At 61.9% G+C, this 56,866-nt stretch carries 48 protein-coding genes, 2 tRNA genes and 1 pseudogene (2 of these 51 running past the window's edge); 24 read left to right on the top strand and 27 right to left on the bottom strand.

The window, feature by feature from the left end:
• Both rfaD and ACILSQ_RS06135 read right to left on the bottom strand, forming a co-directional pair.
• Positions 1-542 carry the 5' portion of an ADP-glyceromanno-heptose 6-epimerase gene (gene rfaD / locus ACILSQ_RS06140; RefSeq protein WP_395742706.1) on the bottom strand. The gene continues 463 nt to the left of window position 1, outside the view, so only the first 542 of its 1,005 coding nucleotides appear in the window; its start codon is at positions 540-542; its stop codon lies off the left edge, out of view.
• 588 nt (positions 543-1,130) lie between these two features.
• Complete coding sequence (locus tag ACILSQ_RS06135) at positions 1,131-1,694, bottom strand: hypothetical protein (RefSeq protein WP_395742705.1); 564 nt, start codon at positions 1,692-1,694, stop codon at positions 1,131-1,133.
• A gap of 235 nt (positions 1,695-1,929) precedes the next feature.
• Here ACILSQ_RS06135 and ACILSQ_RS06130 point away from each other — a divergent pair, with 235 nt between their 5' ends.
• The 5 genes from ACILSQ_RS06130 to prmC are packed head-to-tail and all read left to right on the top strand — an operon-like array spanning position 1,930 to position 6,770.
• Positions 1,930-2,976 (top strand): thiamine pyrophosphate-dependent dehydrogenase E1 component subunit alpha, encoded by a 1,047-nt coding sequence (locus ACILSQ_RS06130; protein ID WP_395742704.1) that lies wholly within the window; start codon positions 1,930-1,932, stop codon positions 2,974-2,976.
• Positions 2,973-3,938, top strand: coding sequence for an alpha-ketoacid dehydrogenase subunit beta (locus ACILSQ_RS06125; protein WP_395742703.1), 966 nt, complete (start codon positions 2,973-2,975; stop codon positions 3,936-3,938). The genes ACILSQ_RS06130 and ACILSQ_RS06125 overlap by 4 nt, the downstream gene beginning before the upstream one ends.
• A gap of 40 nt (positions 3,939-3,978) precedes the next feature.
• Positions 3,979-5,220, top strand: a complete 1,242-nt coding sequence (locus tag ACILSQ_RS06120) for a 2-oxo acid dehydrogenase subunit E2 (protein WP_395742702.1) — start codon at positions 3,979-3,981, stop codon at positions 5,218-5,220.
• A 54-nt stretch (positions 5,221-5,274) separates the two neighbouring features.
• Complete coding sequence (locus tag ACILSQ_RS06115; protein WP_395742701.1) at positions 5,275-5,853, top strand: 5-formyltetrahydrofolate cyclo-ligase; 579 nt, start codon at positions 5,275-5,277, stop codon at positions 5,851-5,853.
• A gap of 23 nt (positions 5,854-5,876) precedes the next feature.
• Entirely contained in the window at positions 5,877-6,770 is an 894-nt protein-coding gene (gene prmC / locus ACILSQ_RS06110) for a peptide chain release factor N(5)-glutamine methyltransferase (protein ID WP_395742700.1), read from the top strand.
• Between the two features lie 27 nt (positions 6,771-6,797).
• Here the strand turns inward: prmC and ACILSQ_RS06105 are convergent, their stop codons facing one another.
• On the bottom strand, positions 6,798-7,286 hold the full coding sequence (locus ACILSQ_RS06105) for a putative molybdenum carrier protein (RefSeq protein ID WP_395742699.1): 489 nt from the start codon (positions 7,284-7,286) through the stop codon (positions 6,798-6,800).
• Between the two features lie 24 nt (positions 7,287-7,310).
• On the bottom strand, positions 7,311-8,756 hold the full coding sequence (locus tag ACILSQ_RS06100; protein WP_395742698.1) for a hypothetical protein: 1,446 nt from the start codon (positions 8,754-8,756) through the stop codon (positions 7,311-7,313).
• A 221-nt stretch (positions 8,757-8,977) separates the two neighbouring features.
• Here ACILSQ_RS06100 and ACILSQ_RS06095 point away from each other — a divergent pair, with 221 nt between their 5' ends.
• Entirely contained in the window at positions 8,978-9,472 is a 495-nt protein-coding gene (locus tag ACILSQ_RS06095; RefSeq protein WP_395742697.1) for a hypothetical protein, read from the top strand.
• A 288-nt stretch (positions 9,473-9,760) separates the two neighbouring features.
• Here the strand turns inward: ACILSQ_RS06095 and smc are convergent, their stop codons facing one another.
• The 6 genes from smc to ACILSQ_RS06065 all read right to left on the bottom strand — a co-directional run bounded on the left by smc (position 9,761) and on the right by ACILSQ_RS06065 (position 18,783).
• On the bottom strand, positions 9,761-13,732 hold the full coding sequence (gene smc / locus ACILSQ_RS06090) for a chromosome segregation protein SMC (RefSeq protein ID WP_395742696.1): 3,972 nt from the start codon (positions 13,730-13,732) through the stop codon (positions 9,761-9,763).
• A gap of 245 nt (positions 13,733-13,977) precedes the next feature.
• The gene (locus tag ACILSQ_RS06085; protein WP_395742695.1) at positions 13,978-14,640 is read right to left on the bottom strand and encodes a hypothetical protein; all 663 of its coding nucleotides are present in this window, start codon (positions 14,638-14,640) and stop codon (positions 13,978-13,980) included.
• 12 nt (positions 14,641-14,652) lie between these two features.
• The gene (locus ACILSQ_RS06080; RefSeq protein WP_395742694.1) at positions 14,653-16,488 is read right to left on the bottom strand and encodes a BatA domain-containing protein; all 1,836 of its coding nucleotides are present in this window, start codon (positions 16,486-16,488) and stop codon (positions 14,653-14,655) included.
• Between the two features lie 109 nt (positions 16,489-16,597).
• Positions 16,598-17,698 carry a 3-dehydroquinate synthase gene (aroB, locus tag ACILSQ_RS06075; protein ID WP_395742693.1) on the bottom strand — a complete coding sequence of 367 codons (1,101 nt, stop codon included), beginning with the start codon at positions 17,696-17,698 and terminating at the stop codon, positions 16,598-16,600.
• Entirely contained in the window at positions 17,653-18,591 is a 939-nt protein-coding gene (miaA, locus tag ACILSQ_RS06070) for a tRNA (adenosine(37)-N6)-dimethylallyltransferase MiaA (protein WP_395742692.1), read from the bottom strand. Before miaA ends, aroB begins: the two co-directional genes overlap by 46 nt.
• A 24-nt stretch (positions 18,592-18,615) precedes the next feature.
• On the bottom strand, positions 18,616-18,783 hold the full coding sequence (locus ACILSQ_RS06065; RefSeq protein ID WP_395742691.1) for a hypothetical protein: 168 nt from the start codon (positions 18,781-18,783) through the stop codon (positions 18,616-18,618).
• A 259-nt stretch (positions 18,784-19,042) separates the two neighbouring features.
• Here ACILSQ_RS06065 and ACILSQ_RS06060 point away from each other — a divergent pair, with 259 nt between their 5' ends.
• Positions 19,043-20,266 (top strand): hypothetical protein, encoded by a 1,224-nt coding sequence (locus ACILSQ_RS06060; protein WP_395742690.1) that lies wholly within the window; start codon positions 19,043-19,045, stop codon positions 20,264-20,266.
• A gap of 55 nt (positions 20,267-20,321) precedes the next feature.
• On the opposite strand, the gene ACILSQ_RS06055 is transcribed toward ACILSQ_RS06060, so the two are convergent.
• Entirely contained in the window at positions 20,322-21,680 is a 1,359-nt protein-coding gene (locus ACILSQ_RS06055) for a VWA domain-containing protein (protein ID WP_395742689.1), read from the bottom strand.
• A gap of 305 nt (positions 21,681-21,985) precedes the next feature.
• Here ACILSQ_RS06055 and ACILSQ_RS06050 point away from each other — a divergent pair.
• The 13 genes and pseudogenes from ACILSQ_RS06050 to ACILSQ_RS05990 all read left to right on the top strand — a co-directional run bounded on the left by ACILSQ_RS06050 (position 21,986) and on the right by ACILSQ_RS05990 (position 35,635).
• Positions 21,986-22,060, top strand: a tRNA-Thr gene (locus ACILSQ_RS06050).
• A gap of 75 nt (positions 22,061-22,135) precedes the next feature.
• On the top strand, positions 22,136-23,320 hold the full coding sequence (gene tuf, locus ACILSQ_RS06045; protein WP_395742688.1) for an elongation factor Tu: 1,185 nt from the start codon (positions 22,136-22,138) through the stop codon (positions 23,318-23,320).
• A 165-nt stretch (positions 23,321-23,485) separates the two neighbouring features.
• Positions 23,486-23,561, top strand: a tRNA-Trp gene (locus tag ACILSQ_RS06040).
• Positions 23,562-23,631: 70 nt separating this feature from the next.
• A complete protein-coding gene (locus tag ACILSQ_RS06035) occupies positions 23,632-23,748 on the top strand; it encodes a preprotein translocase subunit SecE (protein ID WP_395743018.1) in 117 nt (38 codons plus the stop codon).
• A gap of 40 nt (positions 23,749-23,788) precedes the next feature.
• Positions 23,789-24,358: a transcription termination/antitermination protein NusG gene (gene nusG, locus ACILSQ_RS06030; RefSeq protein ID WP_395742687.1), complete on the top strand. Its 570-nt coding sequence runs from the start codon at positions 23,789-23,791 to the stop codon at positions 24,356-24,358.
• Between the two features lie 50 nt (positions 24,359-24,408).
• Positions 24,409-24,834: a 50S ribosomal protein L11 gene (gene rplK, locus ACILSQ_RS06025; RefSeq protein ID WP_395742686.1), complete on the top strand. Its 426-nt coding sequence runs from the start codon at positions 24,409-24,411 to the stop codon at positions 24,832-24,834.
• A 54-nt stretch (positions 24,835-24,888) separates the two neighbouring features.
• Positions 24,889-25,587, top strand: coding sequence for a 50S ribosomal protein L1 (rplA, locus tag ACILSQ_RS06020; RefSeq protein WP_395742685.1), 699 nt, complete (start codon positions 24,889-24,891; stop codon positions 25,585-25,587).
• An 18-nt stretch (positions 25,588-25,605) separates the two neighbouring features.
• On the top strand, positions 25,606-26,118 hold the full coding sequence (gene rplJ, locus ACILSQ_RS06015) for a 50S ribosomal protein L10 (protein ID WP_395742684.1): 513 nt from the start codon (positions 25,606-25,608) through the stop codon (positions 26,116-26,118).
• 138 nt (positions 26,119-26,256) lie between these two features.
• A complete protein-coding gene (rplL, locus tag ACILSQ_RS06010; protein WP_395742683.1) occupies positions 26,257-26,646 on the top strand; it encodes a 50S ribosomal protein L7/L12 in 390 nt (129 codons plus the stop codon).
• A 385-nt stretch (positions 26,647-27,031) separates the two neighbouring features.
• Entirely contained in the window at positions 27,032-30,892 is a 3,861-nt protein-coding gene (gene rpoB, locus ACILSQ_RS06005; protein ID WP_395742682.1) for a DNA-directed RNA polymerase subunit beta, read from the top strand.
• A 54-nt stretch (positions 30,893-30,946) separates the two neighbouring features.
• Positions 30,947-34,955: pseudogene (gene rpoC / locus ACILSQ_RS06000) on the top strand (DNA-directed RNA polymerase subunit beta').
• A 147-nt stretch (positions 34,956-35,102) separates the two neighbouring features.
• Complete coding sequence (locus tag ACILSQ_RS05995; RefSeq protein WP_395742681.1) at positions 35,103-35,333, top strand: CsbD family protein; 231 nt, start codon at positions 35,103-35,105, stop codon at positions 35,331-35,333.
• Between the two features lie 47 nt (positions 35,334-35,380).
• The gene (locus ACILSQ_RS05990) at positions 35,381-35,635 is read left to right on the top strand and encodes a hypothetical protein (RefSeq protein ID WP_395742680.1); all 255 of its coding nucleotides are present in this window, start codon (positions 35,381-35,383) and stop codon (positions 35,633-35,635) included.
• A gap of 81 nt (positions 35,636-35,716) precedes the next feature.
• Here the strand turns inward: ACILSQ_RS05990 and ACILSQ_RS05985 are convergent, their stop codons facing one another.
• From ACILSQ_RS05985 to ACILSQ_RS05970, 4 genes are all read right to left on the bottom strand, one after another.
• The gene (locus ACILSQ_RS05985) at positions 35,717-36,592 is read right to left on the bottom strand and encodes a phosphodiester glycosidase family protein (protein ID WP_395742679.1); all 876 of its coding nucleotides are present in this window, start codon (positions 36,590-36,592) and stop codon (positions 35,717-35,719) included.
• 4 nt (positions 36,593-36,596) lie between these two features.
• A complete protein-coding gene (locus tag ACILSQ_RS05980) occupies positions 36,597-37,193 on the bottom strand; it encodes a non-canonical purine NTP pyrophosphatase (protein ID WP_395742678.1) in 597 nt (198 codons plus the stop codon).
• 158 nt (positions 37,194-37,351) lie between these two features.
• Positions 37,352-38,287, bottom strand: a complete 936-nt coding sequence (locus ACILSQ_RS05975; RefSeq protein WP_395742677.1) for a CNNM domain-containing protein — start codon at positions 38,285-38,287, stop codon at positions 37,352-37,354.
• A 204-nt stretch (positions 38,288-38,491) separates the two neighbouring features.
• Positions 38,492-39,754 carry a CNNM domain-containing protein gene (locus ACILSQ_RS05970; protein WP_395742676.1) on the bottom strand — a complete coding sequence of 421 codons (1,263 nt, stop codon included), beginning with the start codon at positions 39,752-39,754 and terminating at the stop codon, positions 38,492-38,494.
• Positions 39,755-39,870: 116 nt separating this feature from the next.
• Here ACILSQ_RS05970 and ACILSQ_RS05965 point away from each other — a divergent pair, with 116 nt between their 5' ends.
• Positions 39,871-40,782 (top strand): ThuA domain-containing protein, encoded by a 912-nt coding sequence (locus ACILSQ_RS05965; RefSeq protein WP_395742675.1) that lies wholly within the window; start codon positions 39,871-39,873, stop codon positions 40,780-40,782.
• 104 nt (positions 40,783-40,886) lie between these two features.
• On the opposite strand, the gene ACILSQ_RS05960 is transcribed toward ACILSQ_RS05965, so the two are convergent.
• From ACILSQ_RS05960 to ACILSQ_RS05950, 3 genes are all read right to left on the bottom strand, one after another.
• A complete protein-coding gene (locus ACILSQ_RS05960; protein ID WP_395742674.1) occupies positions 40,887-41,801 on the bottom strand; it encodes a bifunctional riboflavin kinase/FAD synthetase in 915 nt (304 codons plus the stop codon).
• Between the two features lie 78 nt (positions 41,802-41,879).
• Positions 41,880-42,071 carry a hypothetical protein gene (locus ACILSQ_RS05955; RefSeq protein WP_395742673.1) on the bottom strand — a complete coding sequence of 64 codons (192 nt, stop codon included), beginning with the start codon at positions 42,069-42,071 and terminating at the stop codon, positions 41,880-41,882.
• A gap of 103 nt (positions 42,072-42,174) precedes the next feature.
• Positions 42,175-42,873, bottom strand: a complete 699-nt coding sequence (locus ACILSQ_RS05950; protein WP_395742672.1) for a hypothetical protein — start codon at positions 42,871-42,873, stop codon at positions 42,175-42,177.
• Between the two features lie 334 nt (positions 42,874-43,207).
• Here ACILSQ_RS05950 and ACILSQ_RS05945 point away from each other — a divergent pair, with 334 nt between their 5' ends.
• A complete protein-coding gene (locus ACILSQ_RS05945) occupies positions 43,208-44,269 on the top strand; it encodes a hypothetical protein (RefSeq protein ID WP_395742671.1) in 1,062 nt (353 codons plus the stop codon).
• An 83-nt stretch (positions 44,270-44,352) separates the two neighbouring features.
• Here the strand turns inward: ACILSQ_RS05945 and lspA are convergent, their stop codons facing one another.
• The 3 genes from lspA to ACILSQ_RS05930 form a co-directional block, all read right to left on the bottom strand.
• Positions 44,353-44,898 (bottom strand): signal peptidase II, encoded by a 546-nt coding sequence (gene lspA / locus ACILSQ_RS05940; RefSeq protein WP_395742670.1) that lies wholly within the window; start codon positions 44,896-44,898, stop codon positions 44,353-44,355.
• 167 nt (positions 44,899-45,065) lie between these two features.
• Complete coding sequence (locus tag ACILSQ_RS05935; protein WP_395742669.1) at positions 45,066-46,199, bottom strand: galactitol-1-phosphate 5-dehydrogenase; 1,134 nt, start codon at positions 46,197-46,199, stop codon at positions 45,066-45,068.
• A gap of 180 nt (positions 46,200-46,379) precedes the next feature.
• Positions 46,380-46,784 (bottom strand): peptide chain release factor family protein, encoded by a 405-nt coding sequence (locus ACILSQ_RS05930; RefSeq protein ID WP_395742668.1) that lies wholly within the window; start codon positions 46,782-46,784, stop codon positions 46,380-46,382.
• A gap of 324 nt (positions 46,785-47,108) precedes the next feature.
• Between ACILSQ_RS05930 and ACILSQ_RS05925 the strand changes: the two genes are divergently transcribed.
• The gene (locus ACILSQ_RS05925; protein WP_395742667.1) at positions 47,109-47,906 is read left to right on the top strand and encodes a thymidylate synthase; all 798 of its coding nucleotides are present in this window, start codon (positions 47,109-47,111) and stop codon (positions 47,904-47,906) included.
• A 132-nt stretch (positions 47,907-48,038) separates the two neighbouring features.
• Here ACILSQ_RS05925 and ACILSQ_RS05920 read toward each other — a convergent pair whose 3' ends face one another.
• A complete protein-coding gene (locus ACILSQ_RS05920) occupies positions 48,039-48,596 on the bottom strand; it encodes a transposase (protein ID WP_395742666.1) in 558 nt (185 codons plus the stop codon).
• A 220-nt stretch (positions 48,597-48,816) separates the two neighbouring features.
• Here ACILSQ_RS05920 and ACILSQ_RS05915 point away from each other — a divergent pair, with 220 nt between their 5' ends.
• Positions 48,817-49,758: an alpha/beta hydrolase fold domain-containing protein gene (locus ACILSQ_RS05915; RefSeq protein ID WP_395742665.1), complete on the top strand. Its 942-nt coding sequence runs from the start codon at positions 48,817-48,819 to the stop codon at positions 49,756-49,758.
• 1,043 nt (positions 49,759-50,801) lie between these two features.
• On the opposite strand, the gene ACILSQ_RS05910 is transcribed toward ACILSQ_RS05915, so the two are convergent.
• The 5 genes from ACILSQ_RS05910 to ACILSQ_RS05890 all read right to left on the bottom strand — a co-directional run.
• Complete coding sequence (locus tag ACILSQ_RS05910; RefSeq protein ID WP_395742664.1) at positions 50,802-51,485, bottom strand: hypothetical protein; 684 nt, start codon at positions 51,483-51,485, stop codon at positions 50,802-50,804.
• 126 nt (positions 51,486-51,611) lie between these two features.
• Positions 51,612-52,778, bottom strand: coding sequence for a glutamine-hydrolyzing carbamoyl-phosphate synthase small subunit (carA, locus tag ACILSQ_RS05905; protein WP_395742663.1), 1,167 nt, complete (start codon positions 52,776-52,778; stop codon positions 51,612-51,614).
• Positions 52,779-53,205: 427 nt separating this feature from the next.
• Complete coding sequence (gene metG / locus ACILSQ_RS05900) at positions 53,206-54,777, bottom strand: methionine--tRNA ligase (RefSeq protein WP_395742662.1); 1,572 nt, start codon at positions 54,775-54,777, stop codon at positions 53,206-53,208.
• An 81-nt stretch (positions 54,778-54,858) separates the two neighbouring features.
• Positions 54,859-55,605 carry a DUF5362 family protein gene (locus ACILSQ_RS05895; RefSeq protein ID WP_395742661.1) on the bottom strand — a complete coding sequence of 249 codons (747 nt, stop codon included), beginning with the start codon at positions 55,603-55,605 and terminating at the stop codon, positions 54,859-54,861.
• Positions 55,606-55,690: 85 nt separating this feature from the next.
• Positions 55,691-56,866 carry the 3' portion of a c-type cytochrome domain-containing protein gene (locus ACILSQ_RS05890; protein WP_395742660.1) on the bottom strand. It continues 2,457 nt past the right edge of the window, so the window shows 1,176 of its 3,633 coding nt (coding positions 2,458-3,633); the start codon falls outside the window, past its right edge — the gene reads right to left on this strand; the stop codon is at positions 55,691-55,693.

Raw genomic sequence — 56,866 nt, 5'->3', positions numbered from 1 at the left:
GGTCCATAGACGTTGAAGTATTTCAGCCCCACGATCTTCGGCAGCCAGCCCTCGCACTTTGCATGCAGGTCAAAGAGGTGCTTCGAGTACCCATACATGTTCAGCGGCCGCAGCGCGTGGATGTCCGCCATCTGGTCATCCATCCCATGGGCGCCGTCTCCATACGTCGCCGCGGAGGACGCATACACAAACCGCGCCTGCGTCGCCAGCGCCCACTGGCAGAGCTGCTTGGTAAACTCATAGTTGTTCCTCATGAGGTAGTCCGCATCCCGCTCCGTCGTGGCAGAGCACGCGCCCAGGTGCAGGATGTGGTCAAACCGCCCCAGCTTGCCCGGGCTGTTCAGCACCGCCTGCAGCAGATCGTTGCCATCAATGTAATCCGCAAACTTCAGCGGCACCAGGTTCTTCCACTTCTCGTCCGTGCTCAGCCGGTCGCACACCACGATGTTCTCGCAGCCCCGGCGGTTCAGCTCCCAAACGAGCGCGCTGCCGATGAATCCGGCCCCGCCGGTGATGAGAATGCGACTTTCCGTGTTTTTCATGAGCCCGTCCGGTAACGGGAAAACCGCTCCTGTTCAAGCCCGGAGCTCGCAGCCGCAGCGCCGCCAGGAAAGTGGTCCGCACAGTCCCCTGTGCGGCGTCTGGGCATTCGTGCACGCTCAGAACCGCACAAAGCCCGCCCAGACCACTGACCTGCGCCAGCCTTCAGCTCACGAATCCAGCATGGCTCCAAAGCCCACGAAATGATTGGATGCCACGACCGGTTGAAAACCGGTCGATATCTTGGCCGACGGTTGAGACGCGTACGATAAACAAACTGGCGTCCACATCTTGAAAAGGAAGGCCAACGGCCTTCCGTATCATAGCGAAGGGATGCCGAGCCTGAGCGAGGCTTCCCTGGTACTGCTGGCATCGGTCCGGGAAGCAAACCGGGCATTCCGCCACATCGGGGACCCACCAGAAGCGTCTGCCATACGCTCCGCCACACGCCTGGGGCATGTCAGCTCCAGCGCAGGCGAGCAAGGTCGCTCATCGCATGGTCCTGCCCTGGAGACCTGTTTTCAAGTGTTGATGGTATGACACGCTTTGCCGCGCTTATTCGCGGACCTTCCTGCCAAACTCCACACCCTCTACGCCGCCATCGCCTCCGGCTGCTGCGGGGCGGTGTGCATCGGAAGCTGCTCGCGCCACAGCGCCGGGTGCAGAAAAGTACTGCGCGGGTCACGCTCCCACTCGCCTTGCCAGCCGACCACCGTCTCCATCACCACAGGGTTCGGGCACTGGATGGCCGGGTAAAGCCACTGCTGATCCGCCACCACCAGCTTGGGGATCAGCGCATGACCATGATATTCAATCTCCCATCCCAGCAGCAGCGGCTCTTCGTCCGTAAATCCCGCGATGCCCTTGGGGTGTTCCACCCAGCCCACCAGACCGCTGCCGTTCAGCGCATCCCACACTTCCCGCATTTCCAGGTCCACCCGCACCGCAAAACCCGTCGTCTTGGCATGCCCGCCGTTCGCCGGGTCACGGCTCACCAGGCCAAACAGAATGCTGTTAGGGCAGTTGTCAGGAACGATGTCCACCTGAAACCCAAAGCGGATGGGATGATCCGGCAGCAGCAGGCTTCCATAGCTTTGCACTTGGAAGCCTGAGAACGCTGGATCAGCAGCGGCAGTGGCAGAGAGGGATTCCATAGGTCTCTAAAAATTTCAGCTCAGTTTATTAAATTTGCACGCAGTTATTGAAATTTCAAACTAATTATTCAAAAACGCTCGGCATTTGTCACTCAAAATCTTAAAAACTTGTTCAAAGGCATAGCGGGACGGATGCCACCTTCCTCATAAATCATGTGATAATTTTGTTCCTGGGGCGGATTCCTTGTGGTGACGCTATTGACGAAACTGCTCCCCTTGATACCAAATATGCCTCGTGGCACTCGCTTCACCGATCAACTGCGCTGAAACCGACCTGACGGCCGAGTTTCGCGATCAATTTCTCCTCACCTACCAGCACATGCTGCTGGCCCGGGTGCTGGAGGAAAAGCTCGGCTCCCTCTACCGCGCCGGCGGGCGCATTGTCGGGGGGGTCTATTTGGGAAAAGGCCAGGAGGCCTTCAGCGCCGCTCTCGGCGTCCAGCTCCGCAAAGGCCGTGACATCTACGGCCCCCTCATTCGTGACCAGGCCGGCCGCATCGCCTATGGCGAGCCCATCATTGACTGCGTCCGCACCTATCTGGGCACCATCACCGGCCCCATGCGCGGGCGGGATGGCAACATCCATCGTGGCCGCCCAAAGGAGGGTCTCCAGGCCATGATCAGTCATCTCGGCAGCCTCCTCTCGGTCGTCGCCGGCGGTCTCTTTGCCCGCCGTCTGTCCGGTACTCTTGGAGACAGCATCGGCGCCACCAGCATGGGAGATGGCGGTACCTCCACCGGCGCCTTTCACGAAGGCCTGAACATGGCCGCCGTGGAAAAGCTGCCCATCATCGTCAGCATCGCGAACAATCAATACGCTTACTCCACCCCCAACAGCCGCCAGTACGCCTGCGAGCACCTCGTGGACCGCGCCGCAGGCTACGGCGTGGAGGGAGTCACGGTGGATGCCACCGATCTCGCCTCCTGCCTGAAGGCCTTCCGCGCAGCGGTGACCCGGGCCCGCGCGGGCGGCGGCCCGCAGATGATCGTGGGCACCCTCCTCCGTCTCGCCGGCCACGGCGAGCACGATGACGCCTCCTACATCCCCGATGCCAAGCGCCAGGGCTCCTCCGCCCGGGACTGCCTCCAGGTGGCGGAGGACTTCGCCCGCGACCACGGCTGGATGTCCTCCCAGGATCTGCGGGAGCTCCACGAGGAAGTCCGCCGCAACGTTGACCAAACCGTTTCCAAAGTGTCCAAAGAACCCGCTCCTGATCCCTTCAAAGAAAACTGGCAGGCCCTGTCCTGCGCTGAGCTGGTGGAGGGACAGCACGAGGCATGAGCATCACCTATCTCGAAGCCATTCGGGAGGCCCAGTACGAGGCCCTGCGCAATGATCCCTCCGTCTTCCTCTACGGGCAGGACATCGCCACCTTCGGCGGCGCTTTCAAGGCCACCAAGAACCTCAGCAAGGAGTTCCCCAACCGCGTCTTTGACTCTCCCATCAGCGAAGACGCCATGGTGGGCATGGCCGTCGGCGCGGCCGTGGAGGGCGCCCGCCCCATCGTTGAGATGCAGTTTGCCGACTTTTCCTCCGTCGGCTTCAATCAGATCGTCAATCAGGCCGCCACCCTCTACTGGCGCACCAATGTGCCCTGTCCCGTCACCATCCGCATGCCTTCCGGCGGCACGGCTGGCAGCGGTCCCTTCCACAGCCAGTCCATGGAGGCCATCTACGCTCACTATCCCGGCCTGGTCATCGTGGCCCCCGCCACCGTGGAGGATGCCTACTGGATGCTCCTGGACAGCGTGAAGCTCAACGACCCCGTCGTTTACTGCGAGCACAAGTTCCTCTACTACCATCTCAAGGCGGACAGCATCGGCGATCGTGAGCTTCCCATCGGCAAGGCGCGCATCGCCCGCCCCGGCCGCCACGCCACCATCGTCACCTACAGCGCCATGGTGCATGAGGCCCTGCGTGCCGCGGAGGAATTGCAGCTCGATGGCTACCAGATCGAAGTCGTGGATCTCCGCTCCGTGAAGCCCATGGACACGGACACCATCCTCGCCTCCGTCGCCCGCACCGGCCGCCTCCTCGCCCTCGGCGAGGCCTTCCCCTGGGGCGGCGTCACGGCGGAAATCATCGCCCGCGTAGTTGCGGACGGCTTCCATCTCCTGGATGCAGCCCCCATGCGCCTGAACTCCAAGGACACGCCCATTCCGTATCATCCCAATCTCTGGAAAGCGCACCGTCCCACCACCTCCACCATTGCCGCCGCCCTCCGCCGCCTGCTGCGCAATTAGTTAAATCCAGCATCTAGTATCTAGCTTCCAGCATCCAGTCATGCGCACCATTCCCATCCTGATGCCCCAGCTCGGCGAATCCATCGCCGAAGCCACCATCATTCGCATCTTGGTCGAGCCCGGGCGCGTGGTGGAGGCCGGCTGCGATCTCTTTGAAGTCGAGACCAACAAGGCCACCATGGCCGTCACCGCGCCCTGCGCCGGCACGATGGGGCAGATCGTCGCCACCACGCAGACCAGCTACGCCGTGGGCTCCACCCTCGCCGCCTTTGAGATCTCGGCGGAGGACGCCCTCTCTCTGGGCCTCGTGGATGATCCCACTCCTGCCGCCGCCGCACCCAGCGCCTCCCGCTCAGAATCATCCACCGCAGTGGAAAACCTCCACTTCAAGATCAGCGACAATGACGTGATCTCCACCCGCCAGCCCACCGTGGAGCCCGTGGTGGGCGGCCTGCCGGTGCCCGCTGGAGCCACCGGCGCCAGCTACATCTCCCCCCGCATGCGCGCCCGCATGCTGGAGCTCGGCCTCAACGCTTCCGACCTCGCCGGCGTCCCCGGCACCGGCGCCGGCGGTCGTGTCACCGTCGAAGACTTCGAAGCCTTCCTCCGCGCGCTGGAGCAGCACCGCATGACCCCCGCCTCCCCCATGCGCATCGCCGTGGCGGACTCCATGCGCCGCAGTTGGACCCGCCCCCTCGCCACCGTGGGCAGCCCGGTGATGCTGGATGCCCTTCTGGCGCATCGCAAAAAGGCGGATCCCAAGCCCGGCCCCGCCCTCTACGTCATCCGCGCCCTCGCCCTAGCCCTCTCCGAAAACACCGCCTTCGCCGGACGCCTCGTCGGTAACCGCATCGTCCATCCCCTCGCCATCGACATCGGCTTTGCCGTGGAGGTGGAGGACGGCGTCATGGTCCCCACCCTGCGCGAAGTGGAAAAGACCCCCCTCGCCAAACTGGTGCCCACCTACAACAAGCTCGTGGAGCAGGCCCGCGCCCGCCGCCTGCCCAATGACGTCAAACGCCCCGGCATCGCCACCGTCACCAATTTCGGCACCTTCGGCATCGTCTGGGCCACCCCCATCCCTCTTCCCGAGCAGAACCTCGTCCTCGGCCTCGGCGCCGGCAGCAAGGTCCCGCATTGGAGCGATGAGGTGCAGCAGTTCATCCCCGTCACCGAAGCCGAGCTCACCCTCAGCTTCGACCACCGCGTGCTCGACGGCGGCGGTGCCGGCCGCCTCCTTAAAAGAGTTGCCGAATTGCTGCAAAAACCCGAGCTGCTTTAAAAAGCACGTCAGGGGCGGTTTTTGCTGAATCCGACACACAACTCCGCCACGTGTATGCACGACAAACCCTCCCTGCGCCAGCTCATGCGCGAGCGTTTGCGCACCATGGATGAAGCCGCGCGCCACGACGCCAGCGTCCATATCGCATCTCATCTAGAACATCTCGCCGCCACCTGGCCCGCAGGCACCACAGTGGCTCTCTTCGGCGGACTCAAAAATGAACCCGAGCTCGTGACCGGTCTGCTGCCCGCTCTTCACGCCCTGGGCATCCGCACCTGCTTCTTCCAGATCGAACATCAGGCCCTGCAGCCGCGGCTCGTGTCTTCCATGGAAGATCTCCATCGCGGCCAGATGAATGTCTGGGAACCAAAGCCGCACTGCCCCATCATCGACATCGCCGCGCTCGACATCATCCTCGTTCCCGGCCTGGCCTTCACGCACGATGGCAGACGCCTCGGTCGCGGCGGCGGCTATTACGATCGTCTGCTCGCCCATCCATCCTGCCGCGCCCAGCGCATCGCCATTGCCTTCGGCCTGCAGATCGTGGATCACATCACCACCGAGTTTCACGACCAGCACATCCATCAAATCATCACCGAATCCGGCTTGATCCAGCCTCCTGCTTCTGATTAGTGCGCGTTTGTCATTTCCCCCTCATGAAGCTCATCCTCGAAATCATCCAGTCTGGCACCGCCTATCTGGAGAAGCGCAAGATCGACGAGGCCCGGCTGAACATGGAGCACCTCCTCGCCCACGTGCTGCGCTGCCGCCGGCTCGATCTCTATCTTCGCTTTGGTGAAACCGTGCCCGAGTCTGACCTTGTGACCCTGCGTGAGCTGCTGAAGCGCCGCGGAGAAGGGGAGCCCCTGCAGCATCTGCTCGGCAGCGTGGAGTTTTGCGGTCATGAACTGGTGAGCGATCACCGCGCCCTTGTGCCGCGGCCCGAGACTGAAACACTGGTGGAGCTTGTGCTGAAAAAATTCACCACCGCTCCCGCGCGAGTGCTGGACATGGCCACCGGCTCCGGCTGCATCGGCCTCAGCCTCGCCAAAGCCTGGCCGCTGAGTGAAGTGGTGCTGGCAGACATCAGCGAAGACGCGCTCGATCTCGCCCGCCTCAACGCTTCGCGTCTCGAAGCCAGCGTGAAGTTTTACCGCAGCGATCTCTTCGAAAAAATCACCGGCAGCTTCGATCTCATCGTCGCAAATCTCCCCTACATCCCCACCGCCGAGATCCCCACCCTCAGCGCCGAAGTGAAGCGCGATCCCGTCCTCGCTCTCGATGGCGGACCCGATGGCCTGCGCATCGTCGAACGTTTCCTCAAGGACGCGCTCCAGCATCTCAACACCGGCGCGTTGATTGCGCTGGAAGTGGGGCACGATCAAGGCGCGCCCGTCGCCACCCGATGCACCGAGCTGGGTTATCTGAATGCCAGCACCGCCGCCGATCTCGCCGGCATTCACCGCTTTGTGTTTGCCGTGGCACCGGTGCGGGTGGTGGCCGCTGAAGAACTGGTGCTGGAAGAAGTCGAGACTCCAGGGAACGAATGAAGAAGCAGGAGGTGCCTCAGAGGCTCATCACTTCTTCTTGAACCCAAGCCTGGCGAGGAGGCTGCAAACAACCTCCAGTCCATATGCATAGCCTTCCGGTCTTTTGCTGCCACGCGGACCCGCCACATTCAGGCTGCTTATGTTACGCCTGCGGACAAACTGCAGGGCAATTTCCGCAGCTCTTTCTGCACTGACTTCGGCCGCGTTCACGATCTGGTAGGGACGATGCAGCTTGATGCAGCGAAAAAGCGTTTCTTCGGTGCCTCCTTCCAGCTCTTCAAAGTACAAAATGAAAGTGCCGTCGGCATCGCAGAGATTCTGAATGGTCCGCTGCTTGTAGCCGCCTTCTTTGAGTTCGTGTACCGGGTAGTGCGCCGGAATGATGCCGTTTTCATCCACCCGGCCGGCTGGTACCCAGCCGCCGCAGGGCACCCCAAACATGAGCGCTGCATCCAGTGCGGCTCGATCCACTCCTGTTTGTGCTCCGGAAATGATTTTGAATTCGTTTTGGCTCATGTGTGTCGACTTCTTCCTGCCACCTTATAATTCCCCCATGCCGCCGCGTTTGATCCACGCATTCAGCGGTTCGAATTGATTCATATCCAGTGTGATGCCGCAGCCAAACGGTGCCGCATTCACGGTACGGAGATCGATGTCCCCGTTTTCAATCTTCAGCGTTGCGAAGCCCTGGGCATGGCGATGATACAGCCCGCCATGCGTGGTGAGCACCGCCTCCTGCGTGGCTGCGGAGTGCATGCTGAGGCCGCGGAAGTAGTGGTGGCCGTTGCGCTCCACGTGGGTGACACCGAGGAGAGCCATGACGCTGAGGTCTTGGAGGAGGGCGACGGGGCCGACATTGGCGAGGTCTTCGCCGCTGAGGATGGGGCCGCCGGGAATGGTAGCGGCACGCTTTTTGAGCAGGGCGGCATTGGCCAGGCCTTTGACGATGCCTTTGCAGTTTTTGTGACTGGTGCCGCGATAGCCGAGATCTAGGGCGCGGGGGAGATCGGCGAGGGAGCCGTCGCTTTCATCGATGATCATGCCGGGGCCTTCATTCCAGGAGCGTAGCGTTTGCCCGACATCGTCGTGCAGAGCCTGAGAGCGGTGCAGCGGCTGCTCGATGAGGAGGAGGTTTTGGAAGAGCGGTGCCAGGGCGGCATCGGCGCGGAGGGTGGCGTAGAATTCGCGGAAGGAGGCAAGATCGTAGAACTGTTCGTTGCCATCGAGCGTGGCGTGGAAGCCGGAGGGACAGTTGGCGGTGAAGACGCGGGTGATCTCGCGCAGGCGGGGCAGATCGATCTCGGGCTTGCCGCAGACTTTGATTTTGAAATAACGCAGGTCGTAGGCGCGGATGGTTTCTTCCAGCGTGTAGGGCAGGCCGTCTTCCGGGCTGCCTTCGGGATCGCTGAGGGCATCGCCGAGGCCGACGGTGTGACGGGCGTGCACGTGGGACAAGGGCGTGGGTGCGATGACATCGGCCACGCGCATGCCGCGCAGTTCGTCGCGCACGGCGTCTAGATCGATGCCGAGAACGTCGGAGCGCAGGACGGCGTGCAGGGGCTGGCCGAGGGCTTTGCACAGGCCGTCGAGCACGGCGCGCTCGATGAGGCTGACGCCGAGATTGGCGAGCAGGGAAGGGGTTTCTTTGACGCGTGCCCAGCTCGACTGCTCGGTGTACAAGTTCTGCCACCAGGTGAAAAAGCCGGTGGGTTTCTCCGCGGCGAGCCGGGCGATGCGCGAGGCGTTTTGAATAACGGCGATCATCTCGGCGAGATCGATCTCGAAGAGTGTGTCGGGGTTCTTGGTGAACCACTTCGGTGGCAGGCCTTCGCTGGCGAGTCCGCTCACGGCCTTGCCATCCACCACCAGATTTGCCGACACGAACAGGTGCGGCAGGGCGGTCATGCTGGCGATGCCGTACTTGAACGGGAATCGCGCGTGCATGGGCAGCACGTGGAAGTGGAAGGAATCGATGGTGAAGGTCATGGCGGCAAAAAATCGTCCTCGTCCTCTTACTCGAACTCGTCCTCGATCCTAGCGCGTTGTTTCAAGTTTTAGGTCTCAAGTTTCAAGTTGCCGCGTGAATCCGGGGGTGGTGGATGTGGCGGAACTTCCGGACCGCCTGCTGCGCAGCCGCGAAGCGAACGCGGGACTGCAATACGGCGCTGGGTGGCTTGACTCCCGGGTCGCTTCAGTTACACGTCCGCATGAACTGGCAGAAAGCGCGCTGGATCCTGGCTGGAATCGTACTTCTCTTGAGTGCGTGGCTGATGTCCGCGGCGCTGAAAATGGGCGGCATTGGTGCGGCGTTTCCGGTGATTGGCAGTGCGTTGATGTTTGTGACCTTCGTGCTGATCATCGCGCCAGAGACGGCCGTGAAGCTGGCCGAGTGGATCGCGCGGCCGTTTGCGGCGTTGTTTTATCCAGATGAGGAATTCGCGAAGCCGCCGCTTTCCTATGTGCTGGCGCGCAAGTACAGCCAGGAGCGCAAGGTGGACGCGGCGGTGCAGGAGTATGAGAAGATCCTGTTTTATTACCCCGAGGAACGGGATGCGTATCTGGAAGTGATCGAACTGGCGCAGCGGGTCGGGGATGGGGAGCTGCGGGAGAAGTATGAGGAGATGTGGAAGGAGAAGTTTGAGGAAGAGACAGAGCCGGAGGTCAAGGAGTCAAGAGATGGTCAAGATGGTGCGCCAGGTTAGTCTAGGCGGGGGCTCCGAGCCCAGCGGCGGCGAGCCGGTGCCGCGTGAAGTGGTCCGCACGCTCCGTGTGCGGTGCGTGCGGAAAGCTGGGGATCGAGCGTTGAATGGACTGCCTGCGGGGAGTAGTGGGGCGCGTCGTTCTGTGCGATTGCGGAGTGGCAGGATCGAGGACGAGTTCGAGTAGGAGGACGAGGACGATTCGGCTTCGGCGGAACGCCTTGGGTGCTTGAGGATTTTTTGATCTAAGGGGGCGTTGTCCGGAGCGAGCTAAAGCTCGCGAGTACTCTTTTACACCAGCGCCGCTGGCGTCTGTTCCTCCTGTTCCTCGATGGCGGTCAGGCGGGCCTGTTCTTCGTCGAGGTCTTCGTGGACGGGGATGGACTCGGAATCTCCTTCAGAATCGCCTTCGGCCTTCTTCCGGCGCTTGGGCTGGTTGGGAGCTTCGAGGGCCAGTTCCTGGGCGGATTTTTCCAGGGTGCGGGTGTCCTCTGTGGTCATGCGGACGCCCACCGGCTTGCTGACGCCGAACTCCTGCATGGTCACGCCGTAGATCACATCGGCGCGGCTCATGGTGCGCTTGTTGTGCGTCACGATGATGAACTGGGAGTTGTCGATGAAGCTGTCCAGCATCTTGAGGAAGCGGCCGATGTTCGTTTCGTCCAGCGGGGCATCGAGCTCGTCCAGCACGCAGAAGGGGCTGGGCTTCACCTGGTAAATGGAGAAGAGCAGGGCCACGGCGGTCATGCTGCGCTCGCCACCGGAGAGGAGGCTGATGGTCTGCAGCTTTTTGCCCGGGGGCTTGGCGATGATTTCGATGCCGGACTCGAGCGGATCGTTTTCGTCCACGAGCATGAGGTCGGCTTTGGCGGCGGGGCCGAAGAGCTCGCGGAAGTTGTTGTTAAAGAAGCCGCGCACCTGCTCAAACGTTTCCACAAACATGGTCTTCGTGGTCTCGTTGATCTTGGCGATGACCTGCAGCAGCTCGTCCTTGGATTTGACGAGGTCGTTGTGCTGGGTGTCGAGGAAGTTGTGACGTTCTTCGAGTTCTTCGAACTCCTGGATGGCGTCGAGGTTCACAGGGCCGATGCCCTCAAGCTTCTGGCGCAGCTCATAGACCACTTCCATGACGAAGGCCCAGTCGGGCTCGGCTTCCTGGCCGGGAACGACGACGTCGTCGATGTCCACCGCGTCATCATCGCGATTGGAGACGGCGCGGACCTGCGGGGCGGACTCTTCTTCCTCGGCAGCTTCCGAGGCTTCCACAGTCGCCTCGGCACCTTCATCCGCCGTGCTGCTTTCCGCGGTGCTGGCCGCGCCTTTTTTGCCGCGGTTGCGGTTCTTCTTCTGCTCCTCGATAGTGACCATCAGCACGTGGTAGTCAGGCTCAAAGGCTTCGATGTGGAAGCTGTAGCGCTCCTGCACCTGGTTGATGAGATTTTCGAGGCGCAGGTCCACGCGGGTGAGCGCGACTTCCGCGCGGTTGCGCGATTCGTTGAGGCCGTTGAAGCTCTGCCGAAGCTGCGTGAGCTGTGCTTCGAGCTGGCTGACCTGCTCAAACAGTCCGGCACGTTCTTCGGTCTTGGACTGAAGATGTTCTTCAATGGCCTCGATGGTGCCGCGCTGGGACTCGATCTGCTCCTGGAAGCGGGCGTTCTCCGCCTCGCTCTGCTGGATGCGCATGCGCCAGGTGTTCATCTCCTCGGCGAAACGGTTGATGCCCGCCTGCAGCTCCTGCAGGCGCATGGCCAGCGGGGCTTTCTGGCGTTCGATGGAATGCAGGGCGCTTTGCTCAAGAGCGAGCGCGGTGCGCAGCTCGTTGAGGCGCTCGCTGGATTCGAGTTCGCGGCGCAGGAAGGACTCCATTTCAAGCTCCAGCTCGGCTTCGCGAACGCGGGAGGTTTCGAGCTGCTCCTGCGCGATGGCCACAGCCTCGCGGAGCTGCTGGATCTGGCTTTCGGAGCCGCTGATGCGCTCCTGGATCTGGTTCTGATCCCACTCGACGCTTTCGAGCTTGGCGGTGGCCTGCTGCAGGGCACGCTGCACCACGCTGATCTTCCCCTGGAACTGCGAGAAGCCTTCGCGCGCACGCTGGGACTGCTCACGCAGGGAGACTTCCTCACGCTGCATTTCTTCAAGCTGCGCGGTGACTGTGTTCACCGCGTCTTCCTTCTCCATGAACTGGTATTCGAGGGCCTCCACCTCCGTGCGGAGCTGGCGCACCTCGGCTTCACGGCGCAGGGTGGAGGAGCCCTCCTCCTTCGTGGCGCCACCGGTGATGATGCCGTCATGCGTGATGAACTCGCCGCGCATCGTCGCGATGGCGAGGTGCGGCATCTCGCGCTTCATGCGCAGGGCGGTGTGCAGATCGTCCACGATGACGACGTTGTGCAGCAGGTGGTCCAGCAGGCCCTGCACGCCGGTCTTCACGCGCACCTTGTCCGTGGCCCAGGCGACGGCGCCGGCGGGAAGCAGTTCGCGGTCAGAGGCACGACGCAGATTGCAGAAGTCATGCGGCACGAGTGCGGCGCGGCCCATCTTGTGATCCGTGAGGCGGTCGATGATCTGCGCAGCCAGTTCGCTCTCGGTGAGCAGCACGGCCTGCAGATGGTCTTTCAGGGCGGCTTCGATGGGCGTGATGAAATCGGGCTCCACTTCAATGCTGGAGGCCAGCAGGCCGCGCACACCCACGGAGTAAACCTCCGGGTTGTCGAGTCCGCTGATGACCTTCTGCGTGCCGGCGGAGAGGCCTTCACCCTTCTGAAGAAGCTGTTCGATGATTTCGAGGCGTGACTTGCGCTGGGTCAGGCTGCGCTGGAGCTCGTTGAGCTCGTTGTTCATCGCATCGCGCTGCCGGCGGCGTTCGATGATCTCACGGGCGCAGTCCTTGGCCTTTTCGTCGAGCTGATTGCGGGTCTCCTCCAGCTCCTGGATGTTGCGCTGCAGTTCGTCGAATTCGATCTGGCTCGTCTCACGCGCCTGCTGCGCGGTCATGCGGTCATGCGCCAGGGCTTCGTGGCGCTGGCGGTCGCCGGAGATCTGATTGCCCAGGGACTGCGCACGCGCCTCGCTGGCGGCGATCTGCCCTTCAAACTGGCGGATGGACTCACGGATCGCACGGCGGTCGCTTTCCAGACGATTGCGCTCAGGCAGGATGTTCTGGTGCAGGCCGGCGTGCTCGTTCACCGCGAGCTGGCGTGTCTGAATATTGTCGGTGATGGCCAGAAGCTGCTCATCGGCGCTGGCAAGATCACGACGCGCCTGATCGAGCAGCTCCTCATTCGCGGCGATCTGCTCCTCGTTCTGACGCAGGCGGCCTTCCAGCTCCTCGGTGCGCTCACGGTTGAAGCCAATGCGGCTCTGCGCGCTCTGCATCTGCGAGCGCAGCTCCTGCGCCTGCTGGCGTGCCTGGCTGATCTGCGACTCCAGCGCGTGGTAGGCCTCGCGGGTCTGCGCGGCTTCCGTCTCGGCCACCTGCAGCTTGCCCTGAAGCTGCTCGATCTGGTTCGCCATCATGCGCACCTGGTTTTCAGCCTCGGATTTTTCGCCGGCGAATTCGGTGTACTGCTTGTGCGCGAGGTGGGTGTCCAGCAGGCGGGTGTCTTCCAGCAGCGCCTGGTAGCGGCGTGCCTTGGCGGCCTGGCGCTGCAGCGTGCCCATCTGGCGTTTCACTTCGGCGATGATGTCCGCCACGCGCAGCAGGTTGGCCTCGGTGTATTCCAGCTTGCGCAGCGCTTCACGCTTCTGCGATTTGAACTTGGTGATGCCCGCGGCTTCTTCGAAAACGGTACGACGGTCTTCCGGCTTGGAGCTCAGCAGCATGTCGATCTGGCCCTGCGCCATGATGGAGTAGGCGGCGCGGCCGATGCCGGTGCCTGCAATGAGGTCATGGATGTCCTTGAGACGGCAGACGGTGTTGTTCAGGCGGTACTCGCTGCGGCCGTCGCGGAACACACGGCGGGTCAGTGCGACTTCATTGAAATCCACGTTCAGCGACTGCTCGCAGTCCGCCATGGTGAGCGTGACTTCGGCCAGACCCACAGGCTTGCGCTTGTCAGTGCCGTTGAAAATGACGTCGGCCATTTCATCGCCACGCAGAGCCTTGGCGGAGGTTTCCCCCAGCACCCAGCGGATCGCATCCACCACGTTCGACTTGCCGCAGCCGTTTGGACCCACGATACCGGTGACGCCTTTGTGAAACTCAAAATGAGTCTTGTCGGCGAAGGACTTGAAGCCGTGGAGGGTGAGGCTCTTGAGATACATAAAAGGGAAATGACGAAACCAGAATGAGGAATGACGAATGGCTTCAGAATGTGTGCCAAACTGTGTGCCGGGGTGGACTGAACCATTCCGCGCCGGATGGCCGCAAGACTGAAGGCAAAAATCCACGCTATCTTGGGGATCGTTAAGACATCTTAAACAAGATGTGGGATTTTTCGCGACCCTTTCGGTGTGAATAATCGTGTTGCTTGTGAACAACTAACGCACTGGTTCCGTTTGTCAAAAAACTACGGCACACCATCCGCCTGCGGCTGAATGAAATCCCAGACCCAATCTTCACGCTGACCGTACGAAATGCCGGGGCCTTTGTCGGTCCAGCGCAGAGCCTGCCAGGCAGCGGACTGACGAAGAAGGATGACATCTGCCTGGGCTTGGGCCCGATCTGGCACCGGGACTTTCGTGGTGCGGAATCGGCCGGCTTTTCGGCAGTAGTCCAGATAGCGCAGAGGATCCTCTGGGATGCCGGAGCCTTCAAGGGAGGCGCCGAGCACAAAATAGGACTTCCCTGAGGCCACCACCGGATAGAGGGGCCACTTTTCCGGTGGCATGGAAAGCCACGGCAGATTCTGCACCCTGCCATACTGCGGGGGACGCAGCGGTGTCTTGCCCCGAGGTTCAAACAGGATGCGGCAAACCCAGGACACGCGCAGGGCGACGTTCAGAAGCGGCAGCTTGTCATGATGCACGCTGGAGCGATCCGGAGCCAGTGCGGCCAGCTCCTTCGCGGCGTCAGCTTCGCCGAGGTCCACGAAGTGGTTCACGGCCTGCGCCAGAGTGGCGGCGTTGAATTCTTCTTTGCGGAAAAGGGCCGGGATTTCTGCCTGACTGGCAGCGGGCACGAGCAGCGCAGCCGTGGCGCTGAGGGCCATGAGCAGATCAAGCGGACGCATGAGTGCAGAAAATTAATACACCGCCTTGCGGTGAAACAGGAAGCTTTCCACCAGCAGCAGGCCGAGCACGAGCCAGATCAGCTTCTGCGGCCAGGTGCTGAAGGCGCTGGCGGTGATGATGGGAGCGGCGGGCTGCACAGACTGCATGGCGTCAGCGGTGAGGATGGGAAGATTGGTCTCCGCGGCGGAGATCAGGGCGCAGGCGCCGCTGCGGTCGGGAACGGTCTCCCAACTGCCGATGCGGTTGAGCGCCAGCAGGCCGTGCGCGGGATCATCTGCCACCTCGATGAAGGAGTCGCCGTTCCAGGCGTGCCACTGCACGAGGCTGTCCGTGTGCAGCATCTCACCGGTGTGCAGCGTGCGCACGTCGCTCAGGGCCTCACTGTTTTCCGCGCACCAGTAGAGGGCGTTTCCGAGGATGAGAGGAAAGGAGGGCAGCAGGGCGAGCTGCTCCGACTGCGCGGGGGAAAAGGCGGTGACCACGAGACGCCGGCCCTCGAACTCTCCGGCGGCCAGCACGGGCTCATGACCGGCGATCCACAGCGGCTCGATGGAAGCCGGCAGCTCCAGCAGCGTGCTCTGCGTGACGGCAATGCGGCTGCTGCTGGCGCGGAAGAGCACGGGATGATCTGCCTGCACGGTGCGCACGCTGTCATACGGCACACTGCCGATGCCGCGTGCGTGCAGCGGCCCCGAGCTGCTGAGCGGGGTGAGGGCGATCACCGGCCGATCCGCAGGCCATTCCTTGGGCAGCCAGTGCTCGAAGACATACACGTCCGGCTTTTCTTTGGGCGGCCATGCGGCGGGGTCGCCTCTGCGCATTTCGATCCGGCCGTTTTCGATGAGAGCGGAGAGCGCCAGTTCGGTGAAAGGATCGGGCTTCTCAGCAAAATAGGCCACGCTCAGCGGCTTGGTTTTCGGCAGCGGCGCGGCGAGGCCGTTGTCCCAGCCGAAGCAGTCCCCGGCGGCCTTCAGGCGCATTTCCAACTGCTGGCCGCGCACCCCTTCCAGGGGAAGGATCAGCGCGCTGGACTCTCCCGGGGCGAGCTCCAGTTCGCGCAACTGGGCGATGCGTCCGGCGATGGAAACCTCGAGCGTGGCGGTGGTTTTGTTCGGGTTGCTCGCAGCGGCGCTGACCTTCACAAAGGCTTCGTAGCGGTCGCGCGCCAGCGGGCTGTGGCGGATCTGAAAGCTGGTGAGGCCCACGTTCAGCGGCTCCTTCAGCGCCACGGGAATCCAATCGACCTTGGCGCCATCAGACGGAGAGGAATCGCTGGCAAGCCAGATGCGTGAATGAGATTCGAGATCCGCGAGGCGCTGCGCCACGGTTAGAGCGGCCTCCGGCCTGCCCTCCACCGGCGCGGGGCTGAGTTCGTCAAGCAGGCGCAGGCATTCGCGGTGGTTGCGGCTGCGGGAAAGCAGCACGCGGGGGCGTGCATCAAAGGCGATGAGCGAGACCACGGCCTGGTCCGGCAGCGCACGGATGCGCTGCTTCACGCGCTCCTTTGCGGCATCCAGGCGTGTCCGGCCCTGCACGTCCTGCGCCGCCATCGAGGCTGAGCAGTCCACCATCATCACCACGGCGCCGATGGAGTCCGCCGCCATGTTTCCACTCGGCCGCGCCAGCGCGAAGATGGCGAAGAGCAGCACCAGCAGCGTCAGCAGCAAAGAGAGCCATTTTTTGATGCGCCGCAGCCACGCGGACTCCTGATGCTCCCGCGCGAGCGATTTGAAAAACAGCAGCGTGGACACCGGCACGCGCTTCGCCTGCCGCCGGAAGAGCCACAGCACCACGGGCACGAGAGCGAGCCAGAGGAGGTGCAGGTAGCTGGGGCTTAAGAAGCGCATGACCGGACTAGAAATGACGAAACCAGAATGGCGAATGACGAAGAAATGTCGAAGGCGGAATGATGAATGGCGAAAGTGGCTGAGGTTTCGTCATCGAGTCATTCATTCGTCATTTACGCAGTTCATCCAGCGCCTGCTTCAGATGCCCTTCGATGACGTCCTTGCTCACATAGGCCTCGCCGATCTTGCGCAGCAGGACGAAGCGGATCTTGCCGTTTTCGAATTTCTTGTCGGTGCGGGCGATGCGCATGATCTCATCGGTGTCGAGATCGTCTGGCAGGCGCAGGGGGAGATCGCAGAGGCGGAGCAGGGCGAGGATGCGCTCATAGTCGTCGCTGGTGAGATCGGAGGTCTGGGTGGAGAGCCAGGCGGCGGCGCGCAGGCCGAGGCTGATGGCCTCCCCGTGCAGCAGGCGGCCGTAGCCAGCCGCGGCTTCGATGGCATGGCCGAGGGTGTGGCCGAAGTTCAACAGTGCGCGTGTGCCGATGGTCTCGTGCTCGTCCGCCTCCACGATGACAGCCTTGATGGCGATGTTGCGCCGGATGAGGGCCACGATGTCTCCCTTGCCCGCGGCGATGTCTTCAATCGCCTTGAACATGGAGGCGTCGCGGATGCAGGCGTGCTTGATGATCTCTGCAAAGCCTTCGTTCCATTCACGCGTGGGCAGGGAATTAAGCGTGTCCAGATCGGCAATGACGTGCACGGGCTGGTGAAAGCAGCCCACCATGTTTTTTGCGTTCGGCAGGTTCACACCGGTCTTGCCGCCCACGGAGCTGTCCACCTGGGAGAGCACGGTGGTGGGAACCTGCACGTAGGGGATGCCCCGCTGATAGACCGAGGCGCAGAAACCGGCGAGATCGCCGATGACACCGCCACCGAGGGCGACCACGAAGCTCTTGCGGTCCAGGCCAAAGCGCACCATCTCGCTGAGCACGGATTCACTCCAGGAGAGAGATTTGGAGGACTCCCCGGCGGGCACCGTCACGAGGTGGGGCTTTTTGCCGGCGGCGGTCAGGCTTTTCAGCACCGTTTCGGCGTAGAGAGGGCCTACATTGCTGTCTGTCACCACCGCGCAGCTCGTGCGGTCCGGCATTTTCTTGTTCACTTCCTCCCCCAGCGTTTTGAGAAGATCGCGCCCCACCTGCACGAGGTAACTGCGTGGGCCTAGGTTGACAAAGACGGGGCGGACGGGCTGGACGGGCGGAGGCATGGAAAGAGTTCGAGAAGGCAGGTAAGCGAGTACTGTGCCGTGGGATCGGAATCCAGGCAAATCGTTTGGAAGCACTGCTCGCGCCGAAACCACGTCATCTGCCGCTTGGCGTAATGCCGGGTGGCCTGCTGGATGGCGGCGACGGTGTCCTCCAACGACACCTCCCCGGCCAGGTAGGCGCGCACCTCCCGCACGCCGATGGCCTTTTCCGCCGTGGGGGAGAGCGGGCCCAGGGCGGCCACCTCCTCCACCAGCCCCGCCTCAAACATGTCCAGCGTGCGCTCATTGATGCGCCGGTACAGCGCCTCCCGGTCCCACACAAACACCACGCCATTTACCTGAGGCTCCGCCTGTTCGAAAGAGCGGCGCAGGCCGGACTGCGGCCGCCCGGTGAGCAGGCAGATCTCCAGCGCGCGCTCCACGTAGCGTGGATTGCGCAGGTTCACGGTGGTGGCGGCCTCAGGGTCCCGCTGCAGCAGCCACACGATTTTTTCGCCGGGGCTGAGGTGCTTGAACCGTTCCCGGATCTGCGGGGAGGCGGCGGGCAGGGGGGAGAGGCCGTGGGTGAGCGCCTTGATGTACAGGCCCGAACCACCCACCACGATGGGCATGCGGCCCCGCGCGGCGATGTCCCGAATGATGGGCAGCGCCAGCGCGTGGTAGAGCTGGGCGTCGCCGGTCTCCGTGAGCGGGACCACGCCGTAGAGGTGGTGGGGAACGCGCTCCATGTCCTCCGGCGAAGGCTTGGCCGTGAGGATGTCCATGCCCGCGTAGAGCTGGAAGGCATCGGCGTTCACGATCTCCCCGCCCACGTATTCCGCCAGGGCGATGGCCAAAGAGGACTTGCCCGAGGCTGTGGGCCCGGTGATGAAGAAGGTGTTGTCAGGGAGCATGCGCGGAACGCAGCGGCCTGCGCCTCAGAATTTGCTTTCGATTTTGCGGCCCACCTTGGAGATGCCTTCACCCGTTTTGTAGAAGGCGTGGTCCACACCGCGGCCCGCGCGGGTCATGGGGCCGCCGCTGCCGCGGCAGGAGGCGAGGGAGAACACAACGACAACAGCCAGAACGGAGACGATGGTTTTCATATGGGAGCAGCCTAGTGAGGCGAGCGGATCGGGAAAGTGAAAAGTGACAAGCCGGGGTTTCCCTGATGCCCCGGGCTCACGGCGGCATCGTAAACGTCCCCTCGCAGGCCTTGGCGATGCGGTTGCGGAAGGGCATGGCTCCACTTGCGCGAGGTTGCCGCCCCGGTTTATGATAGAGGCAAGGATGCAGGCTGACAGTGGCCGCCGTCATTTCTGCGGAGATGTGCTCTACCGCATTCAACCACCCACAATCTCTCCCATGCGAACGCCGGCCTTGTTTCTAGCGCTGTCTCTCAGCATCACGGCGGCTCTTGCAGGCGGTTATGCTCCGGCTGACTTTCCCAGTTATGCCGCCCTTCCGCCGCAGGCGAAGCCGTGGTTCCAGCACCTCGCGGCGGCGCAGGATATTCCGGGCGATGTCTTCTCGCTGGCCAAGGTGCCGCAGGCCGAGCCTGCGACGGTCGAACTGATGCAAAAAATCGTCAGCGATCCCGCAGGCAGTCCCCAGCATCTCCTTCTTGTCATCCAGTGCATTCATGCGCGCCGCGACTTGAGCGCCGCCCATCAGGTCTGGCTGCGCGAACTGTTTCTCTCCAGGCTCTCACGCACCAACGGACCGGTGGACGAAGTTTTGAAGACCGATGGTCTGCTGCTGCTGGAGGATTTTCCCAGTCCGGAAAATGAAGCGGTGCTGGACCAGTACCTGACTGATACCTCGGCTCCTTTTGCCGCGAATGACGGGCATGCCGCCTACTATGCCATGCGCGCACTAAGCAGGACTGGCACCTTACAGTCCATCAGGCCGCTGTTGAAGTATGCCGAGAGTCATCGACCTGAGAGGGGCGAAGGTCATCACTACGATCTCGAAGCCATGCAGGCCATCAGAGCCATCGAATATCGTGCCGCCCCCATGAGTCCGGCATTGAGAACGGCCCTGGAGAATTGTTTTCCGTGTTGTATTCCCGATGATAAGGCAATGGCACGCGCTGAAAAGGCCCTCGCCACCCGCCCTGAGTTCAAGCCCCAGCTCTTTGCCCTTCTCAAGGTTCAGTATTTTGAAATTCCCCAATGGGGCGGATGGGGAAGCACCAATGCCTTGAGCGCGCTCGCGCTTCGCAGCGATCTCACTCCTGTTGAACGGAAGCTCATCACCACGGAGCTGGAGACCCACCTCGCCCAGGCGGACGAAAGCCCTTTCATTAACCCAGCCATCCGTTTGCTGGCACATTACCCCAGCCCGGAACACGAGGCGCTGGTGTTACGGTTCCTCAATCGAGACGCCAAACAGCAACCAATCCTGCGGGCGGCGTTTCATACTCTCTCCATCATCGGTGGAGAGAAATCTCTCGCGGCCATGCGTGAGGTTCAGGCGGACCTGAAAGCCCAGCATGCCGAGTCGTTTTTGTTGAATGATCTCGAGCAAGACATCACCCGCATGCAACAGTGGATTGAGCGTCGCACCCCCCCGGCTAAGCGCCGCTAATAACCAAAGGAGTTTGGGATGCTTATTCTTTTGAATCCAGAGGAGCTATGAACACTCACGGCGGCACGGTAAACGTCCCCTCGCACGCATCTGCAATCTGCTTCAGCAGCGAGGGTTCGTCGCTGCCGGGGATGGTTTCTTCGCCGATGCTGATGCAGTGGATGCGCACCTTGAACTGCGTGTGGATGCGCTCGGCGAGGTCCAGCACCTGGGCGGGCGTGCCGTCGCTGGGCTGGCCGTCGCTGAGGAAGTAGATGGAGTCGATGCTGCCTTCCGGCAGCATGCGGGTGAGGGCGTGGTTGAAGGCCTCGCACATGGGCGTGCCGCCGCCGGCGAGGATGCGGTCCACAAACTGCACGGCCTGCTTGTGATTTTTCTCGTCGTTCACCGCCATGCCTTTGGCGGGAAAGCAGGAGTCCACCTCGGCGCCAAATGTGAGGATGCCATAGCGCAGCTTGTTGGATTTGTTTTGCAGCGCGGTGAGCAGGTTGCTCATCTGTGCCCGCAGCTTGCCGATGCGGTCGTCGCGGGACATGCTGCCGCTCACGTCCAGGATGAAGAGTGCGCCTTTGCCTTTGATCTCCAGGCCGTAAAAGGCGGCCATGTTCATGGCGGAGTCGTCGTCCAGAGGCTTGAGCAGCTTCTGCGTCTGGAGGAATTCGGCGTAATCGCTGCGGGCCAGCATCTTCCACGGGATGTTCGCACCCTGCTCGGCGATCCAGGCCTTCCATTTGTCCGGGTCATTGGCAAAGTCCTGGCCGGTGAGCTGAAAGAGCGAGCAGTGGACGGCATCGCCGATGGCCTCGTCATTGAGGTGGGGCAGGAGGGCCTGGAGGGCCAGGGGGCTGCGCATGCCGCCCAGAGCCTCAGCCGCGCAGGCGCGCATGACGTGCGCATTGGGCGGGGCCAGCAGCTCCGCCACACGGGCCACCACGACTTCCGGATTGTCCTGGAAACCGCCCAGCGCCCGGGCGGCCAGCGCGATGCGCTCGGGCTCTTTGGTGGTCTCGAGCGTGCCTTTGAGGTGCGTCAGCAGGTTCCAGAAGAAGGTGCGGGCCTCCCTCAGGCGAATGCCTGAGAAGAACATCAGTGCATCGTCATCACAGCCGGGGTGTTTCGCCAGCCAGTCTGCCAGTACCGCGCGTCCGGCGCCCTCCGGCCAGTCCGCCACGATCTCCGCCAACCGCAGCTTCATCCCCATGCCCACGCGTTTGTCATTCACCAAGGAGAGCACGGCCTCGGCGGCCAGTTTTTGCGCATGGAGATCCTTCAGCGGTGCCAGCGCCTCCTGGCTCCCAGCCCTGGCGCTTTTGACGAGGCCCTTCAGCAGCACGCCCACGTCTTCCGCCGCAGGCAGGCTCACGGTGGTGAGCAGCAGCAGCAGAAGGATGCGGCCTGCAGGATGGCGGTGCATGGGGAAGGGGGGGGGCTTGCGCGGATTCGGTTTCAGAGTATGGGTCTGGGGCTGCGGAACCAAGCCGAAAAATCGTCGCTCCAGCGGTTCGGGCGGCTGGAGCGCGTGACGGTGGTGGATTCCCCGATCTTTCGCAAACAGTCGAAATAGTCTTTGACAGAAGAGCGCACTGTCCTAAGCTCGCGCCACTTTTTCGGAAAAAAGCCGGGGTGTATTGTCTCCTGACGCCAGTCTTGGGGACTTTTCATATCCCGGTTTTCTTGTCGAAAGAGGAGGAGGTTTCTCACGAATCCGCCGCCGGTTACGCTGTTATAGCTCAGTGGTAGAGCACGTCCTTGGTAAGGACGAGGTCGAGGGTTCAAGTCCCTCTAACAGCTCCAGTGGCAGTACGTGGGGATCTTCGAAACACGACAAACGAACCAGTCCCAAGCGCACCCCCTCAACTAACTCCACCCATGGCTAAAGAAGCATTCCAACGCAACAAGCCGCACGTCAACATCGGCACGATTGGCCACGTTGACCACGGCAAGACCACCCTGACCGCCGCCATCACGACCGTCCTTTCCAAGAAAGGCTTCGCCCAGGCTAAGGCTTACGATCAAATCGACGCAGCTCCGGAAGAAAAAGAGCGCGGCATCACGATCAACACCGCCCACGTGGAGTATGAAACCGACAAGCGCCACTACGCCCACGTGGACTGCCCCGGCCACGCTGACTATGTGAAGAACATGATCACCGGCGCCGCCCAGATGGACGGAGCGATCCTCGTTGTGTCCGCCGCCGACGGCCCGATGCCCCAGACCCGTGAGCACATCCTGCTTGCCCGTCAGGTCGGCGTGCCCGCCCTCGTGGTGTTCATGAACAAGGTGGACATGGTGGACGATCCGGAACTTCTCGACCTCGTCGAAATGGAAGTTCGCGACCTCCTTTCCAAGTATGACTTCCCGGGTGACGAAATCCCGATCGTGAAGGGCTCCGCCCTGAAGGCCGCCGAAGGCGACCCCGTGCACGAAGCCAACATCCACAAGCTCATGGACGCCGTGGACAGCTACATCCCGCTGCCGGAGCGCCCGATCGACAAGGACTTCCTCATGCCCGTGGAAGACGTGTTCGCCATCGAAGGCCGCGGTACCGTCTGCACCGGCCGTGTGGAGCGTGGCATCATCAAGAAGATGTCCGAAGTGGAAATCGTCGGCATCCGTCCGACCGTCAAGACCACCGTCACGGACATCGAAATGTTCCGCAAGCTGCTCGACGAAGGTCGTGCCGGCGACAACGTGGGCCTTCTGCTTCGCGGCACGAAGAAGACCGACATCGAGCGCGGTCAGGTCATCGCCAAGCCCGGCTCCGTGACCCCGCACAAGAAGTTCACCGCTGAAGTGTACGTCCTTTCCAAGGACGAAGGCGGCCGCCACACCCCCTTCTTCAACAACTACCGCCCGCAGTTCTACTTCCGCACCACGGACGTGACCGGCAGCGTGAAGCTTCCTGAAGGCGTGGAAATGGTGATGCCTGGTGACAACGTCTCGATCGAAGTCGAGCTGATCACCCCGATCGCCATGGAAAAGACCATCCGCTTCGCCATCCGTGAAGGTGGCAAGACCGTGGGTGCCGGCCGCGTGGCCAACATCCTCGACTAGTTCGCGCAGTTCGTTTGTCTCGAATCCCCGCCGGGTCTGGCGCACAGGCCCGGCGGTGATTTCGTCTCCAATCCCAGCCGGGAGCAGGAAACGAATCGGGTCAGCCGGACTTGCCAAATTGATTTCATCCGTTATCCATTCCGGGAAGCATTTCTTCGCTCACACAGGTCAGTAGCTCAATTGGTAGAGTAGCGGTCTCCAAAACCGTCGGTTGGGGGTTCGAGTCCCTCCTGGCCTGCCAGCGAAAATCCCGGAAACATCCGCAGAAAACGAAACGCTTCACATGAGTCGCATCCGCAAATACATCCGAGCTGAATGAATCCACAGTGGTGGTCTTCATCGCGATGATCCTCCTCGGAGGCTTCGTGGCAGCGTTTGACATCAGCTTTAAGTGGGCCTTCGAGGCCGCGCAGAAGCTGGGCATGTAATCTCCGTTTTCCCCCAAACCCTTTTTCGAATCCTCTTCTTATGGGAGCCATCCCCTCACCCCGCGACCAGTGGTTCGTCATCCACGTCCGCTCCGGCCTTGAACAGAAGGTCCGTGACAGCATGCTCCGCCGCATTGAGAAAGAGGAGATGAGCGACTACGTCTATCAGGTGCTCGTGCCCATGGAGCGAGTGGCTGAAGTGAAGAAGGGCAAGCGCTCCGAAAGCAACCGCAAGTTCTTCCCGGGCTACGTCATCGCCAACTGCCACCTGCTGGACGAGCACAACCGCCTGGTGGACAAGACCTGGTACTTTGTGAAGGAAACCGACGGCGTGCTCAACTTCGCCGGCACGAAGGACCACCCCATTCCGATGCGCGCCAAGGAAGTGGAGGCCATGCTGGCCCAGGTGCGCGACAAGGACGAGGGCGCCGTGCCCAAGATCGCCTTCAATCTCGGCGACACTGTGCGCGTGGCGGACGGCCCCTTCGAAAGCCAGAACGGCATCGTCGAGGAAATCGACCCGGAACGCGGCGTGCTGCGCGTGTCCGTCAACATTTTCGGGCGCTCCACACCGGTCGATCTCGAATACTGGCAGGTCGAGAAGGCATAAGCCGCGTCGCCGCCCCCTGAATCTCAATCACAAGCAAGGAACACAAACACATGGCCAAAGAAATCGTCAAACTCATCAAGCTCCAGATCAAGGCTGGCGCTGCCAACCCCGCACCGCCCATCGGCCCTGCTCTCGGTCAGGCCGGTGTGAACATCATGGCCTTCTGCAAGGAGTTCAACGCCGCCACCGCCAAGGCGGGTGGTGACGTCCTGCCGACCGTCATCACGGTTTACAAGGACAAGAGCTTCACCTTCATCACCAAGCAGCCCCCGGCCTCCAACCTTCTCAAGAAGGTGGCCAACATCGCCAGCGGCTCCAAGGAAGCGAACAAGATCAAGGTCGCGAAAATCACCCGCGCCCAGCTTCTTGAAGCCACCAAGATGAAGATCGCCGACCTCAACACCTCCGACCTCAATCAGGCCTCCCGCATCATGGCGGGCACCGCGCGCCAGATGGGCATCGAAATCATCGACTAATCCCCCAAACCCAAGCAGGAGAACGTCACAGTTCGCCACCACTGCACACCCACCATGCAAAAGAGAAGCAAACGCTACAAGAAAGCAGCCGAGATGGTTCCGGCAGGCAAGGCATTCACGCTCGAAGAAGCGGCCGAACTCCTGCGCAAACTCCCTGGCACCAAGTTCAACCAGACCGTCACCCTGTCGTTCCGCATGGGTGTGGATCCGAAGAAGAGCGACCAGATGGTCCGCGGCACCTGCCCGCTGCCCCATGGCTCCGGCAAGACCGTGCGCGTGGCTGTGTTCGCCCAGGGCTCCGCGGCAGACGCCGCCAAGGCCGCCGGCGCTGACATCGTCGGCAACGAAGACCTCATCGCCAAGGTGAAGGACGGCTTCCTGGACTTCGACGTCGCCATCGCCACTCCGGCCGCGATGAATGAAGTGCGCAAGCTTGGTAAACAGCTCGGTCCTCGTGGCTTGATGCCGAATCCTCGTACCGGCACTGTGACGGACGACACCGCCGCCGCCGTCAAGGCTGTGAAGGCCGGCCGCGCCGACTTCAAGCTCGACAAGAACGGCAACATCGCCTCCTCCGTCGGCAAGGCTTCCTTCGAAGTGGCGCAGATCGCTGAAAACGCCACCTCGCTGATCGAAGCCGTGGTGCGTGCCAAGCCCGCCTCCGCCCGCGGCCGCTACGTCGAAACCATCACGCTCGCCGCCACCATGTCGCCTGCCCTTCGCATCGACGTGTCGAAGTACATCAAACTCTAATTCCAGCAGCACTGTACCATGAAAGAACTCAAAACATTGCTCATTGATGATCTGCTGAAGCGGGTCAACGCCTCTCCGTTCCTGTTCGTCGTCGATTACACCGGCCTGAAGGTGGACAAGTTTGCCGAACTGCGCAAGCGCCTCGCCACCACCGGTGCGGAGATCCACGTCTTCAAAAACAACCTCGTGAAGAAGGCCGCTGAAAAGGCCGGCTTCCCGGGTGAGCTGGGCGAACACCTCACGGGCCAGAGCGCCTTTGTGACGGGTGCCAAGGACGTCTGCGCCGCCGCGAAGATCATGAAGAACTTCGCCGCTGAATTCGAGAAGCCGGTCATGAAGGCCGGAGTGCTCGACGGCAAGCTCCTCGACGCCGCTGGCATCAAGGCCCTGGCCGACCTGCCCGCACGCGAAGTGCTCCTCGCCCAGCTTCTCGGCGTCCTTCAGGCTCCTGCCTCGAAGCTCGTCCGCACCCTCAATGAGCCCGCCGCCTCCCTGGCCCGCCTTTTCAAGGCCAAGAGCGAGCAGGCTTAACCCCCGCCCCAACCCTTTGAATAGATGGCCCGTCAAACGGCCTGAACACCCAAACACCCAATGGTTCCTTGCCGGGGAGAAAGCTTTCTCCCTTAAACCACCCGAAGCTTCGGACAGCGGCGATACCGACATACTAACATGGCTGACCTGAATAAAATCGTAGAAGAACTGAGCACACTGACCGTCCTGGAAGTTGCCGACCTTGTGAAATCCCTCGAAGAGAAGTGGGGCGTGAGCGCCGCTGCTCCTGTCGCCGTCGCCGCCGCTGGTGGTGCCGCCGCTGGTGCTGCTCCTGCCGCCGCTGCTGAAGAGAAGACCGAGTTCGACGTCATCCTGACCGACGCTGGTGCCAACAAGATCGGCGTCATCAAGGAAGTCCGCGGCGTGGTCCCCGGCCTTGGCCTTGCAGAAGCGAAGAAGCTCGTCGAGAGCGCTCCGCAGACCCTCAAGGAAGGCGTCAAGAAGGAAGAAGCGGAAGACATCAAGAAGAAGATGGAAGCCGCTGGCGCCAAAGTCACGATCAAGTAGTCGCTCGTTCCTCCTGCTCTTTGCCGCGTGGCGCGCGCCCTCAAAAGCAGCGCCGCGCGGTCTGGGGCCCGCCAGTGAGTGTCAGTCCCCAATCCTCCCGTCTGTTTCGTTCCATCGCATGCCCGCTTCCGCCCGTGATCCCCGCCTGAACCTCCGCAGCCAGTGCTACGGTTCCGGGACACCACGCGACGTGGGGCATGCTTCATTTCATTTTCATCGCCTGAATCCCGGCTCACCCCAGGATTCCGGCTGCTTCGTTTTCGCGACAATCGTAAGCATTGCCGGGCTGGCCGCCTGACTTTGCTGCTTTTGTTGCTTCGCGGACTTCACACCTCCGCATCCCGTGCCACCGCCCATCGCCCCCTAACCGCCTCATCACTGCCTTATGTCCCAGCGCACCAACTTTGGCAAAATCCACGAAGTCGCCGAGCCCCCGAATCTCATCGAGATCCAGCTCCGCTCATACGAGGAGTTTCTCCAGAAAAATATCCTGCCCTCGAAGCGCAAGGACGTCGGCCTGCAGGCCGTGTTCCGGGAAGTTTTCCCGATCACCAGCTATGATGAGAAGATGACGCTCGATTTCGTCATGTACGAAATCGGCGAGCCGAAGCTGAGCTCCCTCGAAGCCATCCACGAGGCCGAGACCTACAGCTCCCCCCTTTACGTCACCTATGAGCTCAAGGACGAGCAGGGTGCCAAGCAGGAGCGCGTGTACATGGGCGAAATCCCCCTCATGACGGTGCGCGGCACCTTCGTGATCAATGGCGCCGAGCGTGTGGTCGTCTCCCAGCTTCATCGTTCCCCCGGCATCTGCTTTGAAACCACCCAGCACCTCAACGGCCGCTGGCTGCACGGCTTCCGCATCATCCCTGACCGCGGCACCTGGCTGGAAGTGCAGTTCGACACGAACGACCTCCTTTACGTTTATCTCGACCGCCGCCGCCGCCGCCGCAAGTTCCTGGCCACCACGCTCCTGCGCGTGATCGGCTTCCCGGGCGACGAGGACATCCTCAAGCTCTTCTACGAGATCCAGGATCTCAAGCTCAAGGACAGCATCTCCGAAGAGGAGATCGCCACGAAGATCCTGTTCAAGGACATCCTCGACGGCGAGCTCATCGTCGCCCGTGCCTACGAGCCGCTGACCTCCGGCGTCATCCGCCAACTCATCCAGCTTGGCCACAAGTCCATCAAGGTCGTCACCGCCTCCCCGGACGACCTCCTCATCACCTCCCTGCGCAAGGACACCGCGAAGGATGAAGATGAAGCCCTCAAGGAAATCTACCGCCGTCTGCGTCCGGGCGATCCGCCCACCACGCCGAACGCCCGCGCTCTGGTGAAGCGCCTGTTCTTCGATCCGAAGCGCTATGACCTCACCCGTGTGGGCCGCTACAAGATCAATCAGAAGCTCTCGCTGAAGATCGACACTGAAATGCGCATCCTCACCGCTGAGGACGTCATCTCCGCGCTGCGCTACCTCTTCCATCTGCGCGAAGGGCAGGGGATTCTGGACGATATCGACCATCTCGGCAGCCGCCGCGTGCGCGCCGTGGGCGAACTTCTCGCCAACCAGTGCCGCGTGGGCCTGTCCCGCACCGAGCGTCTGGTGAAGGAGCGCATGACCCTGTTCGACGTGAACATGGACACCATGACGCCTGCCAAGCTCGTCAATCCGAAGGCGCTCTCCGCCGTCGTGCGCGACTTCTTCGGCCGCAGCCAGCTTTCCCAGTTCATGGACCAGATCAATCCCCTGGCCGAACTGACCCACAAGCGTCGTCTGTCCGCACTCGGCCCAGGCGGTCTGAACCGTGACCGTGCAGGCTTCGAAGTGCGTGACGTTCATCCGTCCCATTACGGCCGCATCTGCCCGATTGAGACTCCTGAAGGTCCGAACATCGGTCTGATCAACTCCCTCGGCTCCTACGCCCGAATCAACGAATTCGGCTTCATCGAAACGCCGTACCGTCCGGTGAAGGACTGCGTGGTGGCCGACAAGATCGAGTACCTCACCGCCGACCAGGAAGAGAAGCATTACATCGCCCAGTCGAACAATCCGGTGGACGAAAAGGGCCGCTTTAAAGGCGCCAAGGTCACCGTGCGTTACCGTGGCGACTTCATCGAAGTCGAGCCAGGCATCGTCACCCTGATGGATGTGTCTCCGAAGCAGCTCGTTTCCGTGGCTGCCGCACTGATTCCGTTCCTTGAGCACGATGACGCCAACCGCGCCCTGATGGGCTCCAACATGCAGCGCCAGGGCGTGCCTCTCCTCGAAGGTGAGTCCCCGCTCGTGGGCACCGGCATGGAAGGCAAGGCCGCGCGCGACTCGCGCTCCGTGATCGTTGCAGACGCCAACGGCACCGTCGCCGCCGCGACCGCCGACGTGATCATCATCACCAAGGACGGCAACCTGCCGGTCAAGGACGAGAAGTTCCTGGAAAACCCGCTCAAGTCCGTGCAGACGGACGAAGACAAGGGCACCCATGTGTACCCGCTGCGCAAGTTTGGCCGCAGCAACGCCGGCACCTGCATCAACCAGAAGCCTCTGGTGAAGCGCGGTCAGAAGATCAAGAAGGGCGATGTCATCGCCGACGGTCCTTGCACCGACCAGGGCGAGCTTGCCATCGGCAAGAACATGCTCGTGGCCTTCATGCCTTGGAACGGCTATAACTTCGAAGACGCCATCACCATCAGCCGCCGCGTGGTGAAGGAGGACATCTACACCTCCATCCACATCGAAGACTTCGAAGTCATCGCCCGTGACACCAAGCTGGGGCCTGAAGAAATCACGCGCGACATCCCGAACGTGGGTGACGAAGCGCTGAAGAACCTCGACGCCCAGGGCGTCGTGCGCATCGGCGCGGAAGTGAAGCCTGGCGACATCCTCGTCGGCAAGATCACGCCGAAGTCCGAAACGGAACTCGCCCCTGAAGAGCGCCTCCTGCGCGCCATCTTCGGTGAAAAGGCCGCGGACGTGAAGGACACCTCCCTGCGCGTGCCATCCGGCTGCACCGGCATCATCATGGACGTCCGCATCGCCCAGCGCGGCGCGAACGGCGACTCCGAGAAGGAGAAGCTCTCCCCCGCCGAGTACAAGAAGCACATCAAGCAGATCGAAGAAGACTATCGTGCGAAGAAGGAAGACCTCACCGAGCAGCTCACCGAGCGCCTCTCGGACATCCTTCTCAACGAGAAGATCCCGCTCGACATCGTGAACGGTCAGACTGGCGAGCCTCTCGTGGGCGCGAACAAGAAGATCACCAAGACGATGCTGCGCCACGTGGCCGAAAGCTACGACACCATCGAAATCGACCCGAGCCCGATCCGTAACAAGATCTTCGACATCATCCAGACCTTCGAACAGAAGTTCAGCGATGCCGACATGGAACGTGAGCGCAACCTCGACAAGATCGAGTCCAGCGAAGACACCGCCGACAGCGGCGTGGTCAAGCAGGTGCGCGTCTTCCTGGCCTCCAAGCGCAAGCTTTCCGTGGGTGACAAGATGGCCGGCCGTCACGGCAACAAGGGCATCGTCGCCAACATCGTCCCTGAAGAAGACATGCCGTTCCTCGAAAACGGCTGTCCGGTGGACATCGTGCTGAATCCTCTCGGCGTGCCTTCCCGAATGAACGTGGGGCAGGTGCTTGAGACCCACCTGGGTCTCGCCGCCAAGGCTCTTGGCATGAAGATCGCCACTCCGGTGTTCGACGGTATCCCTGAGACCAAGATCATGGAGTACATCAAGGAGGCCAAGAAGGTGGAAGGCTACGAATGGATGGGCCTCAACGGCAAGTCGAAGCTCTTCGACGGCCGCACTGGTGATGCCTTCAGCCTCGATGTCGTCGTCGGCTACATCTACATGCTGAAGCTGAACCACCTGGTGGCGGACAAGATCCACGCCCGTGCGGTCGGACCTTACTCGCTCGTCACGCAGCAGCCTCTGGGTGGTAAAGCCCAGTATGGCGGCCAGCGCTTCGGGGAAATGGAGGTGTGGGCGCTCGAAGCCTACGGCGCCGCCTTCACGCTGCAGGAACTCCTCACCGTCAAGTCTGACGATGTGCAGGGCCGCACGCGCATCTATGAGCAGATCGTCAAAGGCGACCACGCTCTGGAAGCCGGCACGCCGGAGTCCTTCAACGTGCTCATCAAGGAAATGCAGTCCCTCGGTCTCGACGTCAAGGTGCACAAACGCTCCAGCGCCAATGCCGATGCGGAAGCTCTCGACGGCTTCGTCACCACGGCGGGTGCCTAACCCGCCATTCCCCAGAAACCCAGCGCATAAACCTGCCACCCATCTCCACACATCATGAATGCTGACGCGAGCTTGAAAGAAATCTTCGGGGAACCTCAACACGGCGAGGAGTTCGACTATGTGTCGATCTGCATCGCCTCGGCGGACCGCACCCGCTCCTGGTCCTCCGGCGAAGTTAAGAATCCAGAAACCATCAACTACCGTACGTTCAAGCCAGAAAAGGGCGGCCTTTTCTGCGAGCGTATCTTCGGACCCACCCGTGACTGGGAGTGCGCCTGCGGCAAGTACAAGCGCATCAAGCACAAGGGCGTGGTCTGCGACCGCTGCGGGGTCGAAGTGACCCTCTCCCGCGTCCGTCGCGAGCGCATGGGCCACATCGAGCTCGCCGTGCCGGTGACTCACATCTGGTTCTACAAGTGCATGCCTTCCCGCATCGGCCTCATGCTCGACATGACCGCCCGTTCGCTGGAGCGAGTGATCTACTATGAAGACTACATGGTCATCGATCCAGGCAGCACCCCGCTTCAGCGTGGCCAGCTCCTGACCGAAGTCGATCTTCGTGAAGCCGAGGAGCAGTACGGTGCAGACGCCTTCCGCGTCGGCATGGGCGCCCAGGCCATCCGCGACATCTTCGCCCAGCTCAACCTGGCCGAAGTGACCAAGGAGCTCGAAGAAGCGATGACCAAGACGCGCTCCAAGCAGATCCGCAAGAAGCTCGCCAAGCGCCTCAAGCTCTGCCAGGGCTTCGCCGAAAGCCACAGCCGTCCGGAATGGATGATCCTGGAAGTGCTGCCGGTCATCCCGCCAGACCTTCGTCCTCTCGTTCCCCTCGAAGGCGGCCGCTTTGCCACCTCCGACCTGAACGATCTGTATCGTCGCGTCATCAACCGCAACAACCGTCTCAAGAACCTCCTTCAGCTCCGCACGCCGGATGTCATCATCCGCAACGAAAAGCGCATGCTGCAGGAAGCTGTTGATGCGTTGTTCGACAACGGCCGCCATGGCCGTCCGGTGACCGGTGCGGGCAATCGTCCGCTGAAGTCCATGTCCGACATGCTAAAGGGCAAGTCCGGCCGTTTCCGCCAGAACCTTCTCGGCAAGCGCGTGGACTACTCCGGCCGTTCCGTCATCGTTATCGGTCCGGACCTCAATCTGAACCAGTGCGGTCTTCCCAAGAAGATGGCTCTGGTGCTGTTCGAACCCTTCATCATCCGCCGTCTCAAGGAGATGGGCCTGGTGCACACCGTGCGCAGCGCGAAGAAGATGATCGAACGCCGCACCCCGGAAGTGTGGGACATTCTGGACGAAGTGACCAAGGGCCACCCCGTCCTTCTCAACCGCGCTCCGACCCTGCACCGTCTCTCGATCCAGGCCTTCGAGCCGAAGCTCATCGAAGGTGAGGCCATCCGCGTGCATCCGCTCGTTTGTACGGCCTACAACGCCGACTTCGACGGTGACCAGATGGCTGTGCACGTGCCGCTTTCCATTGAAGCTCAGATGGAGGCCCGCCTGCTCATGCTTGCGCCGAACAACCTGTTCAGCCCTGCCAGCGGCAAACCGGTGATGAACCCCTCCCAGGACATTCCTCTGGGCTGCTACTTCCTCACCTACCTGCGCGAGTTCCCCGGGCACGACGCCAAGGGCAAGAAGGGTGATGTGGACGGCCGCGTGCCGATCTTCAATGACGCCTCCGAAGTGGAGTTCGCCATCGCTGAAGGCGGCCTGACCGTGAATGACAAGGTGCGCTTCCGCAATCCTGACCACGGCCTGCCAAAGCGCCCCTATGGCGACCCGTCCAAGGCTGTGGTCGAAACCACCGCCGGCCGTGTCCTCTTCAATGAAATCTGGCCTGAAGGGCTGGGCTTCATCAACACCACCGTTGGCAAGAAGCAGGTGTCTGACATCATCTGGCGCTGCTTCCAGACCTTCGGCCAGAAGGAGACCGTGCATGCGCTGGACCGCCTGAAGCAGCTCGGCTTCCGCGAAGCCACCCGTTCCGGCTGCTCCATCGGTATCACGGACATGGTCATCCCGACCGCCAAGGCCGGTGGCCTGGAAAACGCCTACAAGCAGATCGAGGAAATCGAGAAGCAGTATCGCCGCGGTATCATCACCAACGGCGAGCGCTATCAGAAGATCATCGACATCTGGACGCAGGTGGGTGAAATCGTCGCCGACGAGCTCTTCCGCACCCTGGAATACAACGAGGGCAAGAAGCACCACAACCCGCTCTACGTCATGGTGAACTCGGGCGCCCGAGGCAACCGTACGCAGATCAAGCAGCTCGCCGGCATGCGCGGCCTCATGGCCAAGCCCTCCGGCGAGATCATCGAGCGTCCGATCACCTCGAACTTCCGTGAAGGTCTGAGCGTGCTCGAGTACTTCATCTCCACGCACGGTGCGCGTAAAGGCCTGGCAGACACCGCTCTGAAGACCGCTGACTCCGGCTACATGACCCGCAAGCTGGTGGACGTGTCCCAGGACGTCATCGTCACCGAGGAAGACTGCGGCACCGTCAACGGCATCACGCTTTCCTCCATCTATCAGGGCGACGAAGAAATCGTCGATCTCAAGACCCGCGTCTATGGCCGCGTGTCCTGCGAAACCATCCATGATCCGGTGGACAAGAGCGTCATCATCAAGGCCGGCCAGCTCGCTTCCGAGAAGGAAGCCGCGCACCTCGCCAAGATCGGTGTCGAGAAGCTCAAGATCCGCTCCGTGCTCACCTGCGAAAGCAAGCGCGGCTGCTGCTCCAAGTGCTACGGCCTCCACCTCGCCACGCACCGCATGGCGAAGATCGGCGAAGCCGTCGGCATCGTGGCCGCCCAGTCCATCGGCGAGCCCGGAACGCAGCTCACCATGCGTACCTTCCACGTGGGTGGTGCTGCCACGAGCTCGTTCAAGCAGCCCTTCATCAACGTCAAGAACACCGGTACGGTCAAGTACACCGACATGCGTGCGGTGCAGACCATCGAAGGCACCTGGATCGCCCTCACCAAGAACGGCGTCCTGTCCATCCACGACGACGACGGTCGCGAACTCGAAAGCCACAAGCTGGTCACGGGCGCCGTTATCGCCGTCGAAGACGGTGGCAAGGTCAAGAAGGGCCAGCAGGTCGTCACCTGGGATCCGTATAACGTGCCGATCATCACCGAGAAGGCCGGCAAGCTGGAGTTCCGCGACATGATCTCCGGCATCACCATCACCAAGGAAGTCAACCAGAGCACGGGCAACGAGGAAACCGTTGTGATCGAGCACAAGGAAGACCTCCACCCGCAGGTGGTCGTGGTGAATCCGAAGACCCACGAAGTCCTCGCCAGCTACACCATTCCTGCCGGCGCTCACTTGAGCGTGAAGAACAACGAGAAGGTCGAGGCTGGTACCACCATCGCCAAGACGCCCCGCAAGGCCTCCAAGACGAAGGACATCACCGGTGGTCTTCCCCGTGTGGCCGAGCTTTTCGAAGCCCGCAAGCCCAAGGACGCCTGCGAAATCGCCCGTATCGACGGCACCGTGGAAATCGGCGGCCTCGTCCGCGGCAAGCGTCGCGTCATTGTCACCGACAACAAGACCGGCCAGCAGGAAGAACATCTCATCCCCCGCAGCAAGCACATCCTGCTGTTCAATGGCGACCACGTCAGCAAGGGCGACCAGATCACCGATGGTCCTGTCGTCCCGCATGACCTCCTGGAAATCCTTGGCCCGCAGGCGCTGCGCGAGCACCTCGTCAATGAAGTGCAGGAAGTGTACCGCGCCCAGGGTGTGGAAATCAACGACAAGCACGTTGAGATCATCATCCGCCAGATGCTGCGCAAGGTGAAGGTCACCGACACCGGCGACACCGAGTTCCTCTGTCATCTCTGCCGCCTCCTTCCAGGACACCACCCGTGTGCTCACCGAGGCCGCCACCCTTGCCAAGTCCGACTTCCTGCGTGGCTTCAAGGAAAACGTCATCATGGGACATCTCATCCCGGCCGGCACCGGCTTCATCAGCAACCGCAACTTCGAACTTCACGAGACCGAGCGCCCCGCTCTGCCTGCCGTGGACGAAGACGCGGCCTAAGCAGCCCGCCAGTTCCAACCCTTACCCGCCTCCCTCGGTGCAAGCCGGCGGAGGCGGTTTTGCGTGCGGGCCTGCTGATTTCTTTAGGTGACGTTCAGGCGTCCAACTGAGGGCATAAGGGCGAAAACTAGTTAATATATCCTAACTATGAGCACTCTCTGCATTCAAGCTGACTGGAACATCCTTAAGGGCAAACTCAAGCAGGCCTGGGCCCTTGTCACTTCCGACGACCTCGAATACGAGGAAGGCAAGACCGACGAGTTCCTCGGTCGCATCCAAAAGAAAACCGGCGAAAAACGCGCCGCCATCCGGAGGGCCAGACGCGCCTGTGAAGAACTGTGGCAGGAGATTGGCCAGCCTCCGCGAAGTTGTCGTTGAGCTGCGAGCACGGGCGGTATTAGACTGGTTGGGTAGTACCTTGAAACATGGTCAGCCGCATTGAACCTGACAGATATGCTGACACGGGTTTTTCCGTGAAGGATACCGCGCCGGAGATCAACGCCATGATATTCGCCGCCATGATGCGCAAGACCCCGGAAGAAAGGCTGCTGATGGGATTCAGCATGACGGAGACGGCGCGAAGGCTGGTATGGGGCAGTGTTCGGGACCTGCCCACCGAGAGCGAACGAAGGAGAGAATTCTTCCGTCGATTTTACGGCATGGAATGTCCCTTTGAGTAGATGGCTGCAGGCATGGGGGCTGTTTGGGAAAACAACCGTCAACGATCATCAACCACCGAGGACGATTGAAACTTCTTCTTCTCACTTCGGCACGATGGCCAGATAATTCCTCACCGTGCTCCAGCCGGGGAAGGAGCGTTCGCTCCCCGCATTCGTGCGGTAATAAAGGGCGGAGGAGTGGCCGCCGTCCAGATTGAGCGCACGGTTCACCGTGAAAGCCGGCATGATGCCCGGCGTGGTGAGCAGTTCGGAGAGTTCGCTCAGGGTGATGTCATGCGCGAGGCCGAAGAGCCATTGATGGCCGCCGTCGTTGGCGATGAAGGTGCGGGTGCTGCGCTTGCGGCGGTCGAGTCCGGGCACGGCCTGGCCGCCATCCACCAGACGCGGGCCGGCCTGGATGAGCTCGCGTGCCTGCTGTGGGTTTACCTCGGCATTCCAGAGAATTTGCGGGTGGGAGGTGACCACCACGGCCCCTGTCAGCAGCGGCCCGGTCTGCCACGTGCCGGTGCGCTGCCCCTGGGCGATCATGAGGCCCATGGGGGTGAATTCCGGCGTGAAAAAACCGCCATTCACACCGGCCACCGCCGCAGCACCCTGCATGCATTCGCTGATGCGGCTGCCACCAGACCAGTCCTTGGGCTGGTCAATGACCTTCAAATCAAACTGGCGGTCGTCAAAAACCACGAGCTGCAGTTTAAACGGGTGATCCTCACGACCGATCTTGTACTCGATCAGCGAAGCGTTGCCAAAGAGCGGCTCTCCTTTGAAATCGGAGATGGCCGACCAGCGCCCAGCCGGAGCGGTCTTGGCCTGAGCCTGCGCGGCCACCTCATCCGCTGAAGGATAACCCGGCACGAGAGACTGCGGCTGCGATGCCTCCTGGGCTGGAGGGGAGGACGACGGCGGCGTGGTGCAGCCAGCCAGCGCCAGAACAAAGAAGAAAAGCAGCGGGCGCATAAGCTCAGACCAGTGAGGCGAGTTGCTCCTTCATCGCCGCCAGCGCACGCGCACGATGACTGAGCTGGTTCTTGGTTTCGGCAGGCAGGACGCCGAAGGTCTCCGTAAAGCCCTCGGGAATGAAAAGCGCATCATATCCGAAGCCGCCGGCGCCGACTTCCTGCGTCAGCAGCCGGCCTTCCACACTGCCTGCGGTGACGTGGAGCACTTCTCCATCACGGGCCAGCACCATGCAGCATTGAAAGCGCCCGTTGAAAGGCGCGGTCTGCGGCACTTTCCCCAGCTCTGCCTTCAGCTTGGCGCGGTTGTCGGCGGCATTGGCATTTTCACCGGCATAGCGCGCGCTGCGCACACCGGGTGCGCCACCGAGCGCATCCACCTCCAGGCCTGAATCATCCGCCAGCACGAGCAATCCCGGAACACCACGGCTGCCGCTCACGGCTTTGATGATCGCATTCGCTTCAAAGGTGTCTCCAGTCTCCTCGTCCAGCGTCACGCCTGGGTGCGCCCGCAGATCCTCCACCTGCCAGCCATCTCCCAGAATGGCGGCGACTTCTTCGGTTTTGTGGGCATTGGACGTGGCGAAGACGAGCTGAGGCATGGCCTATGGATGGCGGGGACGGTGGAGATTTTCAACCGCGGGGGCTCTCTATTTATGATTTATGATTTACGATTTATGATTTCCCAAACGGCCGGGCCGCTTTCGAAATCGAGCTCCCCAAATCGTAAATCATAAATCGTAAATCATAAATCTCCCCTTCAGTGCATCAGCGGCTCCAGCAGCCTCTCCTCCGTGATCAGCCCCAGCGGCTGCTGCTTCTCATCCACCACGATCGCCAGGCGGCGGCCGGATTTGCGCAGGCGCTGCAAAGTATGCAGTGCGGGCAGGCTGGCGGACACGGCATCCAGGGTGCGCATGTGGTGGCGCACCAGGCGGTCGGGGGGAAGCGTCGCGGGAAGGTCGGTGGTGTCCAGCAGACCGATGAAGCTGCCGTTGTCCCCCAGCACGGGCAGAAGCGTGCAGTTTTGCTCACGTGCGGCGATCAGCGCCGTGCTCAGCGGAATCTCCGCCGCCAGGGCCACGCTGCGTGCCAGCGGCTGCATGACGTCGGACGTGCGCAGCTTTTTGTAGTCCAGCACGCGCTCAATGAGGTGCGTGGCATTGGGGGAAAGCTGATGCTGGGCGGCCAGGGCGTGCGCCAGAGCCTTCAGGTCGTCGCGTCCGCGCGTCTGGCGTGCCTCGCTGGGCACCTCAGAGGAGTCGGTGTGCTTCTTCCCGGCCACCACGCGAAACAAAGGACGCGCCAGACCCACGAGATGAATGAGCGGCGAGACACTGCGCATGGAGCGGAAGGGATAGCTGCGAAAGAGCTTCTTGGGCATGACCTCCAGGCCGATGAGAAACACCGGCATCGCGAGGGTGAAAGCGAGCACATATCCCCACAGGCTCGCATGATGAATGACGGGAAAAGCCACGAGCAGGAAGGCCGCGAGGTTGGTGAGGTGGTTCGCCACGGTGATGCAGCCGATCAGCGCATCGCGGTCCTCCAGCAGCGGCAGCAGGCCGCGTGCGCGGCGGTCTCCCGCGCTCGCCGCATGGCGCACACGCACACGGCTGACGGCCATCACCGCGCTCTCCAGGCCGGAAAGCATGAAGGAAAGCGCAAGACAGAGGATGAGCAGGAACCAGGTCATGCGGGAAAGCGGTGGTTAAGAAAGGGCGGATTTTCTGGTCGAATGACGAAATCAGAATGAGGAATGACGAATGATAAAAACACGGTGCTCGGGCAGCGGTGCATGTTTGGATCTTCCTTGGGTCTTTGGCGCATTGGACATTTCTTCGTCATTCGGAATTCTGGTTTCGTCATTCAGACGGAGGCTGATGAAATCAATGTCTGTTCATTCGGCGTCAGAGTCTGCTTCGGGCTTGGGTTTGAGGCGGAGCTCCACCTCCTGAATGCGGGCGCGCACGATGCGGCGCACTTTGATGTCAGCAGCGTCGAGGCTGATGCGCTCTCCCGGCTTGGGCACATGGCCGAGCTGGTTGAAAACCAGGCCGCCGATGGTGTCGATGCCGTCAGCCTGCAGCGCCACGTCCAGCTCCTCCCGCAGGTGATCCAGCCGCGTGCCGCCATCCAGCAGGAAGCGGCCGCCGCCCAGATCGCGGATCTCCGAGGTTTCGCCATGCCAGGGCGCGGCCTCATAGAGCAGCCAGTCGGCAATCTCGCGGCGCGTGATCATGCCTTCGAGCCCGCCATACTCGTCCGCGATGAGCACCGGGTGTTCGTCGTTTTGCAGATGGTGCTCCAGGGCTTCCAGCACAGGCATGGTTTCCGGCACAAAGGCGGGCGCGCGCATGAGCGTGCGCCACTCGGTTCGGTTCGCCAGCTTCCAGGCACCGACGTCGATCACGCCTTCCACGGAGTCGGGCGTCTCGCCGTAAACGATGACAAAGCGGCTGGCGGATTTCTCCAAGATGGCGGTGGCTTTCTGCGGCGAGTCCTCGCTGCTCATCAGCGCGAGATCCACACGAGGGATCATGCAGTCGCGCACGGTGAGGGCTTCGATGTCCAGCGCCTCATGAATCATGGCGCTCTCATCGCTGTCCAGCAGGCCCTGCTCCTGGCGCATTTCCACCAGCGTTTCAAATTCATCCCGTGTCACCGGCATGCGCACCTTCATATGGCGGGTCACAAACTTTTGCAGCAGCACGTCGGTGGTGCGGTCCACCAGGGCGGCCAGGGGGTCCAGCACGTTGCGCAGCGGATGCAGCAAACGCAGGCTGCCGAGCAGCACCACGGAGGGATTGCGGGCGGCGAAAAACTTGGGGGCCATGTCTCCTAGCAGGACCGTTGCCAAAAATAAGACAGATGAGGTGAGCCAGGCATTCCAGCCCAGCGCCCGCAGCGGGCCCGTGACCAGCCACAGGCCCAGCGCCGCCAGCGCCAGATTCAGCGCCGCGGAGAGCAGCAGCGTGCGGTGGAGCTGCATGAAAGGATTCGCGGTGATGGCGCGGAGCTTCCTGGCCACGGCGCCTTCACCTGCGGCGAGCAGCTGCGCCTCGATGTCCCGCGCGCTGTGGATGGCCGTTTCCGTGGCGGAAATGACCGCGAGCAGCAGCAGCAGCGCGAGATAGAGTAGAAAGGCGACAAACAGGGGCATCGAGAGGACGCATCAGTGTGGGAACAGCACTCACGGTCAAGGTCTATTACGGAACGGAATGTGCGTTCGTTCTTGCCAAAAATGCATCGGGCTGCTAGCAACGGGCGCAACCAACCATGCGCTCCATCCTCCTCTCCATCCTCGTCTGTGCCTTCACCAGCCTGCAGGCTGCCGACAAACTGAAAGTCCTCATCGTGGACGGCCAGAACAACCACAAGTGGGACATCACCACGCCGGTGCTGCGCAACGCGCTGGAAAGCAGCGGCGCTTTCACCGTCGATGTCAGCACCACGCCGCCCAAGGGCTCGCCGCCGGAGGCCTGGCATGCATGGAAGCCCGTGTTCAGCGACTACGCGGCGGTGGTGAGCAACTACAACGGCGAACCCTGGCCGCAGAATGTGCGCGATGCCTTCACCAAGTATGTGGCCGATGGCGGCGGCTTCGTCTCCATCCATGCGGCCAACAACTCCTTTCCCGACTGGAAGGAATACAACGACATGATCGGCGTGGGCGGCTGGGGCGGGCGCAATGAAAAGTCCGGCCCCTGGCTCTATGTGAAAGACGGCAAGCTCTTCCGTGACACCGTCGCGGGAAACGGCGGTGCCCACGGCGCGCAGCATGAGTTCGTGGTGGAGGTGCAGAATCCCGATCATCCCATCATGCGCGGCCTGCCCAAGCGCTGGATGCACGCGAAGGACGAGCTGTACAGCAAGCTGCGCGGCCCCGCGGAAAACGTGGACATCCTGAGCTATTCCATGTCCGATCTCAGCGCGGTGAATGAACCGAACAACATGGTACTGGGCTACCACAAAGGCCGCGTGTTTCACACCACGCTGGGCCATGCGGACTACTCCATGCTGGACCGCGGTTTTTACACCATCCTGCAGCGTGGCACCGAATGGGCCGCCACCGGCGATGTGGAGCGCACCGCAGCCGTGCCTGCGGATTTTCCCACGGAAACTACGGTGAGCGTGGTGAAGCTGGAAGGTTATCCCAAGCAGGAAGCTCCGAAGCCGAAGGCAAAGTAGCCCAGTTCCTTTGGAACTGGGAAGCGCTTTGCCAATAGCCAGCGCTGCAGACTACCGTGTGTTCTATTCGCGGCGGAGCTATTCCTTGCTGCACAGCAACAAGGCTACTTGGCTGCCGCCGCCACATCCCGGGCGATCTGCGCCTTCAGCTCATCCAGGCTGCTGAATTTCATCTCGCTGCGCAGGTGTCGCTTGAAGCGCACCTCCATGTCCTTGCCGTAGAGATCGCCGCTCCAGTCCAGCAGGTGCACTTCCAGCGAGGGCTCGGCATCGGCGGCCACGGTGGGGCGGCGGCCGAGATTGGCCACGGCAGGGAGCCACTGCGTCTCCGTGCGCGCCTCCACCGCATACACGCCCAGTGGCGGAAGCTGTTCGTTTTCGACGGCCACGTTGGCGGTGGGAAAGCCGAGCTGCCGGCCAAGCTTCTGCCCCTCCACCACGGTCCCGAAGACCGAGTATTCCCGTCCGAGGAAGGTGGCCGCCTTGGCGAAATCTCCACGCGCCACCGCCTCACGGATGAGTGTGCTGCTGACCACCTGGGACTCGATCTTTAAAGGCGGCACGCCGTAAACGGCGAAGCCATGCTCCTCTCCCATTTCCATGAGGAGATGGATGTTTCCCCCGCGGCCATGACCGAAGCTCCAGGTGTAGCCTACGGAGACACAGCCCAGCGGGCGTGAGGCGCGCACGAGCTGCTGAATGAATTCGCGGGCAGGGGTTTTTGCCGTTTCGGCGGTAAACGGGCACGCCAGCAGGCACTCGATCCCGGTTTGTGACAGGATGAGCTGCTGATGCCGCGGGCCGCAGAGCAGCCGTGGCGCTGAGCCCGGACGCAGGACCTGCACCGGGTGGGGATCAAACGTAACTACGACCGCAGTGCCATGATGCTGCGTGGCGTGTTCCTGAGCCGCCCGGATGACTTCCTGGTGCCCGAGATGCATGCCGTCAAACACCCCCACCGCCAGGGCGAGGGGACCGGGAAGGGTGGAAAGGGCGTCGATGGAGCGAAGAACCTGCATGCTGGGTTGGAGAAGCAGCCAATACCAGCGGTGATGCAGAGCGCAAGGCCACAAGGGCGTTCGGGCCGCCCGCGCTGCTTACTTGAGGTTGCTCAGGGTGCTCCAGAAGGTCTTCAGAACGCTCTGTTTGCCGAGGTTAAGGCTGGCCTTCACATCGGTGTGGGCGGTGCCGACGATCTGGGGCATCACTTCGCCGTAGGCGGGCATCGAGGTCCAGCCGAGGGTGATTTCCTTGTTGGAGGCAGTGGCGGTGGTGTTGTTCGTCTTCATATGATTCGTAGGTTTGAGAATTTCGAGGTGATTTAGGCGGTGAGATTCAGTTTTGAATGAAGCTTTGTTTACGCGTGTGAGAATCGAGTCACAAAAATGAGAATTACATGCCCGAAGGATGGCGGGGGCTGAAGCCAGCATAGTTGCGGCCCTGGGTGCGCCAGCGGGGACCTTCGCCAGCCACGCGACCGGAGGTGTCCATGCGAAGACCACAGATGGTGATGAAAACATGCTCGCCTGGCTTCACCCAGATCGTGATGAAGCGGCCCTGTCCAGGTTCGCCATAGTTGGCGAACTCCTTGCTGGACAGGCAGCGGTTCAGCAATCCTGCCTTCATAAGGACATAAGAAGTGCTGCTGCTGCAGTCATAAGCGCTGTCCTCAATGTTGCGATGGCCGGCACCCAGCACGTAGGGCTTGTTCTGGAGGGTGTTGGCGGCATACACGGCAAACTGGAGGGCCTGGGGGGCGGTGGCGCCGACCGAAGCGAAGCGGCCGTCGAAACGGATCTGAGAATTGCCAACGGCGGGGCGCGCGGCAGGGGCCTGCTGGGCGGCGGCGCGCTGGGCGGCAGCCTGAGCTGCGGCCTGGTCGGCGTAGTAGCGGGCCCATCCGGCCGCATTGGCCTGCTGCTGAGCGTTCCATGCGGCCCAAGCCTGCGCGTTAGCCTGTTCCTGAGCGTAAGCAGCCTGTGCCTGGGGGGCGGCATAGTAGCCGGCGGCATAATAACCATTCTGGGCGTTCGCGGCGGTGGCAACAGCGAGGAGGCTGACGGCGAGTGCGAGGCGGATGATTGTTTTCATGGCTGCGTAAGTGGTTCTTGCTTCTGCTAGTATTTATAGCAAAAACTAGAATCAATGCAACAGCCATATCAGAATTTGATCATAATTTTGTAAAAATGATAAAAATGATAGGCGGTGTTCGGGTCAATGGTTTGATAACCAATGATTTAGAAAAATGTCATCTGAGAGAGTGGACACGATTCATGTGACCTGAACCGATAAAAACCGCTGAAAAAGTCAAAAAAAGGCGGCCGATACTACAATCGGTCGGAAAATACGATCATTATAGAGAGGCCGGAAAATGACCTTTTTCTAATTCTTGCGCACCGAGCGTCTTCTTTGAGAGTGAGAGCCCATGAACTCATGCCCGCAGCCGTTTCGCGCCATAGTCCTGGCTTTCGTCCTGGCCACTGCGTGGGGGCGTGGCGCTGAAACGGTGGTGCATTATTATGATGAGGAGGGAATGCGCTACCTGACGCTGCGAAACACCTCCGCCACCGGCGTGGAGGTACTGCTGCGGAATGCCTCAGAACCGGGCTCGACCGGCATCTGGACAGGGCAGGGGAACCGCAAAGACAATGTGGTCACCTTTGCCGCTGCGGTGGATGAGGGGCAGGACCGCGGCTCGTATTTCATTGCCAAAGGCGGCGAGTCCAAGATGGAGGTGCTGTTCAAGCCCGGGCAGAAGATGCCGCAGGACGTGGGCATCCTCGGCATTTACCGCCGTGTGAGCGATGACAAGCGCCTGCAACTGGCGCGCAAGGAATTCCAGGCGGCGGAGGGCCGGCTGAATGCGGCGCTGAAGGAGGCACCCCACCTGTGGGCCGGCCCGGACAAGACGGTGCCTGGAGAGTGGAAGGCACGCTGGCCGTGGCTGCTGGGGCGGTGGATGAAGATCGCCTACCAGCCGCCGGAGCCAAAGCAGGTGAAGCCGGCGCAGCCTTTCTCTTCAGGCAAAGAAACCATCTCGCCTGAGAAGGATGCACAATACTGGCTCAAGCTGGCCCAGGTCACCGCAGTGGCCTATGCATTCGTGCTCCAGGCCCCAGACCCCAAGAGCATGGGGGCTTGGGACGGCGAGTATGACGACGGCTTTGGCGGCCACGTGAGCATCCGCCGTGCGAAAGACGGCAAGCTGCGAGTGAACCTCTCCTGCACTCGCGTGAATGAAAACCAGGGATCCGATCTGGCGGGGCAGATTCCGGCGGAGTCCGTGAAGACCAAGAACGACGAGAGCACGGCGGGCGCCGTCTTCATTGAAGGAGACGTGCCGGACGACGCGAAGGAGATCAGCATCACGCTGAAGCGCAAAGGCGGCTTTCTCTGGGTGGAGACCAAGCGCAAGGTGGCGCCGCCGGGAGCCTTGTCCTGGCACGATGGCATCTACCGCTGGTCGCCGGTGCCGGTGGAGCAGTAGGCGCGGGTACTGAGTGAACGCTTTGGGCTAAAGGGACTCATAGGTCGTATGGGACCTATCAATCCGAGGCAGTGCGCAGGTGCTCAGGCTGGCTTGCTCTTTTCCGCAGGCTTGCCCGGTGTCTCCACGAACGAAGCCACCGCCAGCAGGATCGCCGCGCACACCACACAGGAGTCGGCCACATTGAAAGAAGGCCAGGGGTGGAAGGGCCAGAAGCCGAAGTCAAAGCGCAGGAAGTCCACCACGTAGCCGTCGAAGAAAGTGCCGTCAAAAAGGCGGCCGCCATCGTGGTTGCGGAAGAGGCGGTCGGTGAGATTGCCAAAGATGCCGGAGACCAGCAGCGCCACAGCCAGCCGGCTGAGCTTGCCGGGGAAGAGGCCTTTGCCATGCATCACGTAAATGAAGGCGAGCGCTCCCAGCGAGATGGCGGCAAAGGCGTAGTTGGCATACTGCGTGCCATTGAACATGCCGAAGGCCACGCCGGTGTTGGACGCATGATGCAGCCAGAAGATGCCAGGGATGACCTCCTGCTCATGCTCATAGAGCCTGAAATGCTGCACGATCCAGCTCTTGGTGAACTGGTCGAGGATGTAAAGCGGCAGTGAAAGGAGCAGGAAGAGGCGGATCATGGGATAAATGACGAAACCAGAATGACGAGCCGAGCGAAGCGAGACAGACGACGGAAGGGAGCCCGGGGGGGTGAAGGAAATAATGACGAACGGAGGAAGGAAGAGAGTCAGGGGAGGTCTGACCTCATTCGACATTCATCATTCTGCATTCGTCATTGGCGCAGCATTTACGCGGGTTGAAGCACGACCTTGAGGAGCCCTTCCTTGTTATCGTAGAGGCGCTTGAACCAGCCGGCGCCTTCTTCCAGCGGGGCCACGGCGCTGAGCAGAGGCTCTACCTGGATGCTGCCGTCCTGAATGCGCCGGATCGCCTCCGGGTATTCGCCGGCGCAGGAGCAGGAGCCCTTGATGGTGAGCTGGCGGGTGACGACTTCCTGAAGCGGGAAGGGGGTGTTCGGCTGGAGATTCCCAATCAGCACCACCTGGCCGCCTTTGCGCACGCAGCGGATGGCGAGATCCAGCGGCGCGCCCGCGCCCACGACTTCAAAGCTCGCATCCGCGCCGTCGCCGCCGCAGATCTTGCGGATGTGCATGGCCAGGCCTTCCTGCTTCGCGTTGAAGGTTTCTTCGGCACCCAGCTTCCGGGCCAGCTCCAGACGGCTGTCGTCCAGATCCACCGCGATGACCTTTTCCCAACCCCGGGCCTTCAAGGCCTGCACGACGAGAAGGCCGATGAGGCCCGCGCCCACCACGACCGCAGTGCCGCCGATGCCTTCGTCCGAGTCGTCTTCCACCGCTGCTCCGTGCTCGCAGCCATGCGCGCAGTTTTCATCATGAGCGTGTGCTGTGAAGGCCTCTCCCACCTCGATGCCATCGGCCAGATTCACCGCATGCAGGGCGATGGACACGGGCTCGGCAAAGGCGGCCTTTTCATAAGAGAGCGCATCGGGGATGCGGTACAGGATGCGGGTGGGCAGGGCGATGCGCTCGGCAAAGCAGCCATGCCGGCGGTATTCGCCTGGGGAGACGCCCAGCACGCGGCGGTTCGGGCAGAGGTTCACAAAGCCCGCCTTGCACTCGTCGCACTCGCCGCAGTATTCGGTGGAGTCAAAGGTCACGCGGTCGCCGAGGTTCCAGCCTTCCACCCCTTCGCCCAGGGCGATGATTTCACCGGCTGCCTCGTGGCCCATGACGATGGGCATCTGGCGGCGGCCGCTGCGTCCGTCCATGCCGTGAATGTCGCTGCCGCAGATGCCGCAGGCGGCCACCTTCACCAGCACCTCGCCTGCGGCGGGCGTGGGGTCGGGGAAGCTGGTGTCGTAGTTGAACTCGGAGGGGGCGGTGAGGACGAGCGCTTTCATGGGTGGGGAGCGCGGATCATGCCTCGGGAGGGGCCGGAGGCAAGGGGGGAAGTCCGGCAATCTTCCTCTTCCTCCTACTCTTACTCCTTCTCCCGGATGGAGGACGACGAACGGAAATACAAAGGGAGGAAGAGGAGGAGGATCAGGAAGCGGCCCGGTGGGGCGTTGCTCGCGGTGCCATCATTCATCCCCACCCACCTTGCCACGCCCTTCTTTGATCCCTGCCCGGTGCCTCTTGCCCGCGACAAACCGGCGCTTCAGGCCACGCGGTCGCGCACGGGTCTGGCGGCGGAGTTTTTCGCGGTCGTTTTGGATTTCGAGCTGGGCGTTTTGGAAGATGGACTCCAGGCGGTCACAGAGATCCTGCCGGGCGATGAGGCGGTTCTGCGACTGCGAGCGCTCGCGCTGGCAGCGCACCTCGATGCCGCTGGGAATGTGGCGCAGCACCACGGTGGAGCTGGTTTTGTTGATCTTCTGCCCGCCCGCGCCGCCACCGCGGATGAACGACTCCTCCAGATCCTCCTTACGAATGCGGAGTTTCTGCATGCGGGCGCGGAGCGCGGGATCATCAGGCAGGTCGGCCATTTGGATAATATCAAGGGGCGCGAAGGAGGTTGCAACTAGCTCGTGAGTGGAGCGGGGAAGGGACGTGTGTCCAAAATGGCGAAACCAGAGCCGAACGAAGTGAGACAGATGACTGAAAGGAGCCCGAAAGGGGAGCGAAGCGAATCAATGGCGAATGACAAAGGAATGACGAATCAATGACCAAGTCTCAATGCGCTGTTTTTGGATCATTCGGGCTTCATTCGTCATTCCTCATTCTGGTTTCGTCATTTCCCCGTTCTCCCTCCAAATCCCCCCGCGCACCTTAAAAATTGCACTCCTCCCGCACCCCGCTATGGCTTGGCGATGGAAGAATACCACCGCCTGCTGCGCAAAGTGCTCGAACACGGAAGCTACCGTGAGGACCGCACCGGCACGGGCGCATACTCCGTCTTTGGCGAGCAGAGCCGCTATGACCTCAGCGCCACCTTCCCGCTCGTCACCACCAAGAAGCTGCACCTGCGCTCCATCATTCATGAGCTGCTGTGGTTCCTGAAAGGGGACACCAATGTGAAGTACCTGCAGGATAACAAAGTCAGCATCTGGGACGAATGGGCGGATGAAAACGGGGACCTCGGCCCCGTGTACGGCGCGCAGTGGCGGCGCTGGCAGGGCGCGCCGGAGGCGGAGACGCACGACCAGATTGCCCGCCTGATCCACGGCATCAAAACGAATCCCTACAGCCGCCGCCACATCGTCAGCGCGTGGAACGTGCCGCACATTGAGAAGATGGCGCTGCCGCCCTGCCACTGCTTGTTTCAGTTCTTTGTGGACCGGGGCAAGCTGAGCTGCCAGCTCTACCAGCGCAGCGCCGATCTCTTCCTCGGCGTACCGTTCAACATCGCCAGCTACGCCCTGCTCACCATGATGGTGGCGCAGGTTTGTGATGTGCAGCCCGGCGAGTTTGTGCACACCTTCGGGGACCTGCATCTTTACAAGAATCATCTGGAGCAGGCGAAGCTGCAGCTCACCCGCGAGTGCCGTGCGCTGCCGGTGATGAAGCTGAATCCTGCGGTGAAGGAAATCGATGCGTTTAAGTACGAGGATTTCACGCTGGAAGGGTATGATCCGCACCCGGCGATCAAGGCGGAGATTGCGGTGTAGGTTTGCAGGTTCAGCGATGCGTGCGCTTTGCGTTTTGGAGTGCTCCAGCCCTCTGGAGCTTTTTGTGGGCCATGGGACGTTCGAAAGCTCCAGAGGACTGGAGCACTCCAGGACGCTGGCGCGTGGTTTGGGTCACCAGTCTTGATCGACATCGTAGTCGTCTTCGACTTTCACCTTGTCGGTTTTGAAGCGTTGGATGGACTTCGCCATGGCTGCGCTGGTGGTTTGTTCGAACCATGCTGCCGAGCACCAGGGGTAGTCCTTGGCGGCTTGGACCAGTCCATGATGAACGGCGTTTGCATGGGTGTAGTTCAGCCGCGCGAAATATGAGGTCGGGTGCGTGAGCTGGGTCTCGCGGAAGTTATGCCAGACATTCCGGCCTGGCGTTTTGTCCAGTTTATTGACCCAGCCTGCGAGCTTCACATGCAGCACTTTGAGCATCGTTTGCAACGAAGCTGGATCTGCGGGTGATTTAGCGATGAAGTGGTAATGGTTCGAAAAAATCGCCCACGCTTCCAAGCTCCAGCCGTACTCTTTTGCGACAGCCAGGAGACCGCGCTGGACGACTTCAAGACGCCGGGGGCTGCGGAAATGATGCGCTTTGAGGTAGGTGGAAGCCGTCACAAAATAGGTGCCGCGTTCGGTGAGCCGATGCGGTGGCGCATGGGGCCAGTCAATGATGTGTGGCATGGGAGAAGGTTGCTTAAAGCCGAGGCGTTTGGCAAGTAGCGACAGCGGGCCCAGGGCGCCGCGTGCGCTTTGCGTTTTGGAGTGCTCCAGCCCTCTGGAGCTTTTCGTGGGCCGGAGGACGTTCGAAAGCTCCAGAGGACTGGAGCACTCCAGGACGCTGGCGCGGGTCATCATATGCCATGAGCTGAAAGATCGCCCTCGGTGGCACCTTTTCACGGAGATGAAATCTGCTGCCGCTGGATGCCTCCTCTTGCTGCTGGGTGCGCTCACTGCTTTACGTGCGGCTGATCCGCTCAAACCCACCCACGCCGATGTGCCCTACGGACCGCATGCGAAGCAGAAGCTGGACTTTTACCAGGCGAAGTCGGAAGCAGGAAAGCCGACGCCGGTGGTGTTTTTCATTCATGGCGGCGGGTGGCTGAACGGGGACAAGAACGGGTTCAACGGGCAGCGGCCTTATCTGGATGCGGGGATCTCGGTGGTGTCGGTCGGCTACCGGCTGCTGCCGGAGGCGGCGGCGGACGGGCTGGTGCCGCCGGTGCAGGGGCCGCTGCATGATGCGGCGCGGGCGCTGCAGTTTGTGCGCAGCAAGGCGGCGGAGTGGAACATCGACAAGGAGCGCATCGGCGCGACGGGGAGCTCGGCGGGCTCATGCAGTTCGCTGTGGCTGGCGTTTCATCCGGACATGGCGGATGCGAAGAGCGCGGACCCGGTGGCGCGCGAGTCCACGCGGCTGTGGTGCGTGGCGGTGGTCCGCGCGCAGACCTCGCTGGACCCGCGGCAGATGCGGGAATGGATTCCGAACAACAACTACGGCGCACACGCCTTTGGCTTCAAAGTCGAGGGCGGGAACAATGAAAGCGCGTATGCGGAGTTTCTGGGGAAGCGGGAGACGATCCTGCCGTGGATCGCGGAGTACTCGCCGTATGCGCTGCTGACAGCGGATGATCCGCCGGTGTACCTGTTTTACAACACGCCGCCGGCCATGGGCCAGCCGGAGAAGAGCACGGCGCACAGTGCCAATTTCGGCGTGGGCCTGCAGGAGCAGTGCCGGAAGCTGGGCGTGCCCTGTGAGCTGGTGTATCCCGGTGCGCCGGAAGTGAAGCACGCGGACGTGGCGGCGTATCTCATCGAGCGGCTGAAGGCCGCGACGGCGCGCTGATGCGAGGCACGGCGGGGGCGGCGTGCGGATTTCGTGCAGTTGTTTCCAGAGCGTTTCCACTTTCTGGCCCGTCATCCGGGGCTTGCTGGGGGAAAGCGGCTGAAGCGGCTTTTCGTTTCCGTTTCCCCCCCAGGGGGGGCTTTTTTTGGAAATGAAGACCGGGCGGGTTCCGAGGAGGGGGACGGGGCAGGGCGCGGCACGTTTTTGGGTGACAAAGGCATGTTATGGTATAAAACACCACTCAGACAGCCCGCCATGAGAGTGGAACGGGAGGGGTGGGTGCGCCTGCCTTTGGGAGTCAGGATTGAGGATGTGAGCACGGGCTGCGGGGCTGGCGCCCCTTTGTGTGAGCAGGAAGGACCCGGTAAGCCGAGGTGGAAAACCGGTTTCGCGCAAAAACAGGGGCGGGTTTTTGAGTGCGGGCAGATGCAGTGGCATGCGGGCACCCTCGCAGCCGGGCGGTCTGGCGGAAAGGAGGTGCAGGGGGATGGGGAAACCTTCCACGCCAAACACACCCGCCCTGCGGCCTGAGCGCCGGCCCTGGCGTGGAAAGGAGTGGGGACAGCCCCGCCGTTTGTGAGCGCGTCGCAGATGGTGTGAGGGCTGCCACGCAATGAGGTCCAGCCTGCGGGCGCACGCGCCACGTGTCAGGGGAGGGGCGGCGACAGTCAGAGGAGCTTGTTTGCGATCCAAAGAGAAGTATCGCCGCCGTTTCCAAAAAAGAGCCCCCTGGGATGGAAATGGGAAACGAACAAATGCGCAATCCGCAAGCCTGCGGCAGCTGGCACGGCCCGGGACCGTGGCTGCGGAGGTTCGTGCCATCAAATGGGCGTGGCACCGCCGTTTCCAAAAAAGAGCCCCCTGGGATGGAAATGGGAAACGAACAAATGCGCAATCCGCAAGCCTGCGGCGGCTGGCACGGCCCGGGACCGTGGCGCGGAGGTTCGTGCCATCAAATGGGCGTGGCACCGCCGTTTCCAAAAAAGAGCCCCCTGGGTGGAAATGGGAAACGAGCGGCGGTCCGGATCGAGAGCGGGCGACGACTACTGCGTGAGGCGCGGATCGGCGATGATTTCGGCGGTCATTTCCTTCAGGTGAGACGCCAGATTCGGATCGCTCTGGGCCGCCGCATATTCTGAGAGGGCGAGTGTCAGGGTGACCAGCCTGTTTTCGAAGTGCTGCTGGCTCTGGCCGGAATCCGGATGCTGTCTGATCACAGCCATCAACCGCTGATGCTCGGCGATCTTGCCCTTCAAATACCTGGCGCTGTCGCCGCAATGACGGGCGAACAAATCCATCTCGCCTGCGCTGAGGAGGGCATCCTGAACGAAGCGAAAGCACTGCTTGGCGAAAGCAGGCTGTGTTTCGTCCAGCTTTTTGAAGAGTTTCACCGACGCATCATCGGCTGAGAGGGTATGGTTGATGGAGACCACATCGTGAAACAGCTCTGGCGGGGCCTTGCCAGTCAGCACGGTCTGCGTGCCCTGATCTCTCAAGGCGGTGAGGGCGGCCATGGCGGGTGGATACTTTTCTCCCAGTCGCTTCCAATCGCTGAGTGCAAAGGAAAGGCGGACCCCATACTGCGCCGGGCTGATCCGCAGGGCGTTGGTGTGGTACCACTCGTGCCGCTCCAGCGCCGCCTCATATTCGCCTGCGCGGGCCAGGGCCTGGGCGTCCTGCAGCGCGCGTTGCGCCTCATCATCGGCTCTGGCGGATGAAATGAGCATGGCGGCGGCCGACAGCGGTAGAAGAAACTGGCGCAGGATTCGCATCCTCAAAATACGCCAGTCCCGCAGCACTTTCTCACGCTTTGATTTTCGAAACGATGCGGATGCCAGCGCTGGCCAGCAGGATCATCTGCCCGTCTCGATCATGCGCGCAAACTCCGCGAAGAAGTACTTCGCATCGTGCGGACCGGGCGCGGCTTCAGGGTGATACTGGACGCTGAGGACGGGGGCCTCGCGGTGGCGCATGCCTTCCACGGTGCCGTCGTTGAGATTGATGTGGGTGACCTCCACGTTGCTTGGCAGGGAGGAGGGATCGATGGCGAAGCCGTGGTTCTGGCTGGTGATGGACACCTTGCCATTGCGCAGGTCCTTCACGGGCTGATTGCCGCCGCGATGGCCGAACTTGAGCTTGAAGGTCTTGCCACCGTAGGCGTGGCCGAGGATCTGGTGGCCCAGGCAGATGGCAAAGATGGGCTTCACGCCGATAAGCTGCTTCACCTCCTTGTGGATGTAATCCAGCGCGGCGGGATCGCCGGGGCCGTTGGAGAGGAAGATGCCGTCGGGGTTCTTGGCCAGCACGTCCTTGGCGCTGGTGGTGGCGGGGACCACGTCCACGCGGAAGCCCTGCTGGCGCAGGCGGCGCAGGATGTTCCGCTTCACGCCGTAGTCATAGGCCACGATGTGGTGCTTGGCCTCAGGAAGGGGATGGCGCACGACGCCATCGGCGCCGGGCTCGCGCTTCTGGCTGGGGCTGGGGATGTCCCAGTCGCCGCTTTCAGTGCCTTCGGGGTCCCAGAGGTAGGGGGACTTGGTGGTGACTTCCTTGACGTAGTCGCTGCCTTCCATGGCCGGGCTGCTGGCGGCCTGCTTCACGGCCTCCTCCGCCGTGGCGGTGGTGGTGATGACGGCCCGCATGGCCCCGCGGGTGCGGAGGTGGGCGGTGAGGGCGCGGGTGTCCACGCCCTGGATGCCGGGGATGTTCCACTGCTTGAGGTAATCATTGAGGCTCTGCGTGCTGCGCCAGTTGCTGGGCACCTCGCAGAGTTCTTCGATGACGAAGCCGCGCACATGCGGCTGGTCGCTCTCCAGATCGAGCGGGTTCACGCCGTAGTTCCCGATCATGGGGTAGGTCATGGTCACAATTTGACCGCGATAGGAGGGATCGGTGAGGACCTCCTGATATCCGCTCATGGAGGTGTTAAAGCAGATTTCGCCGGTGTGGCTGGCATCGGCGCCGAACGCCGTGCCTTCAAACACCCGGCCGTCTTCAAGGGCGAGGAGGGCTTTCTTCATCAAGGTTGCTACGCTGGTCATAGCCAGAAGGACGGGGGGTGCAAGGGGGGAGAATGACGAAATCCGAATGAGGAATGACGAATGTCGGAGACGATGAGTGGTGGGGCTCGTCCTCGATCACGGCGCGTCGAAGGAGATGGCAGGGGGAAATGGCGAATGAAGAATGACGAATGCCTGGAGGTGGCCGCAAAGAGGCGCAAAATGGGGCAGGGGAGATGTGGAGTGCGGTCGCGAAAGGGGGGGACGACTGGAGCTACCGCTTTCCGGCGTGGAGGGAAGGGGGCGAATGACCAGCTGACGCCCGAAGGCGGGAGCGTGGAGGCTCTTGCTGGCCGGTGAACTCACGCGGGTCAGGAGACGCTCGAAAGCGGTAGCTGCGTTCATTCTTCACTCCGCGACCGCACTCCAAGATTCCTGGTCCGTCCGGTTACTTCTTCTCCTCAGTCTCCAGCCGTGGAAACAGCGGCACAGGCGCGCCGAGCTGGTGGCCGCTGGGCAGGAGGCCCCACTTGAGGTCGCTGACCTTGAAGCCTGCGGGCAGCTCCCAGCCGATCTGCGCGCGGGCGGTGGCCATGGCGGTGGGCATGATGGGGCTGAGCAGCACGCTGACGTGCGTGAGCGCCTCGGCCAGGTGGTAGAGCACGCTGTCCAGGCGGGCGGCCTGCGCGGGATCTTTGGCGAGGCCGAAGGGCTTGGTGCTGTCCACAAACGCATTCGCGTGCGTGACGATTTTCCACGCGGCGGCGATGCCTTCGTGGATGTCCCAGCCGTTCATCTTTTCAAGGTAGAGCGGTACGGCTTCGGCGACGGTCTGGCGCAGCGATTGATTGATCTCGTCATCGTAATCGCCGGGCGTGAGGACGCCTGCGCGATATTTCTGCGCCATGTTGAGGGAGCGGTTGAGCAGGTTGCCCAGGCCGCCGGCGAGTTCCTTGTTGTAGGACATGTCGATGCGCTCGCCGCTGAAATCGGCGTCGTAGCCGGTGGCGATGTCGCGCATGAGGTAGTAACGCAGGCCGTCGGGCGTGAAGGTGTCTGCGAGCACGTTGGGATCGATGACATTGCCGAGGCTCTTGCTCATCTTCGCGCCCTTCACATTCCACCAGCCGTGCACCACGAGCTTGGGGATCTGCTCGTCCGGGAAGCCGAGGGCGTGCAGCATGATGGGCCAGTACACGGCATGTGCGGGCACGAGGATGTCCTTGCCAATGATCTCGGCATCGGCGGGCCAGATTTTTTCAAACTGCGGCAGGCCTTCATTGCCCACTTCATCGGCCAGATAACCGGCGAAGCTGATGTAATTGGTCAGTGCATCAAACCACACGTAGTTCACGAACTTCTCGTCAAAGGGCAGGGGAATGCCCCAGCTCAGGCGCTCCAGCGGACGCGAGATGCAGAGGTCCTGCGCGGCGCCTTCGAGGGAATTGAGCACGTCATTGGCGCGGTGCGGCGGATAGATGAAATCGGGGTTGCCGCGGATGTAGTTTTTCAGCCACTCGACGTGGTCGCTGAGGCGGAAGTACCAGTTTTCCTCCTGCAGCTCTACCACTTCGCCCCACTCCTCGCCGAAGCTGCCGTCGGGGCCGCGTTCTTTGTCGGTAAGGAACTGCTCCTGACGCACGGAGTAGAATCCGGCGTAGCTCTTTTTGTAAAGCTGGCCGCAGTCGTGCAGCTTTTGCAGCATGGCCTGCACCACGCGCTTGTGCTTGATGTCGGTGGTGGCGGCCCAGCCGTCGTAGCGCACGTTGAGCTTGTCCCACAGCGCTGTGAAGTGCTGCGTGACGCCATCGACGAATTCCTGCGGTGACTGTCCGGCTTTGTCGGCGCTTTTTTGCACCTTCTGGCCGTGCTGATCCACGCCGGTGAGGAAGTACACCTCGCGCCCGTTCAGGCGCTGAAAGCGGGCCATGACATCGGCCAGCACCTTCTCGTAAGCGTGGCCGATGTGCGGCGGCGCATTGGTGTAGTCGATGGCGGTGGTGATGTAGTAGGGCTTCATGGTCAGGCTTAGGTCTTTCCATGCCGCCCTTCGCGGCGCAATTCAAGTCCTCCTGCGCGCGAATGCGCGGGAGAACTTGCCTCAGTGGACCATGCTGCCGATGCCGATGCCCGCCAGCATCAGCAAAAAGAAGAAGGCTCCTATGATGACATAAATGAGCGTGATGATCCCATAAAACTTCCAGAAGCGCCGCTGCTCCGCGAGCGCTGTTGTCAGGTCGCCATACGATTTCGTTTCGGCCAGCCGGCTGATGCCCGAGGCGTAATTGCTCAGCTTCAAAGTGGGGTAAATGATGAGCAGGGCGGTGATCCCAAAAAACACCATCATGAAGACCAGCATGCCAAAGCCAAGGCCGCCTTTGCCGTTCTGGGCCAGGGCGCCGGCGGAAACCACTCCAAGGAGCAGGTTTCCCACAATGGAGAGGAGAAAGAGCGCGCAGAAGATCCACATCAAGACCGAGATGAGACGCACCCAAGGCTTGGTGCCGATGAGCTCGGTGATGACAGGTACAGGCACTGCGCCGAGGGGAGTGCCCAAAGTGTTGGCGGTGGGGGCGGCGTAGGGATTGGTGCCGTCTGGCTTCTTCAGCGCCGCAGGCTGCCTGACCGGAGCACTGAGGGGAGAGGAAATGGTGGGGACGGTGACGGCCGCGGCCTTTGGCGCACCGCCGTCCGGGACGATCTCAGAGACTCCCTGCCAGCCGGACATTCCTTCCCGCCAGGCCCAGTCGGAGGCGAGAAAGAATCCGGTTTTCAGACCTTCTTGAATCTGGGAGGCTTCAAAGGAGCCAAGCTCCTGACCGTCGCGGGTGACCAAATAGGCGCTCATAGGTGCCCGTTTTTTAACCGCCAGCCGCCCCGGATGTCGAGATGATTTTAGTCAGAAGAAGGTCAGATTCTGGCGGGAATTGGGATCACTTCGGCAGCATGGTGAGATACTGGTCGTTCATCTGCTTCACCTTGGCGCGCATGGGTTCGAGCTGGGGCTGCAGCTTGGCGAGTTCGGCGGTGGCTTCGGCGATGATTTTGTCCTTCTCGGGGATCTCCTTCGTGGCGGCGGCGATGGTCGTCTCGGCGTCGGTCTTCTTCTTTTTCGCGCCTTCAAAGTCGGCGCTGGCCTTGGCGACCTCGGCCTTCTTGGCATCGAGCACCTTCTGCTCCGCCTCCAGCTTGCCATGGGCGGCGGCGTAGGCCTGCTCCAGTGGCGGCAGGGCGGTCTTGGCGGCGGCGATGGCGGCATTCAGCGGCGCGATCTTGGCGGCAGAGTCTTTTTCCAGCGCGGCGGGGGTGGCCTGCTTTTCAGCGAGGGCCTTGCCCTGGGCTTCGATCTCCTTCTGGATGGCATCGCGCTGGGCGCGCAGCGGGGCGGCCTTTTTGTCCGCGGAGGCGAGTTCGTTTTTGGCCTGCTCCAGCTGCTGGCTGGCATTTTTCACCGTCGTCTGGGCCTTGCTCACATTCTGAGCGCTCGCAGAGCTGGCGGACTTTGCGGCATCACGGACTTTGGCGGCTTCATTGCGGGCGGTCTTTTTTGCGCCGGCTTCGCCTTCAGCGGCCTTGATGGCGGCCGCCACATCAGCGGCGGCTTTTTCTGCTGCGGCGACTTTGGCGGTGAGCGCGGCGTCACCGGCTTTGGCGGCCAGTTCTTTCTTCGCGGCGCCTACGGCATCGGCGGCGGGCTTTTGCTTCGCACGGGTGTCGTTCACGGCTTTGTCGGCCGCGGTTTGTGCGGCGGTGGCGGCAGCCAGGGCGGCCTCCGCGTCTTTGGCGGCCTTCTCTTTATTAGCGAGGTCGGCCGTGGCATCTGCGTGTGCTTTCTTGGCGGCAGCGAGGGCGGCGTCCTTGGGGGTGACGGCGTCCTGCCTGGCCTTCACAGCCTTCTCAGGGGCGTCCAGCTTGGCGGCCACTTCAGAGAGGCTTTTTTTCCTGGCGTCGATGAGCTTGGCGATGTCCTCCGCGGCCTTCTTCGCAGCGGCGATGCCCTCGTCCTTCGCTTTGCCGGCGGCGGCGATTTCGGCCTCCTTGGTGCTGATGATGGTCTTCTGCTCGTTCACCTTGGCGGCAGCTGCGGCATCGGCGTCGCGGGCGGGTTT

It is taken from the genome of Prosthecobacter sp. (genome assembly GCF_044227185.1).
Classification (GTDB): Bacteria; Verrucomicrobiota; Verrucomicrobiia; order Verrucomicrobiales; family Verrucomicrobiaceae; genus Prosthecobacter.
This window is presented reverse-complemented; position numbering and strand designations above follow the sequence as displayed.

Bases quoted from the DNA above. Each gene is read 5' to 3' on its own strand.
- smc (WP_395742696.1), bottom strand. From the start codon at position 13,732: ATGTATCTCAAGAGCCTCACCCTCCACGGCTTCAAGTCCTTCGCCGAC.
- metG (WP_395742662.1), bottom strand. From the start codon at position 54,777: ATGAAGCCCTACTACATCACCACCGCCATCGACTACACCAATGCGCCG.
- ACILSQ_RS05950 (WP_395742672.1), bottom strand. From the start codon at position 42,873: ATGAAAACAATCATCCGCCTCGCACTCGCCGTCAGCCTCCTCGCTGTT.
- miaA (WP_395742692.1), bottom strand. From the start codon at position 18,591: ATGCTCCCTGACAACACCTTCTTCATCACCGGGCCCACAGCCTCGGGC.
- ACILSQ_RS05960 (WP_395742674.1), bottom strand. From the start codon at position 41,801: ATGCAGGTTCTTCGCTCCATCGACGCCCTTTCCACCCTTCCCGGTCCC.
- lspA (WP_395742670.1), bottom strand. From the start codon at position 44,898: ATGATCCGCCTCTTCCTGCTCCTTTCACTGCCGCTTTACATCCTCGAC.
- ACILSQ_RS06060 (WP_395742690.1), top strand. From the start codon at position 19,043: ATGCGAACGCCGGCCTTGTTTCTAGCGCTGTCTCTCAGCATCACGGCG.
- ACILSQ_RS06105 (WP_395742699.1), bottom strand. From the start codon at position 7,286: ATGAGCCAAAACGAATTCAAAATCATTTCCGGAGCACAAACAGGAGTG.
- ACILSQ_RS05920 (WP_395742666.1), bottom strand. From the start codon at position 48,596: ATGCCACACATCATTGACTGGCCCCATGCGCCACCGCATCGGCTCACC.
- ACILSQ_RS06120 (WP_395742702.1), top strand. From the start codon at position 3,979: ATGCGCACCATTCCCATCCTGATGCCCCAGCTCGGCGAATCCATCGCC.
- rplA (WP_395742685.1), top strand. From the start codon at position 24,889: ATGCAAAAGAGAAGCAAACGCTACAAGAAAGCAGCCGAGATGGTTCCG.
- rplK (WP_395742686.1), top strand. From the start codon at position 24,409: ATGGCCAAAGAAATCGTCAAACTCATCAAGCTCCAGATCAAGGCTGGC.
- ACILSQ_RS05955 (WP_395742673.1), bottom strand. From the start codon at position 42,071: ATGAAGACGAACAACACCACCGCCACTGCCTCCAACAAGGAAATCACC.
- ACILSQ_RS06085 (WP_395742695.1), bottom strand. From the start codon at position 14,640: ATGCGTCCGCTTGATCTGCTCATGGCCCTCAGCGCCACGGCTGCGCTG.
- rplL (WP_395742683.1), top strand. From the start codon at position 26,257: ATGGCTGACCTGAATAAAATCGTAGAAGAACTGAGCACACTGACCGTC.
- nusG (WP_395742687.1), top strand. From the start codon at position 23,789: ATGGGAGCCATCCCCTCACCCCGCGACCAGTGGTTCGTCATCCACGTC.
- ACILSQ_RS05985 (WP_395742679.1), bottom strand. From the start codon at position 36,592: ATGCGCCCGCTGCTTTTCTTCTTTGTTCTGGCGCTGGCTGGCTGCACC.
- ACILSQ_RS05935 (WP_395742669.1), bottom strand. From the start codon at position 46,199: ATGAAAGCGCTCGTCCTCACCGCCCCCTCCGAGTTCAACTACGACACC.
- ACILSQ_RS05970 (WP_395742676.1), bottom strand. From the start codon at position 39,754: ATGCCCCTGTTTGTCGCCTTTCTACTCTATCTCGCGCTGCTGCTGCTG.
- ACILSQ_RS05925 (WP_395742667.1), top strand. From the start codon at position 47,109: ATGGAAGAATACCACCGCCTGCTGCGCAAAGTGCTCGAACACGGAAGC.
- rplJ (WP_395742684.1), top strand. From the start codon at position 25,606: ATGAAAGAACTCAAAACATTGCTCATTGATGATCTGCTGAAGCGGGTC.
- ACILSQ_RS06100 (WP_395742698.1), bottom strand. From the start codon at position 8,756: ATGACCTTCACCATCGATTCCTTCCACTTCCACGTGCTGCCCATGCAC.
- prmC (WP_395742700.1), top strand. From the start codon at position 5,877: ATGAAGCTCATCCTCGAAATCATCCAGTCTGGCACCGCCTATCTGGAG.
- ACILSQ_RS06095 (WP_395742697.1), top strand. From the start codon at position 8,978: ATGAACTGGCAGAAAGCGCGCTGGATCCTGGCTGGAATCGTACTTCTC.
- ACILSQ_RS05995 (WP_395742681.1), top strand. From the start codon at position 35,103: ATGAGCACTCTCTGCATTCAAGCTGACTGGAACATCCTTAAGGGCAAA.
- ACILSQ_RS05980 (WP_395742678.1), bottom strand. From the start codon at position 37,193: ATGCCTCAGCTCGTCTTCGCCACGTCCAATGCCCACAAAACCGAAGAA.
- ACILSQ_RS05990 (WP_395742680.1), top strand. From the start codon at position 35,381: ATGGTCAGCCGCATTGAACCTGACAGATATGCTGACACGGGTTTTTCC.
- ACILSQ_RS05910 (WP_395742664.1), bottom strand. From the start codon at position 51,485: ATGCTCATTTCATCCGCCAGAGCCGATGATGAGGCGCAACGCGCGCTG.
- rpoB (WP_395742682.1), top strand. From the start codon at position 27,032: ATGTCCCAGCGCACCAACTTTGGCAAAATCCACGAAGTCGCCGAGCCC.
- ACILSQ_RS06135 (WP_395742705.1), bottom strand. From the start codon at position 1,694: ATGGAATCCCTCTCTGCCACTGCCGCTGCTGATCCAGCGTTCTCAGGC.
- ACILSQ_RS05965 (WP_395742675.1), top strand. From the start codon at position 39,871: ATGCGCTCCATCCTCCTCTCCATCCTCGTCTGTGCCTTCACCAGCCTG.
- ACILSQ_RS05895 (WP_395742661.1), bottom strand. From the start codon at position 55,605: ATGAGCGCCTATTTGGTCACCCGCGACGGTCAGGAGCTTGGCTCCTTT.
- ACILSQ_RS05975 (WP_395742677.1), bottom strand. From the start codon at position 38,287: ATGACCTGGTTCCTGCTCATCCTCTGTCTTGCGCTTTCCTTCATGCTT.
- ACILSQ_RS05915 (WP_395742665.1), top strand. From the start codon at position 48,817: ATGAAATCTGCTGCCGCTGGATGCCTCCTCTTGCTGCTGGGTGCGCTC.
- ACILSQ_RS06065 (WP_395742691.1), bottom strand. From the start codon at position 18,783: ATGAAAACCATCGTCTCCGTTCTGGCTGTTGTCGTTGTGTTCTCCCTC.
- ACILSQ_RS06125 (WP_395742703.1), top strand. From the start codon at position 2,973: ATGAGCATCACCTATCTCGAAGCCATTCGGGAGGCCCAGTACGAGGCC.
- ACILSQ_RS06115 (WP_395742701.1), top strand. From the start codon at position 5,275: ATGCACGACAAACCCTCCCTGCGCCAGCTCATGCGCGAGCGTTTGCGC.
- ACILSQ_RS05930 (WP_395742668.1), bottom strand. From the start codon at position 46,784: ATGGCCGACCTGCCTGATGATCCCGCGCTCCGCGCCCGCATGCAGAAA.
- ACILSQ_RS06055 (WP_395742689.1), bottom strand. From the start codon at position 21,680: ATGCACCGCCATCCTGCAGGCCGCATCCTTCTGCTGCTGCTGCTCACC.
- ACILSQ_RS05945 (WP_395742671.1), top strand. From the start codon at position 43,208: ATGAACTCATGCCCGCAGCCGTTTCGCGCCATAGTCCTGGCTTTCGTC.
- ACILSQ_RS06080 (WP_395742694.1), bottom strand. From the start codon at position 16,488: ATGCGCTTCTTAAGCCCCAGCTACCTGCACCTCCTCTGGCTCGCTCTC.
- tuf (WP_395742688.1), top strand. From the start codon at position 22,136: ATGGCTAAAGAAGCATTCCAACGCAACAAGCCGCACGTCAACATCGGC.
- aroB (WP_395742693.1), bottom strand. From the start codon at position 17,698: ATGCCTCCGCCCGTCCAGCCCGTCCGCCCCGTCTTTGTCAACCTAGGC.
- carA (WP_395742663.1), bottom strand. From the start codon at position 52,778: ATGAAGAAAGCCCTCCTCGCCCTTGAAGACGGCCGGGTGTTTGAAGGC.